Here is a 41,071-nt window from a genome sequence, read left to right on the forward strand (position 1 = left end):
GCCGCGTCCATCGCCGCCCGCTCTTCGGCCAGCGCGCGGGCGCGTGCCTCGGCGGCGGCCCGGCTCTCGGCGGCGCAGTTGGCCTTGGCCTCGGCTTCCACGCGCGCGATCGCTTCCTTCATGGCGCGCATCTCGAGCTGGCCGCGGTCCGGTTGCGGCGCAGCCGGCACGTGCTCGGCGGGCGGCAGGTCGATCGTAAAGTCGGCGTCGTCGTGCGGGGTTGGAAGGGAATCCATCGTGAGTCTCGGTTGGGATGAAACGCCCACGTTCCAGGCGGTCCAGCCATTGTCAGGCAGCCCGGCGCGCGCTGGCGCCCCGAGCAAACCCGGTAAACAGGGTCAATTCAGCCGTTCAAAAACGGCCGGCGGAATAGCACACTATACCGGCCACAGCGGTGGCTCGTCCATCGCCGCGATCTGCTCGCGCAGTTCGAGGATACGATCTTGCCAATAGCGTTGTGAGTTAAACCACGGGAAGGCAGCCGGGAACGCGGGGTCGTCCCAGCGCATCGCCAGCCAGGCGGAATAATGGATCAGGCGCAGCGTGCGCAGCGCCTCGACCAGGTACAGCTGGCGCGGATCGAAGTCGCAAAAGTCTTCGTAACCGTCCAGGATGTCGGCCATCTGGCGCACCATGTCCTGGCGCTCGCCCGACAGCAGCATCCACAAGTCCTGCACCGCTGGCCCCATGCGGCTGTCGTCGAAGTCGACGAAATGCGGACCGTCGTTTGTCCACAACACGTTGCCCGAATGACAATCGCCGTGCAGGCGCAGCATGGGCAGTTCCCCGGCCCGTTCATAGCAGCGCGCCACGCCCTCGAGCGCCTGGTCGACCACGCTCTTGTAAGTACCTACCAATTCAGGCGGCACGAAATCGTGCGCCAGCAACCAGCCGCGGGGCTCGCTGCCGAAGGTCTGCAGGTTCAGCGCGGGACGCGACTGGTAGGCGCATTCGGCGCCGATCGCGTGGATGCGGCCGATGAAGCGGCCGATCCAGGTCAGGGTCTCTCGATCGCACAGTTCCGGCGCACGGCCGCCGCGGCTTTCGAACACGGCAAAGCGAAAGCCGGCGTGCTCGTGCAGCGTGCGCCCATCCAGCACCCGCGCCGGCACCACCGGCACCTCGCGATCAAGCAGCTCGGCCACGAACGCGTGCTCCTCGAGGATCGCAGCGTCGCTCCAGCGTCCCGGCCGGTAGAATTTGACCACCACCGGCGCCCCTTCTTCGCGCCCGACGCGGTACACGCGGTTCTCGTAGCTGTTCAGCGCCAGCAGACGGCCGTCGCCATGCAGGCCGACGCTCTCGATCGCATCGAGGACGACTAGCGGATCGAGCCTCGCAAACGGATGCTGCTGGGAAGATTCTTGATTGTCCATAGCGGCCATTGTAAGGTGTGCAGCTTTTTTTCGTGCGCTCGCCACTGCCAACGCGTTAAACTGGCGACTTCACCGCAACAAGAGTTACCAATGCACCTCGACCAGCCCCTTACTGAAAAAGAATTCGACGAACTCGACCGGTTCCTGCTGTCTGATCGCAGCCCCGAGGATTCGATGACCATGGACCACCTGCACGGCTTCCTGACGGCGATCGTGATCGGGCCGGAAGCCATACTGCCGAGCGAATGGTATCCGCGGCTGTGGGGCGAAGACGGCAAGGCCGAACCAAAATGGAAAAACCCCAAGGAAGCCGAACGCGTCTTCGACCTGGTCATGCGCTTCATGAACGAGGTGGCGATCACCTTCGAGGTCGCGCCCAAGGATTTCGAGCCGCTGTACGTGGAACACGAGTACGAAGGCAAAACCCTGATCGACGCCGAAGCCTGGTGCTGGGGTTTCTGGGAAGGCATGGAACTGCGCCCGGGCTCGTGGGACGAAATCTGGGACGATCCGGAAGTTGGCCCGCTGATGCGCCCGATCTATCTGCTGGGCGCAGACGAGATCGAGGAAAGCGAACTGCCGGAAGTGGAAGACCCGTTCAAGGCGCACGAGCTGGCGCTGGAGGTCGAAGCGAACCTGCCGGCGATCCACCGCTTCTGGGTGCCGCGCCGCAAGACCGGCGTCGAGACAGTCAAGCGCGAACAGCCGAAGGTTGGCCGCAATGACGATTGCCCGTGCGGGAGCGGGAAAAAATTCAAGAAGTGCTGCGGGGCCGAGCAGGCGTAAAGCCGCGGATCAGGGTGCGGCACGGGCCCTGCGTATCTTGCAATCGTAGGGGGCGCGGGGCCGCCGAGGACCTGTGCGCACGCGGTCACGGCATGCTGACTTGCGGCTCCTGCTTCGCTAGGCTGCGTTCGCGAACCGCGTGCGCACAGGTGCGCACCCTACGCCGCCAGCAAGCCGTACGACCAACATTCAAGCCGCCTCAGCCAGCCGGCTTTCGTACAACGCCGCCAATAAATCCGACTGGCTCACGATCCCCGCGAACACCCCATCATTGTCCACCACCGGAATGTGATGCAGCCCGCTGTTGCTCATCAACGGCACCAGCTCGGCGATCGGCTCATGCGCAAACACGGTGATCACCCGCGAAGCCATGATATCCCCAACCTTGGCCGGCTTTTCCGCGCCGAACACCAGCCCGGCGATGCTGCGCAGCCGCTCGCCAAAAGTCTTGTATTCATCCAGCCCCGCGTGATGCAGGAAGTCGCCCTGCCCCACCATGCCCACCACTCGCCGCGCACGGTTAAGCACAGGCAGTGCATGCACCCGGTGCTTGCGCAGCAGCCGCCAGGCTTCGTTCAGCGGCGTCTTCGTCTCGACCGTCACCACGTCCCGCGACATGATTTCGCCGCAGGTGATCACGCCAAAACGCCGTCCATAAGCCTGTATCTCGGTTTCGAAAATAATCGCTTCCAGATCATCGCGGCTCACGGCCAGCACCTGGCCGTAGCGCGCCAGCGCCGCATCCAGGTCTTCCTTCTTGAACCCGATGCGAGCAAGGGGCACAGGATCGCGTGTCGCATGCGTGTTCTGCATTGCCGACTGCTGCGCGTGCGGATAGCGGCGCCCGGTCAAGTTGTTAAACAGCAGGGCCGCCAGCGCCAGCAACAGCGAATTGAGCCCGACCGGCCATAGCGCGAAATGGTAGCCGGCCGCATGCACGGCAGGCTCGCCCAGCGCCGCGGTCAACGCCACTGCCCCGCCGGGCGGATGCAGGCAGCGCAGGTAGAACATGGCGCCGATCGCCAGGCACACCGCGAGCGGCGCAGCCAGCATCGGGTTTGCAATCGCCTTGGCACAGGTGACGCCGATCAGCGCGGAGATGAAGTTGCCACCGATGATAGACCACGGCTGGGCCAGCGGACTGGCTGGCAAACAAAACAACAGCACGGCCGATGCGCCCATCGGCGCGATGAGATAGGCCGCAGCGTGCGGCCCCAGCGCGAGGTGGCTGACGGCCGAAGTTAATAACAACCCGATCAAGGCGCCGGCGACTGCGCGTCCGCGTTCGGAAGGCGTCGCGGTGTGCGGCTGAGGCCAGAAACTGCGCAGCCATTCGATATGTCTTTCCACAATTGTGAAACTTGAAGTGAAACGTGGAACGGAATTATTCCACAGGCGCGGAATACTTGCAGAGCTCGCCTCTGCAACGGCTGGCTGGCGCGAGGTAAGATACTTTTTTCACAACAACAACACAGCGTGGCAATCATGTACGATAGCAATACATGCACGATCGCCAAGTTTTTGTTCAACCAACAAGGATAAGAACATGATCAAACCGCTCAAGAAGGCCTTCTTCGCCGCCGCCCTGGCCGCTGCTGTTATCGCCCCGACCCAGGCCGCCGCCCCAATGGCCAAGCACCCTGCTCCCGGCTACTACCGGATGATGCTCGGCGACTTCGAGGTGACGCCGATCAGCGACGGCACCGTGGATCTGCCGGTCGACCAGTTACTGCAAGTGAAGGCAGAGACCACCAAGGCCGCGCTGGCCAATCATTACCTGAAGCTGCCGGTCGAGACCTCGGCCAACGCGTTCCTGATCAACACCGGCAGCAAGCTGGTTCTGGTCGACACGGGTGCCGGCGTGCTGTTTGGGCCGACGTTGGGCAAATTCGTCAACAACCTGAAGGCGGCGGGCTACAAGCCGGAACAGATCGACGAGATCTACATCACGCACTTCCACGGCGACCACGTCGGCGGCCTGGTGAGCGACGGCAAAATCGCCTTCCCGAATGCGATCGTGCGTGCCGACAAGCGCGAATCGGAATTCTGGCTGAGCGAAGAGAACTTGAACAAGGCGGCGCAGGACAAGAAAGATGACTTCAAGGGCGCGCAGGCGACACTGAACCCGTACGTCAAGGCAGGCAAGTTCAAGCCCTTCGATGGCGACGCCCAGCTGCTGCCTGGCGTGTCGGCGCATGCGGCGCATGGCCACACCCCAGGCCACACCGTCTATGTGGTCGAAAGCCGCGGCCAGAAGCTGATGCTGATCGGTGACATGATTCACGTTGCTGCGGTACAGATGGAAAACCCGCAAGTGACGATCGCGTTCGATAGCGACGAGAAGGCAGCCCGATCTACGCGACTGAAGGAATTCGATGCCGCAGCCAAGGGCGGATACCTGGTTGGGGCCGCCCACCTGCAGTTTCCGGGCCTGGGCCATTTGCGCAGTGAAGGCAAAGGGTATCGCTGGGTGCCGGTGAATTACACACAGATGCGCTGATTTGAAAATGCACTGCTAATTGAGCAAGACCGTTCCGGGGCATTCCCCGGAACGACTGTTCTGGACGGTATTCAACTCGAAATGCCGACATCGCAGAATACAAATTGGAGGTTCACATGAAGCGGGTTACAGGTATCGGAGGTATCTTCTTCCACGCGAAGGACCCCGTGGCGCTACGCGCCTGGTATAAGCGGCATCTGGGCATCGACGTACAAGAATGGGGTGGCACAGCATTCACCTGGACCGACGATACGGGAAACCCGACCGGGGGAACAACCGTCTGGTCCATATTCGGGGGTGACAGCAACCACTTCGCACCGAGCACCTCGTCCTTCATGGTCAACTATCGAGTCGAAGATTTGACCTCCCTGCTTGAGGCATTACGGAACGAGGGCTGCCACGTGCTGGAGAAGACCGACGACTCCGAGTATGGGAAGTTCGGTTGGGTTATCGATCCGGAAGGGAACAAAATCGAACTCTGGCAGCCTCCCCCAGGTCAATAGCCGCGCCTGAAACTATGGAGTAAATACTTCCACCTCATCGCATGCAACCGCTTTTTCAATCTCCTGCTTCGGCCGAGACCATATCTGAATAAAGATATGTTCAATACCGCGCCTGTCGGCAATGGCCGTCAGTTTTAATCCTTCACCATGGTACACTTCCATGCCCAGATAAGAATTTCCCTCTTCAAGGCGGAGGGTGCTTGCCAAAGATAACAATAACGCCCGAGGCAGCCGTTTACTCGATGAGAATTCCCAACCACAGTCCCCCAACCTTTTTTGAGCCCCGATCGGAAGTAGAAAAACCGCTTCATATGGACTGGTCATATCAATCCACTCCTCGCTCTTGCACGTCAACGGGCACCAGATCAATGCCTGCGCGAATCGCTGCCGCTACCCGATGATGCCCATCCGAGATCACGATGCGCCCATCTTCGCGGCGCACACCACTGATCGGTTGTGATACCTCGTATCCGCGCGCTCGCATGTCTGCTGCCAGCCGCTTGACCAACGATCCATTCATTTGTTCCTTCGACTGCTGGCTGATAAGGCTCTTTGGGCTGATCCGAAGAATCGTGCTTTTCACGGCCTGATCCTCCGAATCTTTGGCTTCGCTTACAGCTTGATGAAATGCTCGCGGTAATACCGCAGTTCCTCGACCGATTCAACGATGTCGGCCAACGCGGTATGCTTCTGGTGCTTCTTGAACCCGGACGCCAGCTCAGGCTTCCAGCGCCGGCACAGTTCCTTCAGCGTAGACACGTCCAGGTTACGGTAGTGGAAGAACGCCTCCAGCTTTGGCATGTAGCGCGCCATGAAGCGGCGGTCCTGGCAGATCGTGTTGCCGCACATCGGCGACTTGCCAGCCGGTACAAAAGTCTTCAGGAAGGCGATCAGCGCCACTTCGGCATCGGCCTCGGTGACGGTGGATGCCTTGACACGGTCGATCAGGCCCGAGCGGCCGTGCGTTCCCTTGTTCCAGGAATCCATGGCGTCGAGCGTCGCATCGCTCTGGTGAATCGCGAACACCGGCCCCTCAGCCAGCACATTCAGGTGCGGATCGGTGACAACGACCGCAACTTCGATGATGCGATCGTTGTCCGGATCGAGGCCGGTCATTTCCATATCGACCCACACCAGGTTGAACTCATTCGGGCGCTGGGCGGCGCCTGCTGCTTCGAAATCAGTGGCTTGTGACATAATTCTCTCTTTGCCTAATCAATCCTGCATTTTCTCACAGGCACAGAATGTCTTCACTTGCGTTTTCGGTTTTGTTCGTGACTTTTTTGGTGCTCACGCTCGCCCTGCGTTTCTGGCTGGCGACCCGCCACATCCGGCACATCGCGCGCCATCGCGCCGAAGTGCCGGCCGAATTCGCAGCAAACGTCCCGCTCGCCGCCCACCAGAAGGCGGCCGACTACACGGTCACACGCACCCGCTTCGGCCTCACCACGCTGGTCTTCAACAGCCTGGTGCTGATTGCCTTTACCCTGTTCGGCGGCCTGCAGGCGCTGTCCGCCGCACTGCTGCATGCGACTGGTCCGGGGATGCTACACCAGATGGCACTGGTTATCGCTTTCACCGTCATCTCCGGTGTGCTCGACCTGCCCTTCGAGTACTACCGGCAGTTCGTCATCGAACAGCGCTTCGGCTTTAACAAGATGACCGTCAAACTGTGGATCACCGACATGATCAAGGGCGCGCTGGTGGGCGCGGTGGTCGGCCTGCCGCTCCTGTGGGTGGTGCTCGCGCTGATGCACCAGGCCGGCTCGCTGTGGTGGTTCTACGCCTGGCTGGTGTGGAGCGGCTTTCAACTGTTGATGATGGTGCTGTACCCGGCCGTCATCGCTCCGCTCTTCAACAAGTTCACGCCGCTGGCCGACGACAGCCTGAAAGCGCGTATCGAAGGCCTGATGGCGCGCGTGGGCTTTGCGTCGAAAGGCTTGTTCGTGATGGACGGCTCCAAACGCAGCGCGCACGGCAACGCCTACTTCTCCGGCTTTGGCTCCAACAAGCGCATCGTGTTCTTCGACACGCTGCTCGCACGCCTCGCGCCGCAGGAGATCGAGGCGGTGCTGGCGCACGAACTGGGCCACTTCAAGCTCAAGCACATCGTCAAGCGCCTCGCGCTGTTGTTTGCCATCTCGCTCGGCCTGCTCGCCCTGCTCGGCTACCTCAAGGACCAGGCATGGTTCTACACTGGCCTGGGCGTACAGCCGCTGCTCACCGGGTCGAACGACGCCATGGCGCTGATCCTGTTCGCGTTGACGCTGCCGATCTTCACCTTCGTGTTCTCGCCGCTGGCATCGATCACCTCGCGCAAGCACGAGTTCGAGGCCGATGCCTTCGCCGCGCATCACACCGATTCGCGCGACCTGGTGTCGGCGCTGGTCAAGATGTACGAAGATAACGCGAACACGCTCACGCCCGATCCCCTGCACTCGGCTTTCTACGATTCGCATCCGCCGGCTTCGATTCGCATCCGGCACCTCAACCTGGCAGGAGCGCAAGCATGAACCTGATCGAAAAAAACTGCATCCACGGCGCCGCGGCGATTGCCCCTGACGCGATTGCTGCGCTGCTGCCGCAGGTCGCGGGCTGGGCAATCGAACAGAACCACCTCGTGCGCAGCTTCGAATTCAAGGACTACCACGGCACCATCGAATTCGTGAACGCGTTGGCGTGGATGATCCACGCCCAGAACCACCACCCGGAACTGACCGTGCGCTACCGCCACTGCATCGTTTCGTACACCACCCATTCGGCCGGCAACGCGCTCTCGGAGAACGACTTCATCTGCGCCGCAAAAGCCAACGCGATCTACGACCAGCGGGCAGGTGCATGAAGGAACTGGTTGGCACCATCGTGGCGGCACACGGCCGCCACTACCTGGCGGAAGCGGACGGCGAAAAACTCCAGTGCGTCACCCGCGGCAAAAAGACCAACGTCTCCGTCGGCGACATCGTCCACCTGAAAAAGACGTCGCCGGACCAGGCGGTGATCGAGAAGATCGAAGAACGCAAGACCCTGCTCTACCGCTCGGACCAGTACAAGTCCAAGCTGCTGGCGGCGAACATCACGCGCCTGTTCATCGTGATCGCGACCGAACCGAGCTTCGCCGACGACCTGGTCTCGCGCGCGCTGGTGGCGGCCGAAGCGGCGGGCATCGAGGCCCACCTCATCCTGAACAAGACCGACGTCGAGGAACTGCTCCCGCGCGCCCGCGAACGCGCCGCGCTGTACACGAACCTGGGTTATCCGCTGCACGAGGTCTCGGCCAAGCGCCATCCCGAGCACGCCCTGGCCACCCTGCTGCCGCTGATGCAGGGCGAATCGTCGATCATGATCGGCCAGTCCGGCATGGGCAAGTCATCACTGGTGAACCTGCTGGTGCCGGACGCCGACATCGCGGTGCGCGAAATCTCGGCCGCGCTCGATACCGGCAAACACACCACCACCTTCACGCGCCTGTACCACCTGGCGGGCGGCGGTTCGATCATCGACTCGCCGGGCTTCCAGGAATTCGGGCTGTACCACCTGACCGAAGGAATGCTGGAGCGCGCCTTCGTGGATTTCCGCCCCGTCCTCGGTGGATGCAAATACTACAACTGCCGGCACCTGGCCGAGCCCCAGTGCGCGGTGCTCGGCGCGGTCGGAGAAGGCAAAATCGCCCGCATTCGCCACCAACTGTATGCGCAGCTGTTGCACGAATCGTCACAGACACTGTATTGACCGGGCCAGCAGGAGTACAATTGACGGTTTCCCTAACGGAAAGCAATCGACTTATAATCCAAGGGATTACCTGAGATCCGAAGATAGATATGCCTGGCACCAAACCGATCAAGCACTTCCTGCAGTTCGCCGACTTCACGCGTGATGAGTTCGAATATGTGATCGAACGCGCCAAAGTCATCAAGCGCAAGTTCAAGAACTACGAAATCTACCATCCGCTGATCGACCGCACCCTGGTCATGGTGTTCGAAAAGAACTCGACCCGCACCCGCCTGTCGTTCGAGGCCGGCATGCACCAGCTGGGCGGCGCCGCGATCTACCTGAACACCCGCGACAGCCAGCTTGGCCGCGGCGAGCCGGTCGAGGACGCGGGCCAGGTCATGAGCCGCATGTGCGACATCATCATGGTGCGCACCTTCGGCCAGGAGATCATCGAGCGCTTCGCCGCCAACTCGCGCGTCCCGGTCATCAACGGCCTGACCAACGAACACCACCCGTGCCAGGTACTGGCCGACATATTCACCTACTATGAGCACCGCGGTCCGATTGTCGGCAAGACGGTGGCGTGGGTGGGCGACGCCAACAACATGCTGTATTCCTGGCTGCAGGCGGCCGAGGTGTTCGGGTTCCACCTGAACGTGTCCACGCCCAAGGGCTACGACATGGACCCGAAGCTGGTCAACACCAAGCATTACACCTTCTTCGAAAACCCGTCCGATGCGTGCCAGGGTGCGCACCTGGTCAACACCGATGTGTGGACCAGCATGGGCTACGAAAAGGAAAATGAAAAACGCCTGAAGGACTTCGACGGCTTCATGGTCGACGCGGCCAAGATGGCGCGCGCGGCGCCGGATGCGCTGTTCATGCACTGCCTGCCGGCCCATCGCGGCGAGGAAGTCGCGGCCGAGGTCATCGACGGACCGCAGTCGGTGGTGTGGGACGAGGCCGAGAACCGCCTGCATGTGCAGAAGGCGCTGATCGAATACCTGCTGCTCGGGCGCATTCAGGATAACTGATACCCCGTCAGGATAACTGATACACCCGTCGTTCCCGCGAAGGCGGGAACCCATGCTGAGTTTCTCGCCACGGCTGCTCAGACTGTCAATGGGTTCCCGCCTGCGCGGGAACGACGGTGCAACTAGAACTTACTTAAGTCACGGAACCCTCATGAGCGACATTAAAAAAGTAGTCCTCGCCTACTCGGGCGGGCTGGATACCTCGGTCATCCTCAAATGGCTGCAGGATAACTACAAGTGCGAAATCGTCACCTTCACGGCCGACCTGGGCCAGGGCGAAGAACTCGAACCTGCGCGCGCCAAGGCGCTCAAGTTCGGCATCAAGCCTGAGAACATCTACATCAACGACGTGCGCGAAGAATTCGTGCGCGACTTCGTGTTCCCGATGTTCCGCGCGAACACCGTCTACGAAGGCGAATACCTGCTGGGCACCTCGATCGCGCGTCCGCTGATCGCCAAGCGCCTGATCGAAATCGCCAACGAGACCGGCGCGGACGCCATCTCGCACGGCGCCACCGGCAAGGGCAACGACCAGGTGCGTTTCGAGCTGGGCGCCTATGCGCTCAAGCCGGACGTCAAGATCATCGCCCCGTGGCGTGAATGGGACCTGCTCTCGCGCGAGAAGCTGCTCAAGTACGCGGAAGACGCCGGCATCGAGATCGACATGAAGCACAAGAACGGCGGCGCGCCGTACTCGATGGACGCCAACCTGCTGCACATCTCGTTCGAAGGCCGCCACCTGGAGAACCCGAGCGCCGAAGCCGAGGAATCGATGTGGCGCTGGACCGTGAGCCCGGAAGCGGCTCCGGACGCCCCGGAATACCTGGACATCGAATACGAGAAAGGCGACATCGTCGGCCTGAACGGCAAGCGCATGACCCCGGCCGAGGTGCTGACCGAACTGAATCGCCTGGGCGGCAAGCACGGCATCGGACGCCTGGACCTGGTCGAGAACCGCTACGTGGGCATGAAGTCGCGCGGCTGCTACGAGACCCCGGGCGGCACCATCATGCTGCGCGCGCACCGCGCGATCGAATCGATCACGCTGGACCGCGAAGTGGCGCACCTGAAGGACGACCTGATGCCGCGCTACGCTTCGCTGATCTACAACGGCTACTGGTGGGCGCCGGAGCGCGTGGCGCTGCAGGCCCTGATCGACCACACCCAGCAGAACGTGAACGGCTGGGTGCGCGTGAAGCTCTACAAAGGCAACGTGATCGTCGTCTCGCGCGATTCGAAGACCGACTCGCTGTTCGACATGAACATCGCGACCTTCGACGAGGACGGCGGCGCCTACAACCAGGCCGACGCCGGCGGCTTTATCAAGCTGAACGCGCTGCGCATGCGCATCGCCGCCAAGGCGCGCGCCAAGCGCGGCAAGTAAGCGCGCCCTGCTCAAGCAAAAGGCCGCCGCGGGCGGCTTTTTGCTTTTGTTTTCGCCGCTCCATTTTCGGGATAGAATCAATGGGACGATGAGTCCCCCTTCCGAGAATCCTTGTCTGTCCTGCGGCGCCTGCTGCAGGACTTACCGCGTCTCGTTTTACTGGGGCGAGGCGCTCGAACTGGGCCTGCCCACCGAATTGATCGAACAGGTCACACCCCATCTCGCCTGCATGGCCGGCACCAACGCCACCCAGCCGCGCTGCGTCGCGCTCGGGCATGGTACGGCCGGGCCGATGGCCTGCGGCGTCTACCCGCAACGTCCCAGCCCTTGCCGCGAACTGCAAATCGGCGACGAGAAGTGCAACCGGGCGCGTGAACGGCATGGATTGCTTCCGCTTTCGCCACAATGTTCATGATTGCTTGTATACAAAATAGCTTTTTCGCGGCTTTTTTGTTGTAGAAGTGCAAAAATACCACGTATTTACACACGAAAAATGTTACATTCTGGCAGTTAATTTTGCACCGGAGCATGAACCTTGAAACACTTAAGTATCAAGAACAAACTGATCATCGGCTTGGGCTCGATGGTCACGATCATCCTGTTCCTGCTCACGGCCGCCTCCCACACATTCTCGCGCATGGCAGCCGCCAGTGAATCGAACCGTCACACGCTCGAAGTGCTGCTCGAAGTGAACCATATCGCCACTTCCGTGCTGCAGGTGCAAGCATCGGCGCGCGGCTTCCTGCTCACCGGCGATGAAGGGCTGATCGCGTCAATCGAGAGCGAACACACGAAGACGCACCAGCATCTGACGCGCGCGATCGCCCTGACGGCCCACAATCCGTCGCAGCAGGAACGCATGAGGCAGCTCGAACCTATCATCGGCCAGTGGATCGAGCAGGTTATCAATCCCCAGATTGCGCACCGGCGCGCCGAAGCCCGTGCCTATACCCCCGACACCAAGTCGGTATTCACCGGCACCAGGATGGTCGAGTCACTGCGCCGCCAGCTTTCCGAAATCGAGGCCGAGGAAGGCCGCCAGATGGCCACACGTAGCGCGAACGCAGCCAGCCTGGAAAACCGGATGGTGATGCTGCTGTGGGTCGGCGGTGCCCTGACCGTGATGCTCGCGCTAGCCGTGGCGCTACGTCTTAAGCGCGCCATCGCCGGACCGCTCGGGAACCTGACCGACGCCGCGCGGCGCCTGGCAGCAGGAGAACAGTCGGCGCGCGCCGAGATCCGCTCGCGCGATGAGCTGGGCGAGGTCGCCTTCGAATTCAACCGCATGGCCCAGGCCATCCAGGACAGCCTGGTCAACGAAACGGCGCGCACCAACGAGCTGCGCGCCAAGGTCGACGCACTGCTGGAAGTCGTGTCCAAAGCCGCGATGGGCGACCTGACTGGCGCCGTCACCATCCGCGGCAATGATGCCATCGGGCGCTTGGGCGAGGGGCTCGACGCGATGTTCGGCAACCTGCGCGACCTGCTCAACAACGTGCAAAAGGCTGGCATCCAGGTCACCACCTCGGCCACCCAGATCGCCGCCTCGGCGCGCCAGCAGGAAGCAACCGGCATCGAGCAGGCCCAGACCAGCGTCGAAATTCTGTCCACCACGCGCGAGATTTCGGCCAACACCTCGCAGTTGCTGCGCACCATGGAAGAAGCGACCACGGTGGCCGATTCCACCACTGCCGCCACCGCCGAAGCCCAGGACAACCTCAAGCGCATGGACCTGACCATGCAGCACATGGTCAGCGCCACCGACTCGATCAGCGCCAAGCTGGCGGCACTGTCGGAAAAGGCGAGCAACATCAACAGCGTGCTGACCACCATCACCAAGGTCGCCGACCAGACCAACATCCTGTCGCTGAACGCCGCGATCGAGGCCGAAAAGGCCGGCGAGGCCGGACGCGGATTCTCGGTGGTGGCGACCGAAATCCGGCGCCTGGCGGACCAGACCTCGGTCTCGACCTGGGACATCGAGCAGATGCTCAAGGAGATGCAGTCGGCGGTAGCGGCCAGCGTCATGGGCATGGACAAGTTTTCGGAAGAGATCCGGCGCGGTGTGGGCGAGGCGCGCCAGCTCGCCGAGCAGCTCAATTCGGTGATGGATCAGGTGCGCCAGCTCACGCCGCGCTTCGACAGCCTGCTGCAAGGGATGCAGTCGCAGGCGGTGGGCGCGTCGCAAATCACCGCGACCATGATGCAGCTGTCCGATGCCAGCCAGGAGACGGTCGATTCGCTCAAGGCCACCAGCGAGGCGGTGCAGCAGCTGAAGTATGCAGCCGACGAGTTGCAATCGTCGGTGGCGCCGTTCTCGGTCAGCACCTGACGAGAGGCCGATGAAGGTATTGGTGTTTCACATCGGGCGCGAGCGCTACGGACTGCCGCTGGCGGCAATCGTGCGCGTCCTGCCGGTGGCGCAGCTCAAGGCGCTGCCGGGCGCCCCGGACTGCGTGCGCGGACTTCTTGATCTGGCCGGCCAGCCGGTGCCTGTGATCGACCTGTCGCGGCTGGCCGGCCTGGCGCCGGATGCGGTGTGTTACGACACCCGTATCCTCCTGGTCGACTATCGGCTGGACGACGGCAGCACGCGTCTGCTCGGGCTGAAGGCCGAACACGTCAGCGGCGTGGCCGAGGTGCCCGTGGCCAGCCTGGCCGACAGCGGCGTCGCGGCGGCGCCTTTCCTTGGCCAGGTCGCCAGCAGCAACGGGGGCATGCTGCAGCTGGTCGAACCAGCTGCACTGCTCACACCCGACGTGCGCGCCCTGCTGTTCTCTGGCGAGGAGCAGGAATAATGCCGCGCAAGCTGCTGTACCGTACCACGGGCCTGGACCTGGATTCGGCATCGGTCGAACGCGCTGTGCGCGGGCGCATGGGCGCGCTCGGCCTGAAGACGCGGCGCGACTACCTCGCGCGCCTTAGCGGCGCCGAACTGCAAGAGCTGATCGAACACGTGGTGGTGCCCGAGTCGTGGATGTTCCGCGACTCGGAGGCGTTCAATGCGGTCGCCGCGTTTGTCCGCCGCCGCCTGGCCGAGCGCCCAGAACGCGCGCCGCGCATCCTGTCGCTGCCATGCGCCGGCGGCGAGGAGCCGTATTCGGTGGCGATGGCCTTGCGCGATGCTGGCATTGCGCCCGGCGCCTGCCGCATCGAAGGCATGGACATCTCGGCTGCCGCGATCGCGCGCGCCCGCGCCGCCCGCTACACGCGCAACGCGTTCCGTAGCCAGCACCTGGGTTTTCGCGACCGCCACTTCAAGGCCGAGGGCCAGGAATATGTGCTCAACCCCGACATCCGGGCAATGGTCCAATTCAGCCAGGCCAACCTGTTCGAACTGGACCTGGCCGCCAACGCGGGCCGCTACGACGTGCTGCTCTGCCGTAACCTGCTGATCTATTTCGACGACGCCACCACCACGCGGGCGATCGGCGCGCTGCGGACCCTGCTGGCCGACGACGGCATCCTGTTTGCCGGCTACGCCGAAGTGCCGGCGTACGCACGCCGCGGTTTCATGTCGCTGGCTTTGCCGGGCGCGTTCGCCCTGCAAAAGCAGGCGGCGTCCGCCGCCGGCGTCGCCCCCAGGCGCAGCACGCCCCCATCCTGGCGCCACGACAGGCCTGTGCAACGGCCAAGCGGCCGCGCGCTGCAACGCCCGGGGACGGACAAGTTGCTGTCGCTCGCCCAGTTCCAGGCGAACAGCGGCGATTTTCCGGCGGCGACCCGCAGCTGCCAGGCGCTGCTGGCAGCCGATCCGGCCTGCGCCGGCGCGTATTTCGTGCTTGGCATGGTGAGCGAATGCCAGGGCGACAGCGAGGCGGCATTGCGCAACTGGCGGCGCTGCCTCTACCTGCAACCGGATCATTACGAAGCCCTGTGCAGCCTGGCGCTGCTGGCCGAGCAGAGCGGCGACGGCGTGCGCGCACGCAGCTTTCGTGCGCGTGCGGCCCGGGTGTTCGACGACCGCATGAGCGTGGCCGCATGACGATGCCTTTGCACCTGCTGCAGGAAGACTGCTGGAGCCACATCGGCGTGAGCGGCGACCGTAGCTGCCCGGAACTCGAACGCCACGTCCACTGCCGCAATTGCCCCACCTACGTTCTGGCGGCCGAGCGCAGCTTGCAGCGGCCAGTCGAACCAGGCTATCGCGCCGAATGGGCGGACCGGCTGCGCGTGTCGCAGGAAACTGAAGAAATCAGGGACGCGTCGGCGCTGGTGTTTCGCGTCGGGCCGGAGTGGCTGGCGTTGCCCACCCCGGTGGTGCACTCGGTCGCGCCACTGGCGCCGGTACACCGCATCCCGCATCGCACCGCCCGCGCCCTGCTCGGTATCGTCAACATCGGCGGGCGGCTGGCCCCGGCCGTGTCGCTCGCCGAGCTGCTCGGCATCGACGAGCGGCAGACGCCGGACATTCGCGGCCGACACCAGTTCGCGCGCCTACTGGTGGTGGAAGCTCACGGCCAGACATTCGCGCTGCCGGTGGCCGAACTGCACGGAGTTGAGCGCTACTGCTTTGATGCCCTGCTGTCGCCCGCCGCCAGCGTCGAGCGGCGCGAGGCCGACTACTTCCGCGGCGTGCTGCCGCTGCCCTCGATGCCGGCCGGCCTGCTCGACGCCGACCGCCTGGCCCACCACCTGACAAGCCTGCTGCGATGAACCAGGACCAGGACTTCAGCCAGTTCTCCATGCTCGACCTGTTCCGCATGGAGAGCGAAAGCCAGGCGCGTTTGCTGTCCGACGGCCTGTTGGCACTCGAACGCGGGGAGGCCGACGCGGCAGTGCTCGACGCGCTGATGCGCGCCGCCCACTCGGTCAAGGGCGCGGCCGCGATCGTCGGGCTGGAACCGATGGTAAAGCTCGCGCACTGCATGGAGGACGCATTCGTGGCGCTGCAGCGCCAGGGCGGCACCGGCGCCGCTCCGGTCGATGCACTGCTGGCAGGCGTGGACCTGATGGTGCGCCTGGCGCAGGTGACTGAGGCCGGCGTGCCGCACTGGCTGGCGGCAAACGCGCCTGCCATCGACGCCGCGATCGAGGCGATTCGCACGCCCGGCAGCGCCGCGCCTGCGCCCGCGCCACCGGCCCCCGTTCCTGTGCCTGCAACCGCACCCGCGCCTGCGGGGCCGCCGCAGGTGTCGCACGAACTGCTGGCCCTTGCCAGCCAGGCGCGCCTGCACGTGTACCAACTGGAGCCCTGGATCGCCTCACTGCAGCGCTTCAAGCGCCAGCAGGCCCACCTGCTGCAAGGTTACGAACGGCTGCACGAGGCGATCATCGCCAGCGGCAACGCACAGCTGATGGAACAGTCGGCGCAGCTGCTGGCCGGCGCCCAGCCGATCAAGCAGGCCCTGCACCGCTACATCACGGAAGTCGACAACTACGAGCGGCGCGCCTTTTCCACCGCCACCCGGCTGGTGGACGAGGTGCTGGCGCTGCGCATGTGCCGTTTCGGCGACGGCCTGCGCGGGTTCGCGCGCATGGTGCGCGACCTGGCGCGCAGCCTGGGCAAACAGGCGCAACTGGTGCTGGAAGGCGCCGATACGCTGGTCGACCGCGACACGCTGGCCGCGATCGAAAGTCCGCTCAACCAACTGCTGCGCAATGCGATCGACCACGGGCTGGAAAGCGTTGAAGAGCGGATCGCGGCCGGCAAGCCGGCGCAGGGCACGATCCGGCTGGCGGCGCGCCACCACGGCGGCATGCTGTCGATCGAGCTGCACGATGACGGCCGCGGCGTCGACCCGCAGCGCATCCGGCAGGTGGTGGCCGGGCGCGGGCTGGCGCCGCCCGGCATCTCGGAGGCTTTGAGCGACGCCGAGCTGATGGAATTCCTGCTGCTGCCCGGCTTTTCGCTCAAAGAAAGCGCGAACGAACTGTCCGGGCGCGGCGTGGGCCTGGACCTGGTGCATGACGTGGTGCGCGCGCAGAACGGCAGCGTGCGCGTGGAATCCGAACCGGGCCGCGCGTTCCGCACCCTGATCACCCTGCCCCTGACCCAGTCGATCCTGCGCGCGCTGGTGGTCGACATTGCCGGCGAACCGTACGCGCTGCCCATCGCGCGCGTCGAACGCGTGCTCAAGCTGCCGCAATCAAGGCTGCGCACGATGGGCGGCAGCCAGTACTTCGAACACGAAGGAGCGCACGTCGCGGTGGTCGCGGCGGCGGATGTGCTCGACCTTCCCGCCGCACCGGTGGCGCCCGAGCTGTCGCTGGTCGTAATCGGCGCCGGGCGCGAACGCTATGCGCTGGCGGTCGACGCGGTGCGCGGCGAACAGAGCCTGATCGTGCAGGCGCTCGAGCCGACCTTCGGCAAGCTGCGCGACATCGCCGCCGCCAGTCTGTTGGATGACGGCGCTCCGGTGCTGATCCTGGACGTGCCCGACCTGCTGGTCTCGATCGCCCGGCTGGCAGGCCAGGGCGCGCTGCGCCAGGTTGCCGCCGAGGGCGGAGCGCAAGAGCAGCCGCGGCGCCGGGTGCTGGTGGTCGACGACTCGCTGACAGTGCGCGAAATGGAGCGCAAGCTGCTGGCGGGCGCCGGCTACCTGGTCGACGTGGCGCTGGACGGCGTGGACGGCTGGAACACGCTGCGCGCCGGCGACTACGACCTGCTGGTCACCGACATCGACATGCCGCGCATGGACGGCATCGAACTGGTGAGCCTGGTGCGTGCCGACCCGCGCCTGCGCCAGTTGCCGGTGATGGTGGTCTCGTACAAGGACCGGCATGAAGACCGGGTGCGCGGCCTGGACGCCGGCGCCGACTACTATCTGGCCAAGGGCAACTTCCATGACGCGACGCTGCTCGATGCCGTGCGCGACCTGGTGGGCGGTCCCGAAAAATGAGGATCGGGATCGCCAACGCCGCGCCAGGCGCGCTTGATGCGCTGCAGCGCGTGCTGGCCGGCGCGCACGAGGTGGCATGGATCGCACGTGACGGCCTGGAGGCGCTGCGCCTGTGCCATGAAGACCGGCCCGAGCTGGTGCTGATGGACCTGGACATGCCCCAGGCCGATGGCGTGGAGGCGACGCGCCGCATCATGCGCGAGGCGCCGTGCGCCATCCTGGTGGTGACCGCGCGACCGCAGGATAGTGTCGGCCAGGTGTTCCGCGCGCTTGGCGCGGGCGCCCTCGACGTGACCGCGACCCCGCTGGCCTGTGCGGAAGACGGCGGCGCCGCGCTGCTGGCGAAGATCCGCACCATCGCCAAGCTGATTGCCGGCCGCCCGGCCGAGCCGGCGGCAGCGCCCGGCGCAGTGCGCCATCTGGTGGCGGTCGGCGCCTCCACCGGCGGCCCGGTGGCGCTGGCCAAAATGCTGGCCGACTGGCGGCCGCCGCCCGAGGTCGCGGTGGTGGTGGTGCAGCACATCGATGCCAACTTCGCCGGCCAGCTGGCCAACTGGCTCGGCAAGCAGCTGCCGGCGCCGGTTTGCACCATCACCGACGGCGCGCCGCTCTTGGGCGGGGCGGTGCAGATCGCGCACACCAACGACCATTTGTGGCTGGCGCACGACCACTGCCTGCGTTACACCATTGAGCCGCGCCACCTGGTCTACCGTCCGTCGATCGATATCTTCTTCCAGTCGGTGGCCGCGCACTGGCCGGGCGCGGCCACCGGCGTGCTGCTGACCGGGATGGGGCGCGACGGCGCTGCGGGCCTGCTCGCGCTGCGCCGGGCCGGCAAGGCGACGATCGCCCAGAACGAAGCCAGCAGCACCGTCTACGGCATGCCGCGCGCCGCCGCCGAGCTTGGGGCGGCCGAGAGAATTTTGTCATTGGGCAACATTAATGCCCTGATCCGCGCTACACTCTAGTGTTCTGAATTGCAGATTCGTTGAAAAATAAATGTGGCGAAATCAAGCTGAGACAAGGAACAAAGCACAGCAAGGCCGAGGCCTTGCGCGCATTTGTGACGCAGTATCAGCTTGATTCTCGCCATATTTATTCAACGAATCTGCAATTCAGGACACTAGTCCCCCCGGCGCCAAGCCGCCCGCTTCCTGACCAATCCATTGACGACCATGCACGAACCCTCAATGACTATCGGCCAGCAGGACCACGACGCGACCGTGCGCGTACTGCTGGTGGACGACCAGCCCATCATCGTCGAGGCGGTCCGGCGCATGCTCGCCGGCCAGCCCGACATCGAATTCCACTACGTGACCGACGCCTCCAAGGCGCACGCCACCGCGCTGCAGTTGCGCCCGACCGTGATCCTGCAGGACCTGGTGGTGCCCGGCACGGATGGCTTCCAGGTGATCCGCGGCTACCGCGAGGATGAGGCGCTGCGCGATGTGCCGGTGATCGTGCTGTCGTCCAAGGAGGAGCCCAAGCTCAAGGCGCACGGCTTTGCGACCGGCGCCAACGACTATCTGGTCAAGCTGCCGGACCAGCTGGAACTGCTGGCGCGCCTGCGCTACCACTCGGCCGGCTATGTCAGCCGGCTGCAGCGCGACGAAGCGTTTTTGCGCCTGCGCGAAAGCCAGGAAGAGCTGGAGCGCGCCAACGTCGAGCTGCGCCGGCTGGCCGCGCTCGACGGCCTGACCGGCATCGCCAACCGGCGCCGCTTCGACGAAGTGCTGGACGGCGAGTGGATGCGCGCACGCCGCGCGAAAAAGCCGATTTCGCTGATGATGTGCGACGTCGACCACTTCAAGTTGTACAACGACAGCCTCGGCCACCAGGCGGGCGACCTGTGCCTGAAAAAAGTGGCCGCGGTGCTGACCGGGCAGCTCAAGCGCCCGGCCGACCTGGCGGCGCGCTACGGCGGCGAGGAGTTCGTGATCGTGCTGCCCGATACCACGCTTGACGGCGCGCTGCAGGTGGCGCACGCCTGTCGCGCGCAACTGGAACAGCTCGCACTCGAACACCCGGGGGCCAAGTCCGGGATCGTCACGATGAGCGTGGGCGTGGCCAGCATGGCGCCCGCCGCGCACAATCGGCCGGAAGAGCTGGTGGCCCTCGCCGACAAGGCGCTGTACGCGGCCAAGGAAGGCGGCCGCAACCGGGTGGTCGCGGGCGAATCCGATTAACCGGAACGGTCGCGCAGGTCGTCCACCGGCTGCTCGCCGAAGCTGGCGTCCAGCAGGTAATCGATGATGATGCCGGCGGTGACATGCGCATCGGCCAGCGCGCCCAGCGCCTTCATCTGCACGAAGCGCTCGCGCATCGGAAAGCGCGCCTCGGGCGTGGCGCGGATCTCGGCCTGCATGCCGGTGTCGATCACGCCCGGCGCCAGGCTGCAGATGCGCACTGCCGGGTCGCCATCCAGCGCGCTGGCCCGGGCATGCTGGTCGAGCGCGGCCTTGGTGGCGCAATACACGCTCCAGCCGGGATAGGCGCTGCGTCCGGCACCGCTGGAGATGTGCAGGATGCGCCGCTCAGCGTGCGGGGTGGCGCGCACCACGGCGGCCGCCAGCGCCAGCGGCGCCGCCACGTTGAGCACCACGGCGCGCATCACGGCCAGCGGGTCATGGTCACTCAGCGGGCCGATCGGGCTCACGACGCCGGCGTTGTTCACCAGCGCCACCTGATACTCGCCGCCCAGGTAGCCCGCCAGCGCGCCGCTCCCGAGCCATGCCGCCAGTTGCGCGCTGTCCGCAAGGTCGAGCTCGACCTGTTCGAGCAACCCCGGGTAACGCGCCGCCAATTCATCGGCGCGGCCGCGCGCCAGGCCCAGCACCGGCACGCCGCGGCCCAGCAGTTCGCCGGCGATTGCCGCACCCAGCCCCCGGGTATGGCCAGTCACGATCGCTTTCATCTCGCTTCCCCACGTCACAACAATAGTTAGCCCAAAAACCGTCGTCCCCGCGCACGCGGGGACCCATAGGCAGCGTGAAATGACGCTCAGCATAGGTTCCCGCCTGCGCGGGAACGACGTGCAATCTATAACTGGTGATTCAGGTTACGCCCCAGCTAACGGTGGCAGCGCCTTTCAAATCAGATGAAAACCGGCTCGGGCTCCAACTGCACGCCATAGCGCTGTGCCACGTCCGCCTGGATCGCCCGCGCCAACTGCACCACATCTTCCCCGCGCGCGCCGCCGTTGTTCACCAGCACCAGCGCCTGCTTCGGATACACCCCGGCCGCCCCCATGCTCCTGCCCTTCCAGCCGCAGCGGTCGATCAGCCAGCCGGCGGCCAGCTTCTCGCTGCCGTCGGGCTGCCGATGGTGCACCAGATCCGGGAACGCTGCCAGCAACCGTTCGCACTGTTCGCCTGAGACCACCGGATTCTTGAAAAAGCTCCCGGCATTGCCGATAACGGCCGGATCGGGCAGCTTGCGCTGACGGATCGCGACCACCGCGTCGCTGACCTGGCGCGGCGTGGGCGCACCGATGCCCGCCTCGATAAGTGCCTGCGCCAGCTCGGCATAGCGCACGTTCGGCTGCCAATCGCGGGGCAGCGCAAAGGTCACGTCCAGCACCACCAGGCGCGCACCCTCCGGGTGCTTGAACAGGCTGTCGCGGTAGCCGAAGCGGCACTCGGCCGCGCCCAGCGTGCGCAGCTCGCCGCTGGCCATGTCGAACGCGGTCAGCGAATGGAACACGTCCTTGATCTCCGCGCCGTAGGCCCCGATGTTCTGGATCGGCGCGGCGCCCACGGTGCCGGGAATGAGCGACAGGTTTTCCAGTCCCCCGAGCCCCTGCGCCAAAGTCCACTGCACGAACCCGTGCCAGTTTTCGCCCGCCTGGGCGCGCACCAGCGTGGCGCCGTCAAGCTGGCCGACGATCGCACGCCCGGCCAGCGCCATGTGCAGCACCAGGCCGTCGAAGTCGCGGGTAAACAACAGGTTGCTGCCGCCGCCCAGCACCAGGCGCGGCAGCGCTGCCAGTGCCGGGTCGGCGCAGGCGGCCGCCAGTTGCGCGCCGTCGGTCACGCGCAGGTAGTGGCGCGCACGGGCGGCAATGCCGAAGGTGTTAAGGGACTGGAGCGGGAAGTCGTGGAGGATGGGCAATATCGGCTGCATACGAATCAAGCGGTTTTCGGACGATTATAGTGGCAAACCTGAGTCCGCCCGGCAAAAATGCAGGCGCCTGCACCGCCGTTGTCCGTTAAAATACCGGCATTTCGTAACAAGCAAGATAAAGGAAACCGACATGCCATCGTTTGATGTGGTCTGCGAAGCAGACATGGTCGAAGTGAAGAACGCGGTCGAGCAGTCGAACAAGGAAATCGGCACCCGTTTCGATTTCAAGGGCAGCTCGGCCAAGGTCGAACAGAAAGAGCGCGAGCTGACGGTGTTCGCCGATTCCGATTTCCAACTCAACCAGGTGCGCGACGTGCTGGTCAACAAGATGACCAAGCGCCAGGTCGACGTGCGCTTCCTTGACGAAGGCAAGGTCGAGAAGATCGGCGGCGACAAGGTCAAGCAGGTGATCAAGGTGCGTAACGGCATCGAGACCGAGGACGCCAAGAAGATCACCAAGCTGATCAAGGAAAGCAAGATGAAGGTCCAGGCCAGCATCCAGGGCGAGGCCGTGCGCGTGACCGGCAAGAACCGCGACGACCTGCAGGAAGCGATGGCACTGATGCGCAAGGAGGTGAAGGACTTGCCTCTCCAATTCAACAATTTCCGCGATTAAGCAGGTGGTGTGGTATCGGGAGCAACAACCATGTCTCTCGGTGCCCGCCTTGGGGTAGAATTGAGCCCCTCGAAAAAGCGGTTGGCAGCGACAAGTAGAACCGTAGTTTAAGGATAGCAATGAAACGTGTTGATGATTTCCGCCTGCGTTTGGGCAACAAGGAATATGTGCCCATCATGATCGGCGGAATGGGCGTGGACATCTCGACCTCCGAGCTGGCACTCGAAGCGGCCCGCCTGGGCGGCATTGGGCACATCTCGGACGCCATGGTGCCTGACGTGTCGGACCGCAAGTTCGACACCACCTTCGTCAAGGACAAGACCAAGCTCTACAAGTTCAACATCAACAACATGGACAAGTCGGTGGTCCAGTTCGACCTGGACCGTCTGGCCGAAGCGACCCGCCTGCACGTCGGCGCCACCATGGAAGCGAAGAAAGGCGATGGCCTGATCTTCGTGAACTGCATGGAAAAGCTGACCATGAACGCGCCCAAGGAAACCCTGCGCACGCGCCTGGCGTCGGCGCTGGACGCGGGCATCGACGGCATTACGCTGTCGGCCGGCCTGCACCTTGGTTCGTTCGAGCTGATCAAGGACCATGCACGCTTCCGCGACGCCAAGCTCGGCATCATTGTGTCGTCGGTGCGCGCGCTGCAGCTATTCCTGCGCAAAGTGTCCAAGCTTAACCGCAAGCCCGACTACGTGATCGTCGAAGGTCCGCTCGCCGGTGGCCACCTCGGCTTCGGGATGGACTGGGCCGAATACGACCTGCACACGATCATGGACGAGATCCATGCCTTCTTGCGCGCCGAAGAACTGGACATTCCCCTGATCGCGGCCGGCGGCGTGTTCACCGGCAGCGATGCGGTGAGCTTCCTGGAAAAAGGCGCTGGCGGCGTCCAAGTGGCAACGCGCTTTACCGTGACCCACGAGTGCGGCCTGCCCGACAGCGTCAAGCAGGAATACTTCAAGGCCAGCGAGGAAGACATCATCGTCAACGGCGTTTCGCCGACCGGTTATCCGATGCGCATGCTGAAGAACACCCCGGCGATCGGCTCCGGCATTCGCCCGGGCTGCGAATCCTACGGCTACCTGCTCGACGCGACCGGCAACTGCGCCTACATCAATTCGTACAACCGTGAAGTGCTGGCGCATCCGGGCGAAAAGAACGTGGTGGTGACGGACAAGACCTGCCTGTGCACGCACATGCGCAACTTCAACTGCTGGACCTGCGGCTCCACCACCTATCGCCTGAAGGACACGACGCACAAGCTGGCCGATGGCAGCTACCAGATCCTGTCCGCCGAACACGTGTTCAAGGACTACCAGTTCAGCGTGAACAACGAGATCGCGCTGCCTCCCAAAGAGGAACTGGCGCTGGCGTAACTGACGCCCTTCCGCAATCCTGGCCACGGTCGCACCGTGGCCATTTTTTTTGTCCGCAGGGTTCGCACGGGCCAAATGATGCACCCACATGGCCTGTTTTTTGTCGAGTCGAAGGAACGCGATTCCCACCAGATAGTCCAATAGACGGGCACAGATTGCGAGGATTAAACATGCTCCATCCCGAGCCGGTCACCCGCGCCGCGTTCCTGACCGACGAGGCCGGCAATATCCGCACCTGGAACGAAGGCTGTGAGAACCTGTTCGGTCTATCCGCCGGCCAGATCATCGGCCAACCGTTCGGCGTTCTCCTGGCTGACAACGGCGTCCACGACTGGGCCGACCGGTGGGCCGATCTCGCCACCCAGGCACACGGAGAAGGACTGGACGTTATCCTGAACGGCGCGAACGGCAGCAAGCTCAGTGCGGTGCTCGGGCTGTCCGCCCAACACGCCCTGGACGGGAGCTTGCGTGGCAGCGTCGTCTACCTGACCACCGTCCTCGAAAGCGCGACGCTGGAATCGGCCCAGGTCGGCCGCATCCCGCTCGCCAGGGTGATGGAAATGTTTCCCGGTACGTTCTATGCGCTCAACCGCGAACGACGCTTTGTGCTGTGGAACCACAACCTGGAACTGCAGCAGGAAATGACGCCCGACGAGATTGCGGCGAGCAACCCGCTGGACATGTTCGACTTCGCGCAGCGGCCACTGATTGCGGAAATGATCCGCCAGGTATTCGACGAAGGCGCCGAGGTCAAGATCCAGGCCGACGTGGTCAGCAAGAGCGGGCGCGAAACGCCCATGGTGCTGTGCGGCTCGCGCATCATCTGCCGCGGCGCCGATTACCTGTTCGGGCTGGGCGTGGACATCACCGAGCAACGGGTGCAGGAACAGCGGCTGCGGCTGCGCGAGCGGGCGCTGCATGCGGCCAGCAACGGCATCGTGATCACCCGCTGCGAAGGCAAGGACAATCCGATCGAGTACGTGAATCCGGCGTTCGAGCGCATCACCGGCTACAGCACGGCCGAGGTCACCGGGCGCGATTGCCGCTTCATGGCCGCTCCCGGGCTGGACGCCAACGAACGCGCCCAGGTGCGTAGTGCCATCAACGAGCGGCGCCCGGTCAACGTGGTGTTTCGCAACCTGCGCAAGAACGGCGACGTGTTCTGGAACGACCTGAACATCACGCCGGTTCAGGACGACAGCGGCAAGGTCACCCACTTCATCGGCGTGATCAATGACGTGACCGCCACCAAGCAGCGCACCGCCCACCTCGAACACGAAGTCAACCACGACTCGCTCACCGGCCTGGCCAACCGCAACCTGCTGTGGGACCGGCTGGAGCACGCGCTGCACCTGGCGCAGCGCCACAAGTCGCTGGTCGCCACCGTGCTCATCGACCTGAACAACTTCAAGACCATCAACGACACCTTCGGCCACGAGGCCGGCGACGTGGTGCTCAAGGTGGTCGCCAAGCGCCTGCAGGCGTCGGTGCGCGACAGCGACACGGTGGCCCGGCTGTCCGGCGACGAGTTCGTGCTGGTGCTGGTCAACCAGCCCTCGCTGCGCTTCACGCTGCGCATGATCGAGCGCGTGCGCGAAGCCCTCGTCATGCCGGTCGCGCTGGACCGCGCCGAGATTCCGGTGGGCGCCAGCCTGGGGGTGGCGGTGTACCCGCACGACGGCGCCGCGGTTGCCGAGCTGATCCGCGCGGCGGACGTGGCGATGTACCACGCCAAGGCGACCGGCCGCAACGAGGTGCACTTCTTCTCGAACGACATGAAGTCCACCACCGAAGCCAAGCACAAGCTCGAAATCGCCATGCGCGAGGCGCTCGAACGCGACGAACTGTTCCTGCTCTACCAACCGCGCATCGATGCGCACAGCGGACTCGTGCTCGGCTTCGAGGCGCTGCTGCGCTGGCGCCATCCCGAAAGCGGCACCTTGCTGCCGTCCGCCTTCCTGCACGAAGCCGAGGAAAACGGGACCATCATACAGATCGGCAACCGTGTGCTCGACCAGGTGTGCGCCTTCCTGCACGGCCTGTACAAGGCCGGCTTTGGCAACCTGTCAGTGTCGGTCAACGTGTCGCCGCGCGAGTACTCGCAGCATGACTTTGCCCTGGGCATCGCCGAACGCCTGGCCCGCTTCGGCCTGCCGGCCGGCTGCCTGCAGATTGAATTGGGCGAGGAAGGCCTGATCCGCAACCCCGGCCTGGGACGCGACGTGGCGGCGCAGTTGCGCTCACTCGGCCTGCCGCTGTGGCTGGACGAATTCGGCAAGGGCATGTCCGACATCTCCTACCTGCAGGAACTGGCGCCGGATCACGTCAAGATCGCCAAGTCAGCCGTGCGCGCGATCGGCAACGGCGGCAGCGCATTCGCGAAAACGCTGATCAACATTGGCCACAACCTGAACATGGCGGTGGTCGGCGAGGCGGTCGAGACGCGCGCCCAGGCCGACTTCCTGCGCAATAACGGGTGCGATGAAATCCAGGGACTGTGGTTCAGCGAACCGCTGAACCGGGAGGCGGCGGAGCGCTTGCTGCGTGAGCGGCATTTGGCGTGACTGGCGCTGCCGAAGTCCGGAACGTGTCCCGTAGGGTGCGCACCTGTGCGCACGCGGATCGAGCGGACCGATAGCGCGAAACGCTGCAGCGCCTCCGGCGTTCGCACACGCGGGAGCCAACTGTGCTCAACCGTACCGCGTGCGCACAGGTGCGCACCCTACGCCTCTATGCCTCTACGCCTCTACGCCTCCGGCAGGCTAACCGGCCATCACCCTTCGCTGGTAATACGCTGAATCAGCGCCCCCAGCACGTCCTCGGCCATGTCGTTCGAGACCTGGCAGGTCCCCGCGTTCTCGTGCCCGCCCCCGCCGTATTCCAGCATCAGCGCGCCGATGTTGGTCCGCGACGTCCGGTTCAGAATCGATTTGCCGGTCGCGAACACCGTGTTCTGGTTCTTCAGGCCCCACAGCACGTGGATGGAGATATTTGTCTCCGGGAACAGGGCATAGATGATGAAGCGGTTGCCGGCAAAAATCGTTTGCTCGTCGCGCAGGTCCAGCACCACCAGGTTCTTGTGCACCCGGGCGCAGCGCAGGATCTGTTCCTTGCAGCGATTGCTGTGCTCGAAGTACAGCGTGGTGCGCTCGCGCACGTCCGGCAGTTCCATGATCTGCTCGATCGTGTGGCTCTTGCAGTAATCGATCAGGTCCATCATCAGCTGGTAATTGGAAATGCGGAAATTGTGGAAACGCCCCAGCCCGGTGCGCGCGTCCATCAGGAAGTTCAGCAGGTTCCAGCCCTTGGGGTCGAGCACTTCGGCGCGCGTGAACTGCGCCGCGTCGCCCTTGTCGACCGCGGCCATCATTTCCTTCCACGCCGCCGGGAAGGCGGACGCGCCGCCGTAATAGTCGTAGACCACCCGGGCGGCCGAGGGCGCAGCCGGATTGATCACGTGGTTCTCGCGCTTGCCGCTGTTGCGGATCGTCTCCGACAGGTGGTGATCGAATGCCAGATGCGCACCGGCAACATACGGCAGGTTGGTCGTGATGTCCCGGTTGGTGATCGCAATCTTCCCGTCCTGCATGTCCTTGGGGTGGACGAACAGGATGTCGTCGATCATGTCGAGGTGCTTGAGCAGCACCGCGCACACCAGCCCGTCGAAGTCGCTGCGGGTCACGAGGCGGAATTTGTTTGGTACGGCAGACATCGGCACACCCTTTCATTTGAATGAATTTTGGGCTGGCGCAGCCAGAGCGTTTCCCCATGATACCGTGCAAATTTGCAAATTTACAGTTTTTGAACGCCGGTTTGCTCCGCAACAACTGACTCATGCAGTCCAGCCCCCGGTTCTTGCAGACTGTCGCAAACGGCTGGCGTCCTGGACAGTCAGGTTGCATCATCCCAACAGTCATGTTGCGGCGAACAAACATTTTCGCCGCCGACAACCAGGTCAACCGGTTACACTCGGCGGTTGCAGATCGAATTGAGAACAGGCAAGTCACCATGGAAGCACGACATTCTACCCCGCATGTTTTTTCGAGCATCCTTTCCGCGCTGTACCGCGGCTTCGACGCCGTGGCGACCTGGGTGACTCAGTTGTCTTGGTGGAAATTCTTCCTGTTCGCCGCCCTGACCCTGATCGCCGGCTCGATCCTGCAGGAAGAGCTGTTCTCCAACCCGTCCGAGGCCGACAGCATCCGCACCGAACGCCGGCCGTCGCGCCGCGACCAGCCCAGCATCGTGATCGACGACAGCGGCATCCACTTCAACCCGCGGACCAAGCCGCATTCCGGAGCCAGCGTCGCGCTTCCCGAACCGGCCGAGCCGGCCGAGCCGGCGACACCTGCAACACCGGCATCACCTGCAACACCGGCGACCCCGGCGGATAAAGCTGCCCGCCCGGGCCCTGCGGACGAGGTGCACATCGACCTGCCGCCACAAATTGGCGAGGAGTTGTCCAACGCGATCGAGGCGGCGGTCAACGACGCCGCCGAGGAAAAGGCCACCCGCTACCACAAGCAGGCGTCAACCTGGTTCACCAGCTTCGTCTGGCTGCTGATCATCACCCTGTTCGGCACCAAGGCCCTGGTCGGCGGCAAGAAGCGCGCCGAGATGCAGACGCAAAGCGCCAATGCCGCCGCCGAGCGCGAATCGATGCAGCGCCAGCTGTCCGAAGCCAAGATGCAGATGATGCAGGCCCAGGTCGAACCGCACTTTTTGTTCAACACGCTCGCCTCGGTGGAGCACCTGATCGAAACCAATCCGCCGCGCGCCTCGGCCATGCAGCGCAGCCTGATCCAGTACCTGCGCGCGGTGCTGCCCCAGATGCGCGACACCACGCTTGTGACCAACCTCGGGCGCGAGGTCGACATGGTGAGCGCCTACCTGAACCTGCTCAAGATGCGCATGGAGGAGCGCCTGACGGTCGAGCTGCAGATCCCCGACGGGCTGCGCAGCGCCGCCTTTCCGCCGATGATGCTGCAGTCGATGGTCGAAAACGCGATCAAGCACGGCCTCGAGACCAAGCCGGAAGGCGGCACCCTGAGCGTGAGCGCCGAGGTCGCGCACAACAAGCTGCGGGTAACGGTGCGCGATGACGGCGTCGGCTTTGGCGTAAAGCCGAGCAACGGCACCGGCCTGGGCCTGACCAACATCCGCGAGCGCCTCAAACTGCTGCACGGCGACTGCGCCCAGCTGCACATCGGCGCCAACAGCCCGAGCGGCGTGATCGCGACGATCGAGGTGCCCTACCAGCTGGCGCCCACCAAGTGATCGGGCCGGCTCTATTGCTTTGAAACGCCGTTCGTTCAATAATTATTGCTCTTCAATCTACTTGCGAACACAACCATGCCGACCGCGATTATTGCCGATGACGAAAGACTGATGCGCGACCAGCTGCGCATGCGCCTGTCCCAGGCGTGGCCGGAACTGGAAATCGTCGGCGAGGCGAAAAATGGCGACGAGGCGGTCGAACTGGTGGCGCAACTGACGCCCGACCTGACCTTCCTGGACATCCGCATGCCCGGCAAGACCGGCATGGAGGCGGCGCGCGAGATCGGCAACCAGAGCCACATCGTGTTCGTCACCGCCTACGACCAGTACGCGGTCGAGGCCTTCGAGCGCGGCGCGATCGACTACATCATGAAGCCGACCGAAGTCGAACGCCTTCAGCTCACGGTCGAGCGCCTGAAGGAGCGCCTGGCCAAGCCAAACGGGGCGGTCAACGACAGCGTCACCGCCATGCTGTCGCAACTGGCCGAGAAGATCGCCGCGCCCAAGCCGAAATACCTGCAATGGATCCAGGCCAGCATCGGCCAGGACCTGCGCATGATCCCGGTCGAGGAAATCCTGTTCTTCCGCTCGGACGAAAAATACACTTGCGTGCAGACCGAGAAGCTCGAGGCGCTGATCCGTAAGCCCGTGCGCGACCTGGCCGAGGAACTGGACCCGTCGCTGTTCTGGCAGATCCACCGCGCGACGCTGGTGAACGTGAACGCGATCGAAGGCGTCACGCGCGACATCCGCGGCCGCCATCTGGTGATGGTCAAGGGCCGTCCGGAAAAACTCGAAGTGAGCCGCAGTTTCCTGCACTTGTTTAAGCAAATGTAAGCCGGGCGGACCTGCTCCTTGTCCGCCCTCAACCTGCACCAGCGCACTACCGCGTAAGGTAGCTGCCGGACCCGCGCATGCGGGCGATTGACCGGCAAGCTACCGAATGACAGACAAGCGCACTATCCGCTCGCGCAGCCGGGGCGCGGCCATGTTCGTGCTCGGTCTCATGACCGGCGCCTTGGTCGGCCGCCCCAGGGCAGACACGGCTCCCGAGCCGTTGGTCAGGCACAGCCGCGAAATCGTGAACAACGCGAGCGACGCGATCATCTCCGCCGACGAGAACAGTGTGGTGGTCCTGGCCAATCCGGCCGCGGCCGCCATGTTCTCGACCACGGTGACCGAGATGCAGGGCCGGCCGCTGTCGCACTACATCCGCGCCGCCGCCGGCGTCGGCCACACCCCGCCCGACTTTTTTCGCCACACCGACACCCGCGCCGGACGCCGCGCCACCGACTATTCCGTGACCGGGGTGCGCGGCAGCGGCGAGCTGTTCCCGATCGAGGGCTCGATCTCGAGCAGCCAGCAGGACGGCCAGCAGCTCTACACGATCATCCTGCGCGACGTGTCGGACCGGCACATGGTGCAGCAGAAGCTGGCGCGCTCGCACAACCAGCTGCGCCAGCTGTCGGCCGCGCTGCAGACCATCCGCGAGGAAGAGCGCACCCACATCGCGCGCGAGCTGCACGACGATCTGGGCCAGATCCTCGCCTCGCTGCGCATGGACCTGAACCTGCTGCAGCGGCCGGAGCGCAGCCCGCCCGAAAGCCTGCGCCTGATGAAAGGGATGGAAGACAACCTGCTCACGGCGATCACCTCGCTGCGCCGGATCGCGACCAACCTGCGTCCGCGCGCGCTGGACGAAGGCGGCTTGTACTTCGCGCTGCAGGGGCTGCGCGACGACTTCGTCGAACGCCACGGCATTCCATGCGCGCTGTATGCCGACGAAGCGGACCTGCGCCTGGACGACGCTGCCAGCACCGCGATCTTTCGCATCGTGCAGGAAGCGCTGACCAACATTGCGCGCCACGCCAACGCCACCCACGTGACGCTGAACCTGGACCGGCTCAACGGCGACCTGTTGATCACGATCCGCGACGACGGCCGCGGCATCCGCGCCGAAGATATGGAAAAAGCCGAGTCGCTGGGACTGATCGGCATGCGCGAGCGGGTGTGGGCGATGCATGGCGAGATCACGATCAGCGCCGACGATCCGTCTGGCACGCGGATCGACATCGTGCTGCCGCTGGGCGGGCACACGGTCGAATAAGAGGAACGAAGGCGTAGGGTGCGCACCTGTGCGCACGCGGTCACCGTATGCGGGCTTGCGGCTGCTGCTCCACTACGCTACGTTCGCGAACCGCGTGCGCACAGGTCCTCGCCGGCCGCGCGCCCCCTACGATGTTTACCCGCCGCAGCTCGCAGTGGCGATCAATCTTTTCCCCAATCTCTCTCCGACCATTTTCAGGTCATCAAGGCGAAATATTCGTTCGATAAGCTCTTTGCTGCTTAAGAGCAATTGCTCAAATCTTATCGAAACCCACCTGGAGAGACTCATGCACTACAAACGCCTGGCAGCTGCCCTGTTTGCTTCCGTTCCCCTGTTCGCAGCCGCACAGTCGAGCAACGTCCAGACGTACGGCGTCATGGACGCCGCCATCGCGTCGGAAAACAACGGCGTCGACGGCCGCCACACGGTCATCAACTCGGGCAACCAGTCCAGCAGCCGCATTGGGTTCCGCGGCACCGAAGACCTCGGCGGCGGCCTGAAGGCGATGTTCAACATCGAGGCTGGCGTATCGATCGACACCGGCAACAGCGACTCGGCCCTGTTCGGCCGCCGCTCGGTGGTCGGCCTCGAAGGCGATTTCGGCGCCCTGACGGTCGGCCGCGAATACTCGCCGATCGCTTCGGTGGCAGCGGCATCGGACGTCTTCGGCCAGGGCTTCTACGGCAGCAACCTGTCGGCCTTCGGCACCAACCGCCTGACCCGCCGCCTGTCCAACTCGGTCAACTACAAGAGCAACTCGTTCTCCGGCTTCAAGGTCCTGGCCGCCTACTCCGCTGGTGAAAAGACCTCCGGTCCCAGCGGCGACCTGAAAGGCGTTGCGGCCGAATACGCCAGCGGTCCGTTGTATGTCGGCGCCGGCTACCACACGTTCACCCGGGTGGCGGGCGGCGACGACAAGGAATACGCAGTGGGCGCCGCGTACAAGATCGGCGACATCGACATCAAGGGCAACTGGATGGTGGCCGATCCGGAAGGGACGAACAACAAGTTCACCCAGTACAACCTGGGCGCCGCCATGGGCTTCGGTCCGGGCAAGGTGTTCGTGAACCTGCAGCAGAACAAGCTCGAGACGGGCGCCAAGGGCACTGCCTGGGCGGTGGCGTACAGCTATGCGCTGTCCAAGCGCACCAACCTGTACACGACCTACGCGAAGATGGACAACAACAGCCTGGCCACGTTCGGCCTGAACTCGTCATCGACCAGCATCGCCCCGCCGGCCACCAAGCTGGGCGCCGACCCGTCGGTGTTCAACGTTGGTGTTCGCCACTCGTTCTGACGTGCTGACTCGCGGATGCCGCTTCGTTACGCGGCGTCCGCGAACCGCGTGCGCAGCAAAGCTGCACACCCTACGAGTTGCTCGAAGTCCGTGGCAATAACACATCGTAGGGGGCGCGGGGCCGCCGAGGACCCGTGCGCACGCGGTCACAGCATGCTGACTTGCGGCTTTCGCTCCACTACGCAGCGTTTGCGAACCGCGTGCGCAGCAAAGCTGCACACCCTACTTCAGCCGGCAAGTGAGCAGCCAGTAATGCTCCAGCCGATTGATCTTGATCTCGCGCGCCGCCGGCGTGAGCCGTTTGCGCAGCGTGCTGTCGGTCGGGTAATTCTTCGGCAGCTCGAAGCGCTCGCCGTCCGGCGCCGTCACGATCTGGTACGTATTGCCTTCCGCGTCGGTGCGCGCCACGGTCTGGTCCTCGTCCGCCACGTCGTCCAGCAGCACCAGCAGCACGTCCTTGCCCACCCGCGTGCGCAGCAGCTCCAGCAGCAATTCCTGTTCGGAGCGCTTAAGGTGCGACCACAGGAACCCGATGAACACCGCCGTGAAATCGCCGATGTTCTCCGGCAGTTGGAGCGCGTCCAACACCTCCCAATCGACCGTCCCCGGCAGGTCGCGCTCGCGCGCCAAGTCGATCAGCTCGGGGTTGATGTCGGTCGCCAGCACCGTGTCGGCGGTTTCGGCGATCACCTCGGTCCAATAGCCGGCGCCGCAGGCCAGCTCCAGCACCACGTGGTTGCGCAGCTGCTGCTGCACCAGGCTACGCAGCATTGCCAGTTCTTCTTGTAGTTCCGGCGCCTCGTAACGTTCCATGCTGCCCCCGCGTCCGGCGTAATACCGTACGACCGGACGGCCGTCCCCTTGTTCGTCAATCATCGTAGTTCCTTACAGCTCGTAGTTCTCGCCGCCGCGCATTGCCGATTCGACCATTTTGCGGTTCAGGCTCGGCGCCAGCAGTTCAATAAAGGTATAGATATAACTGCGCAGGTAGGCGCCTTGCTTGATCGCCACCCGCGAAACGTTCATGCCGAATAGCTGCCCCACTGGAATCGCACGCAGGTTGCGGTCGCGCTCGGGGTCGAATGCCATGCCGGCAATGATGCCGATGCCCATGCCCAGCTCCACATAGGTCTTGATCACGTCCGCGTCGATCGCCTCGAGCAGGATGTCGGGCTTGAGTTCGCGCAGCGAGAAGGCATGGTCGATCTTGCTGCGTCCGGCGAACGCGCTGTCATAGGTAATCAACGGATAGTGTGATATCTCCTCCAGCGACACGGCCTTCGACTTGAGCAGCGGGTGGTCGGGCGGCACCACCACCATATGCTCCCACTGGTAGCACGGCAGCGTGATCAGGCCATCGACGGCCGCGATCGACTCGGTCGCGATCGCGAGGTCGGCCTGGTCGTTCTTGACCATGTCCGCGATCTGCTTGGGGTTGCCTTGCAATAGCGACAACCGCACCTTGGGGAATTTCTGTGCGAATGCCTGCACCACCTTCGGCAACGTATAGCGCGCCTGGGTGTGGGTGGTGGCGATCGTGAAGCTGCCGCTGTCGTGGGCGGCAAATTCCTTGCCGATGCGCTTGAGGCTGTCGATCTCCTGCATGATCAGCTCGACCGACTGCAGCACCAGCCGCCCCGGTTCGGTCAGGCCACGGATGCGCTTGCCGTGGCGGGTGAAAATGTCGACCCCCAGCTCTTCCTCGAGCTCGATGATGGCTTTCGACACGCCGGGTTGCGAAGTGAACAAGGCCTTTGCGGCATCAGTGAGGTTGTAATTCTGGCGCACGGCCTCGCGCACAAAGCGCAGCTGGTGGAGATTCATTAGCGTCCTGGCAGTTGTTCGGCTATGCGACATTTTAATGCGCTTATGCCAGACGCGCATATAAGCAAATGATTTCTCAGTAGTTTGGAATAAGGGTGCACATCCTTACCATTTAGGCCATCCACGGCCCCGGCTGGCCAACAGCACAGGATCACACTTATGTACCGCTACGACCAATACGACCATCTCATTGTGCGCGAACGCATCGCGCAATACCGTGACCAGGTACGGCGCCGGATCGCCGATGAGCTGACCGAAGCCGAATTCCTCCCGCTGCGCCTGCAGAACGGCCTGTACATGCAGCGGCACGCCTACATGTTGCGCATTGCCGTTCCGTACGGCCTGCTGGCCTCGCGCCAGCTGCGCATGCTCGCGCACATCGCCCGCAAGTACGACCGCGGTTACGGCCACTTCACCACCCGCCAGAACATCCAATTCAACTGGATCGAGCTGGAGCAGACGCCGGACATCCTGACCGACCTTTCCTCGGTAGAGATGCACTCCATCCAGACTTCGGGCAACTGCATCCGCAACATCACGACCGACGAGTTTGCCGGCGTGGCCGCCGACGAGTACCTCGATCCGCGTCCGTTCTGCGAGATCCTGCGCCAGTGGAGCAGCTTCCACCCCGAGTTCATCGCCCTGCCGCGCAAGTTCAAGATCGCGATCAACGGCGCGCATGAAGACCGTGCCGCGACCCAGGTGCATGACATCGGCCTGACGATGGTAAAGAACGAGGCCGGCGAAATCGGCTTCCGCTTCCTCGTTGGCGGCGGACTGGGCCGTACGCCGATCATCGGCAGCGTGATCCGCGAGTTCCTGCCTTGGAAGCACGTGCTGACCTACACCGAGGCGGTGATGCGCGTGTACAACCAGTACGGCCGCCGCGACAACAAATACAAGGCCCGCATCAAGATCCTGCTCAAGTCGCTCGGCGTCGAGGAATTCGCGCGCCAGGTCGAAGAGGAATGGGCCGACCTGAAGGACGGTCCCGAGACCCTGACCGAAGAGGAGCTGGCGCGCGTTGCCGCCTACTTCACGCCGCCGGCTTACGAGCAGCTGGAAAACATTGACCCGCTGGCCGCGCATGCCGACAACAAGGCGTTCGCCAAATGGTTGGAACGCAACGTCAAGCCGCACAAGGTGCCGGGTTACGCGTCGGTGGTGCTCTCGCTCAAGAAGACCGGCGTGCCGCCGGGCGATGCGACCGCCGAGCAGATGGATTTCGTGGCCGACATGGCCGACCAACACAGCTTTGGCGAACTGCGCGTGACGCACGAGCAAAACCTGGTGCTGGCGGACGTGAAGCAATCCGAGCTGTTCGAGGTCTGGACCAAGATCAAGGCCAAGGGCCTGGCGACGCCCAACATCGGCTTTTTGACCGACATCATCTCCTGCCCGGGCGGCGACTTCTGCTCGCTGGCCAACGCCAAGTCGATCCCGATCGCTGCCGCCATCGCCGAGCGCTTCGACAACCTGGACTTCCAGTACGACATCGGCGACATCGAGTTGAACATTTCAGGCTGCATCAACGCCTGCGGCCACCATCACGTCGGCAACATCGGCGTGCTGGGCGTGGACAAGGACGGTAGCGAGTGGTACCAGGTGTCGATCGGCGGCGCCCAGGGCGACAACGCGGCGATCGGCAAGATCATTGGCCCGTCGTTCTCGGCGGTGCAGATGCCGGAAGTGATCGGCCGCCTGCTCGAAGTCTACGTGCGTGACCGGACCGAGGATGAGCGCTTTGTGGACACCGTGCAGCGCCTTGGCATTGCGCCATTCAAGGATCACGTGTATGCGACGCCGATTGCGGCGGGCGAACTGGTTGGGGAAGACGAATATGCTTGAAACACACAAACAGATCATCAAGGGCCGTGAAGTCGTCGACGACGACTGGAGCGTGCTGCGCCTTGAAGAGGGCGAGATGCCCGACAGTGTGGTCGTCCCGGAAGGCAAGATCATCGTGCCCCTCTCCGTGTGGCAGGCGCAACGCGCGGCGCTGGCTGGCCGCTCCGAGCTCGGGGTCTGGATCGCGTCGGACGAGCGAGCGGAAGCGCTCAAAGGTGAACTCGACAAGTTCACCCTGATCGCGGTCGACTTTCCGAAGTTTACCGACGGCCGCGGCTACTCGATCGCGTTCAACCTGCGCCGCCGCCTTGGCTATCGGGGCGAACTGCGCGCGATCGGCGACGTGCTGCGCGACCAGCTGTTCCAGATGGCGCGCGTGGGCTTCGATGCCTACGCCACGCGCCAGGACCGCAGCATCCACGATGCGCTCAAGGGCCTGACCGCATTCTCCCAGCCCTACCAGGCCGCCGTCGACCAGCCGCTGCCGCTTTTCCGCCGCGTGCAGCGCCAGGCGCACGTCGAACACAGCGACGCCGGCGCCGGCATTTGATTGAGGTGGACCGCATGACCGATTTGAATGCACGCATTGGCGAGACCCGCGCGACGTTAGAGCGCATCGCGCGCGACTTTTCGCCGGCCGTGTTCGCATCAAGCCTGGCCGCCGAGGACATGGTCGTCACCGACATGATCCTCAAGGCCGGCCTGCCGATCGCCATCTTCACCCTCGAGACCGGCCGCCTGCACCAGGAGACGCTGGCGGTGCTAAAGCAGATCAAGGCCACCTACGATTACGACATCGCCCTGTACCGGCCGCGGCCCGAACTGGTCGACGAATACGTGACCAGGAACGGCCTGAACGCGTTCTACGACAGCGTCGAGATGCGGCGCGAGTGCTGCCGCATCCGCAAGGTCGAGCCGCTCGGCCGGGCGCTGGCCGGCCACAAGGCCTGGGTCACCGGCCAGCGCCGAGCGCAATCGACCACCCGCGCCGAACTGGCAGTCCAGGAGGACGACGCGGCGCATGGCATGGTCAAGTTCAACCCGCTGGCCGACTGGCTTGAGGCCGACGTCTGGGACTACATCCGCGAGGGCGCGGTGCCGTACAACGCGCTGCACGACCGCGGCTATCCGTCGATCGGCTGCGAGCCCTGCACCCGCGCGGTCCAGCCGGGCGAAGACGTGCGCGCTGGCCGCTGGTGGTGGGAGAACCCGGACTCGAAGGAATGCGGCCTGCACCTGGTCGACGGCAAACTCGTTCGCATCAAATCCGTGGCTGCATAAGCCACAACAAGAACTCAGGCACAGCCACCATGACTACCATCACCGACATCCCGCGCGCCCTCACCGACGTGAATGCGCGCCACCTCGACGCCCTGGAATCGGAAGCGATCCACATCATGCGCGAAGTCGCGGCCGAATGCACCAACCCTGCCCTGCTGTTCTCGGGCGGGAAGGACTCGGTGGTGCTGCTGCGCCTGGCCGAGAAGGCCTTCCGCCCCGGTCAATTCCCGTTCCCGCTGGTGCACATCGACACCGGCCACAACTTCCCCGAAGTGATCGCCTTCCGCGACGCGCGCGTGGCCGAGTTGGGCGAGCGCCTGATCGTCGGCAGCGTCGAGGACTCGATCGAGCGCGGCACGGTACGCCTGCGCAACCGGCAGACCGACTCGCGCAACGCGGCCCAGGCCGTGACCCTGCTGGAGACCATCGCCGAACACGGCTTCGACGCCTGCATCGGCGGCGCGCGCCGCGACGAGGAAAAGGCGCGCGCCAAGGAGCGCATCTTCTCGTTCCGCGACGAGTTCGGCCAGTGGGACCCCAAGGCCCAGCGCCCCGAGCTGTGGGACCTGTATAACACCCGCGTTCATCCGGGCGAGAACATGCGCGTGTTCCCGATTTCGAACTGGACCGAACTGGACGTGTGGCAGTACATCGCGCGCGAACGGCTGGCCCTGCCCTCGATCTACTATGCGCACGAGCGCGAGGTCATTGCGAGGAACGGGCTGCTGGTGCCGGTAACAAGCCTGACTCCGCCGCGGGAAGGCGAGACCGTGGACAAGCTCGTGGTGCGCTTTCGCACCGTGGGCGACATCTCGTGCACCTGCCCTGTCGCCTCGACCGCGAGTACGGTCGACGCGATCATCGCCGAAACCGCGGTGACCCAGGTTACCGAGCGCGGCGCGACCCGGATGGACGACCAGACCTCCGAAGCGTCGATGGAAAAACGCAAGAAGCAAGGATACTTCTGATGAACGCCATGACCGACAAACTGACCGAGCGCGGGCTACTGCGCTTCATCACCGCCGGCTCCGTGGACGACGGCAAGAGCACGCTGATCGGCCGCCTGCTATACGACAGCAAAGGCATCTTCGCCGACCAGCTGGCCGCCGTCTCGCGCGCCAAGCACAAGCGCACTGTGGGCGACACCATCGACCTGTCGCTCCTGACCGACGGGCTGGAGGCCGAACGCGAACAAGGCATCACGATCGACGTCGCCTACCGCTACTTCGCCACCCCCAGGCGCAAGTTCATCATCGCCGACACGCCGGGCCACGAACAGTACACCCGCAACATGGTGACCGGCGCGTCGACCGCCGACGCGGTGATCATCCTGATCGACGTGTCGAAGGTCAAGCTGCGCGAGGACGGCGGAGTCGACCTGCTGATCCAGACCAAGCGTCACTCGACCATTGCGCACCTGCTGCAGATCGAGCACGTGATCGTCGCCGTCAACAAGATGGACCTCGTGAACTACGACCAGACGGTCTTCGATCGCATCGTCAAGGCTTACCGCGAATTTGCGGACTCGCTGGGTCTTGCCGACGTGACGGCGATACCGCTGTCCGCACTGGCTGGCGACAACGTGGTCGAAGCGTCGGAACGGATGGACTGGTACAAGGGCCCGACCCTGATCGAGCTGCTCGAGTCGCTGACGGTGTACGACGAAGCGCACGACGCGCCGTTCCGCTTCCCGGTGCAGCTGGTGGCGCGTCACAACGGGCACGAGGCCAACGACTTCCGCGGCTACATGGGCCGCATCGAGTCGGGCCGCGTCTCGGTTGGCGACAAGCTGGTGGTGCAGCCGTCGAACCAGGCCGCCACCGTCAAGGAGATCGTCACCTTCGACGGCTCCCTGCCGTACGCGGTGGCCGGCCAGTCGGTGACCCTGCTGCTTGAGGAGTACCTGGACATCTCGCGCGGCGACCTGCTCGCCAGCGAACGGCAGCCGGCAAGCCTGCTCAAGCAGGTGGTGGCCGACGTATGCTGGATGTCCGACGAGCCGCTCGACCTGCGCCGCAAGTACTGGATCAAGCACGGCACGCGCCAGACCGCCGCCAAGGTGACCAAAGTCGACACCCTGCTCGACGTGAACACCCAGCAGCGCCTGTTGGCCGAAGGCCTGAGGCTGAACGACATCGCGCGCGTCAACCTGACCGTGCAGCAGCCGCTGGCGGCCGATGCCTACGCCGACATCCGCGCGACCGGCGCCTTCATCCTGATCGACGAAGTCACGCACCAGACCGTCGCCGCGGGCATGATCCGCCTGCGGGACTGACATGGCGGCGACCGGGAAGGTCTACCTGATCGGCGCCGGCCCCGGCGCGGCCGACCTGATCACCGTACGCGGCGCGCGCCTTCTGGCGCAGGCCGACGTCGTCCTGTACGACGCGCTGGTCACGCCCGAGATGCTGGAGCTGTGCCCGCAGGCCGAGAAGATCGCGGTGGGCAAACGCTCCGGCCAGCGCTCCACGGCGCAGGAGGTCATCAACCAACAGCTGGTCGAATGCGCGCATCGCTACTCTCTGGTGGTGCGCCTGAAGGGCGGCGACCCGATGCTGTTCGGGCGCGCCGACGAGGAACTGCGCGCGCTGGAACAAGCGGACATCGAGGTCGAGGTGGTCCCCGGGATCACCACCGCCGTTGCCGCCGCGGCGGCCACCAGGCAGCCGCTGACCAAGCGCGGGGTGGCGCGCTCGGTGGCCTTCTTCACCTCCAGTACCGCGCCGGAACACGCGCAGGACACGGTGGAAATGCCGGAGACCGACACGCTGGTGCAGTACATGGGCGGGCGCGAAGCGATTGCCACCGCCGAGCGGCTGCTGGCGCAGGGACGCTCGCCGGACCTGCCGGTGGTAGTGGTTGAAAACTGCAGCCGGATCGATGAGCGCGTGCAGCGCCTGACGCTGGCCGAACTGGCGCACGGGCTCGAACCGGCGCACGGGCCGGTGCTGGTGATGATGGGTGAAGCGCTCAGGATGCGGGACCACCAGCGCGCGTAGGGTGGGCGGGTAAAGTTGGCCAGTGGCCAACTTTACGAACGCCCACGCGTTCAAACCAAGCGTGAATCAATCGAATGTGTGGCGGCTCGGCCTCTGGTTGAACTGGTACACGCAGCCAAGCCGCCGTAACGTGAAAGAAAGCACTGTACGGACGTGCAGCGTCCTGACCTGAGTAGGCC

39 protein-coding genes and 1 pseudogene are annotated in these 41,071 nt (G+C 64.3%); 29 read left to right on the forward strand and 11 right to left on the reverse strand.

The features are described from left to right. Both E4O92_RS02560 and E4O92_RS02565 read right to left on the reverse strand, forming a co-directional pair. Positions 1–236: pseudogene (locus tag E4O92_RS02560) on the reverse strand (hypothetical protein); the annotation flags it as partial. A gap of 141 nt (positions 237–377) precedes the next feature. Continuing rightward, positions 378–1,385, reverse strand: coding sequence for a serine/threonine protein kinase (locus tag E4O92_RS02565; RefSeq protein WP_135188187.1), 1,008 nt, complete (start codon positions 1,383–1,385; stop codon positions 378–380). An 81-nt stretch (positions 1,386–1,466) separates the two neighbouring features. Here E4O92_RS02565 and E4O92_RS02570 point away from each other — a divergent pair, with 81 nt between their 5' ends. Beyond that, complete coding sequence (locus E4O92_RS02570; RefSeq protein ID WP_135188188.1) at positions 1,467–2,162, forward strand: UPF0149 family protein; 696 nt, start codon at positions 1,467–1,469, stop codon at positions 2,160–2,162. A gap of 189 nt (positions 2,163–2,351) precedes the next feature. Here E4O92_RS02570 and E4O92_RS02575 read toward each other — a convergent pair whose 3' ends face one another. After that, the gene (locus E4O92_RS02575) at positions 2,352–3,512 is read right to left on the reverse strand and encodes an HPP family protein (RefSeq protein WP_441295151.1); all 1,161 of its coding nucleotides are present in this window, start codon (positions 3,510–3,512) and stop codon (positions 2,352–2,354) included. 196 nt (positions 3,513–3,708) lie between these two features. On the opposite strand from E4O92_RS02575, the gene E4O92_RS02580 reads away from it, so the two are divergent. Further along, positions 3,709–4,662 (forward strand): MBL fold metallo-hydrolase, encoded by a 954-nt coding sequence (locus E4O92_RS02580; RefSeq protein WP_135188189.1) that lies wholly within the window; start codon positions 3,709–3,711, stop codon positions 4,660–4,662. A gap of 116 nt (positions 4,663–4,778) precedes the next feature. Beyond that, positions 4,779–5,165, forward strand: a complete 387-nt coding sequence (locus E4O92_RS02585) for a VOC family protein (RefSeq protein ID WP_135188190.1) — start codon at positions 4,779–4,781, stop codon at positions 5,163–5,165. 12 nt (positions 5,166–5,177) lie between these two features. On the opposite strand, the gene E4O92_RS02590 is transcribed toward E4O92_RS02585, so the two are convergent. From E4O92_RS02590 to orn, 3 genes are read right to left on the reverse strand one after another with little or no spacing between them, the layout of a single operon-like run. Continuing rightward, positions 5,178–5,489 (reverse strand): hypothetical protein, encoded by a 312-nt coding sequence (locus E4O92_RS02590; protein ID WP_135188191.1) that lies wholly within the window; start codon positions 5,487–5,489, stop codon positions 5,178–5,180. Position 5,490: 1 nt separating this feature from the next. Then, the gene (locus tag E4O92_RS02595; protein WP_502572580.1) at positions 5,491–5,826 is read right to left on the reverse strand and encodes a ParB N-terminal domain-containing protein; all 336 of its coding nucleotides are present in this window, start codon (positions 5,824–5,826) and stop codon (positions 5,491–5,493) included. After that, on the reverse strand, positions 5,778–6,362 hold the full coding sequence (gene orn, locus E4O92_RS02600; protein WP_135188193.1) for an oligoribonuclease: 585 nt from the start codon (positions 6,360–6,362) through the stop codon (positions 5,778–5,780). The genes E4O92_RS02595 and orn overlap by 49 nt, the downstream gene beginning before the upstream one ends. Before the next feature lie 47 nt (positions 6,363–6,409). Here orn and E4O92_RS02605 point away from each other — a divergent pair, with 47 nt between their 5' ends. From E4O92_RS02605 to E4O92_RS02665, 13 genes are all read left to right on the forward strand, one after another. After that, complete coding sequence (locus tag E4O92_RS02605; protein ID WP_135188194.1) at positions 6,410–7,678, forward strand: M48 family metallopeptidase; 1,269 nt, start codon at positions 6,410–6,412, stop codon at positions 7,676–7,678. After that, positions 7,675–8,007 (forward strand): 4a-hydroxytetrahydrobiopterin dehydratase, encoded by a 333-nt coding sequence (locus E4O92_RS02610; RefSeq protein ID WP_135188195.1) that lies wholly within the window; start codon positions 7,675–7,677, stop codon positions 8,005–8,007. Before E4O92_RS02605 ends, E4O92_RS02610 begins: the two co-directional genes overlap by 4 nt. Continuing rightward, positions 8,004–8,894 (forward strand): ribosome small subunit-dependent GTPase A, encoded by an 891-nt coding sequence (gene rsgA, locus E4O92_RS02615; protein ID WP_135188196.1) that lies wholly within the window; start codon positions 8,004–8,006, stop codon positions 8,892–8,894. Before E4O92_RS02610 ends, rsgA begins: the two co-directional genes overlap by 4 nt. An 89-nt stretch (positions 8,895–8,983) precedes the next feature. Next, positions 8,984–9,910, forward strand: coding sequence for an ornithine carbamoyltransferase (gene argF, locus E4O92_RS02620; RefSeq protein WP_135188197.1), 927 nt, complete (start codon positions 8,984–8,986; stop codon positions 9,908–9,910). Between the two features lie 151 nt (positions 9,911–10,061). Next, a complete protein-coding gene (locus tag E4O92_RS02625) occupies positions 10,062–11,294 on the forward strand; it encodes an argininosuccinate synthase (protein ID WP_135188198.1) in 1,233 nt (410 codons plus the stop codon). 88 nt (positions 11,295–11,382) lie between these two features. Continuing rightward, entirely contained in the window at positions 11,383–11,709 is a 327-nt protein-coding gene (locus tag E4O92_RS02630) for a YkgJ family cysteine cluster protein (RefSeq protein WP_135188199.1), read from the forward strand. Between the two features lie 120 nt (positions 11,710–11,829). Beyond that, the gene (locus E4O92_RS02635) at positions 11,830–13,626 is read left to right on the forward strand and encodes a methyl-accepting chemotaxis protein (protein WP_307721733.1); all 1,797 of its coding nucleotides are present in this window, start codon (positions 11,830–11,832) and stop codon (positions 13,624–13,626) included. Between the two features lie 10 nt (positions 13,627–13,636). Further along, positions 13,637–14,092 carry a chemotaxis protein CheW gene (locus E4O92_RS02640; RefSeq protein WP_135188200.1) on the forward strand — a complete coding sequence of 152 codons (456 nt, stop codon included), beginning with the start codon at positions 13,637–13,639 and terminating at the stop codon, positions 14,090–14,092. Continuing rightward, positions 14,092–15,279, forward strand: coding sequence for a CheR family methyltransferase (locus E4O92_RS02645; protein WP_229482971.1), 1,188 nt, complete (start codon positions 14,092–14,094; stop codon positions 15,277–15,279). Before E4O92_RS02640 ends, E4O92_RS02645 begins: the two co-directional genes overlap by 1 nt. Then, on the forward strand, positions 15,276–15,950 hold the full coding sequence (locus tag E4O92_RS02650; protein WP_135188201.1) for a chemotaxis protein CheW: 675 nt from the start codon (positions 15,276–15,278) through the stop codon (positions 15,948–15,950). Before E4O92_RS02645 ends, E4O92_RS02650 begins: the two co-directional genes overlap by 4 nt. After that, on the forward strand, positions 15,947–18,136 hold the full coding sequence (locus tag E4O92_RS02655; RefSeq protein WP_135188202.1) for a hybrid sensor histidine kinase/response regulator: 2,190 nt from the start codon (positions 15,947–15,949) through the stop codon (positions 18,134–18,136). Before E4O92_RS02650 ends, E4O92_RS02655 begins: the two co-directional genes overlap by 4 nt. Continuing rightward, positions 18,133–19,104, forward strand: a complete 972-nt coding sequence (gene cheB / locus E4O92_RS02660) for a chemotaxis-specific protein-glutamate methyltransferase CheB (RefSeq protein ID WP_135188203.1) — start codon at positions 18,133–18,135, stop codon at positions 19,102–19,104. Before E4O92_RS02655 ends, cheB begins: the two co-directional genes overlap by 4 nt. Before the next feature lie 222 nt (positions 19,105–19,326). After that, complete coding sequence (locus E4O92_RS02665) at positions 19,327–20,322, forward strand: diguanylate cyclase (protein ID WP_229482973.1); 996 nt, start codon at positions 19,327–19,329, stop codon at positions 20,320–20,322. On the opposite strand, the gene E4O92_RS02670 is transcribed toward E4O92_RS02665, so the two are convergent. Continuing rightward, a complete protein-coding gene (locus E4O92_RS02670; protein WP_135188205.1) occupies positions 20,319–21,050 on the reverse strand; it encodes an SDR family oxidoreductase in 732 nt (243 codons plus the stop codon). The genes E4O92_RS02665 and E4O92_RS02670 overlap by 4 nt on opposite strands. A 179-nt stretch (positions 21,051–21,229) precedes the next feature. Next, a complete protein-coding gene (gene murB / locus E4O92_RS02675) occupies positions 21,230–22,258 on the reverse strand; it encodes a UDP-N-acetylmuramate dehydrogenase (protein ID WP_135188206.1) in 1,029 nt (342 codons plus the stop codon). A 130-nt stretch (positions 22,259–22,388) separates the two neighbouring features. Here murB and E4O92_RS02680 point away from each other — a divergent pair, with 130 nt between their 5' ends. The 3 genes from E4O92_RS02680 to E4O92_RS02690 all read left to right on the forward strand — a co-directional run bounded on the left by E4O92_RS02680 (position 22,389) and on the right by E4O92_RS02690 (position 26,823). Next, complete coding sequence (locus tag E4O92_RS02680; protein ID WP_135188207.1) at positions 22,389–22,874, forward strand: YajQ family cyclic di-GMP-binding protein; 486 nt, start codon at positions 22,389–22,391, stop codon at positions 22,872–22,874. A gap of 119 nt (positions 22,875–22,993) precedes the next feature. Further along, positions 22,994–24,259 (forward strand): nitronate monooxygenase, encoded by a 1,266-nt coding sequence (locus tag E4O92_RS02685; protein WP_135188208.1) that lies wholly within the window; start codon positions 22,994–22,996, stop codon positions 24,257–24,259. A 170-nt stretch (positions 24,260–24,429) separates the two neighbouring features. Then, positions 24,430–26,823 carry a sensor domain-containing protein gene (locus E4O92_RS02690; RefSeq protein WP_135188209.1) on the forward strand — a complete coding sequence of 798 codons (2,394 nt, stop codon included), beginning with the start codon at positions 24,430–24,432 and terminating at the stop codon, positions 26,821–26,823. A gap of 209 nt (positions 26,824–27,032) precedes the next feature. On the opposite strand, the gene E4O92_RS02695 is transcribed toward E4O92_RS02690, so the two are convergent. Beyond that, complete coding sequence (locus E4O92_RS02695) at positions 27,033–27,971, reverse strand: exopolyphosphatase (protein WP_135188210.1); 939 nt, start codon at positions 27,969–27,971, stop codon at positions 27,033–27,035. Between the two features lie 296 nt (positions 27,972–28,267). On the opposite strand from E4O92_RS02695, the gene E4O92_RS02700 reads away from it, so the two are divergent. From E4O92_RS02700 to E4O92_RS02715, 4 genes are all read left to right on the forward strand, one after another. Then, positions 28,268–29,536, forward strand: coding sequence for a sensor histidine kinase (locus tag E4O92_RS02700; RefSeq protein WP_135188211.1), 1,269 nt, complete (start codon positions 28,268–28,270; stop codon positions 29,534–29,536). A gap of 75 nt (positions 29,537–29,611) precedes the next feature. Then, positions 29,612–30,373 carry a LytR/AlgR family response regulator transcription factor gene (locus tag E4O92_RS02705; RefSeq protein ID WP_135188212.1) on the forward strand — a complete coding sequence of 254 codons (762 nt, stop codon included), beginning with the start codon at positions 29,612–29,614 and terminating at the stop codon, positions 30,371–30,373. Between the two features lie 106 nt (positions 30,374–30,479). Further along, complete coding sequence (locus tag E4O92_RS02710; RefSeq protein ID WP_135188213.1) at positions 30,480–31,643, forward strand: PAS domain-containing sensor histidine kinase; 1,164 nt, start codon at positions 30,480–30,482, stop codon at positions 31,641–31,643. A gap of 286 nt (positions 31,644–31,929) precedes the next feature. After that, positions 31,930–32,940: a porin gene (locus E4O92_RS02715; protein WP_135188214.1), complete on the forward strand. Its 1,011-nt coding sequence runs from the start codon at positions 31,930–31,932 to the stop codon at positions 32,938–32,940. 222 nt (positions 32,941–33,162) lie between these two features. Here E4O92_RS02715 and E4O92_RS02720 read toward each other — a convergent pair whose 3' ends face one another. Both E4O92_RS02720 and E4O92_RS02725 read right to left on the reverse strand, forming a co-directional pair. After that, positions 33,163–33,816: a class I SAM-dependent methyltransferase gene (locus E4O92_RS02720; RefSeq protein ID WP_135188215.1), complete on the reverse strand. Its 654-nt coding sequence runs from the start codon at positions 33,814–33,816 to the stop codon at positions 33,163–33,165. Between the two features lie 9 nt (positions 33,817–33,825). Continuing rightward, complete coding sequence (locus E4O92_RS02725; RefSeq protein WP_135188216.1) at positions 33,826–34,764, reverse strand: CysB family HTH-type transcriptional regulator; 939 nt, start codon at positions 34,762–34,764, stop codon at positions 33,826–33,828. 159 nt (positions 34,765–34,923) lie between these two features. On the opposite strand from E4O92_RS02725, the gene E4O92_RS02730 reads away from it, so the two are divergent. The 6 genes from E4O92_RS02730 to cobA are packed head-to-tail and all read left to right on the forward strand — an operon-like array spanning position 34,924 to position 40,892. Next, a complete protein-coding gene (locus E4O92_RS02730; protein ID WP_135188217.1) occupies positions 34,924–36,612 on the forward strand; it encodes a nitrite/sulfite reductase in 1,689 nt (562 codons plus the stop codon). Next, a complete protein-coding gene (locus E4O92_RS02735; protein ID WP_135188218.1) occupies positions 36,605–37,162 on the forward strand; it encodes a DUF934 domain-containing protein in 558 nt (185 codons plus the stop codon). The genes E4O92_RS02730 and E4O92_RS02735 overlap by 8 nt, the downstream gene beginning before the upstream one ends. 14 nt (positions 37,163–37,176) lie before the next feature. Then, positions 37,177–37,893 carry a phosphoadenylyl-sulfate reductase gene (locus E4O92_RS02740; RefSeq protein ID WP_135188219.1) on the forward strand — a complete coding sequence of 239 codons (717 nt, stop codon included), beginning with the start codon at positions 37,177–37,179 and terminating at the stop codon, positions 37,891–37,893. A gap of 29 nt (positions 37,894–37,922) precedes the next feature. Next, the gene (cysD, locus tag E4O92_RS02745; protein WP_135188220.1) at positions 37,923–38,861 is read left to right on the forward strand and encodes a sulfate adenylyltransferase subunit CysD; all 939 of its coding nucleotides are present in this window, start codon (positions 37,923–37,925) and stop codon (positions 38,859–38,861) included. Further along, positions 38,861–40,168 carry a sulfate adenylyltransferase subunit 1 gene (locus E4O92_RS02750; protein ID WP_135188221.1) on the forward strand — a complete coding sequence of 436 codons (1,308 nt, stop codon included), beginning with the start codon at positions 38,861–38,863 and terminating at the stop codon, positions 40,166–40,168. Before cysD ends, E4O92_RS02750 begins: the two co-directional genes overlap by 1 nt. A 1-nt stretch (position 40,169) precedes the next feature. Continuing rightward, complete coding sequence (gene cobA, locus E4O92_RS02755) at positions 40,170–40,892, forward strand: uroporphyrinogen-III C-methyltransferase (RefSeq protein WP_135188222.1); 723 nt, start codon at positions 40,170–40,172, stop codon at positions 40,890–40,892. Positions 40,893–41,071: the final 179 nt, after the last annotated feature.

The organism is Massilia horti (assembly GCF_004614195.1).
GTDB lineage: Bacteria > Pseudomonadota > Gammaproteobacteria > Burkholderiales > Burkholderiaceae_D > Telluria > Telluria horti.

What these genes read in the sequence shown, in the direction of transcription:
- E4O92_RS02605 (WP_135188194.1), top strand. Translation starts at nt 6,410, where the DNA reads ATGTCTTCACTTGCGTTTTCGGTTTTGTTCGTGACTTTTTTGGTGCTC.
- E4O92_RS02625 (WP_135188198.1), top strand. Translation starts at nt 10,062, where the DNA reads ATGAGCGACATTAAAAAAGTAGTCCTCGCCTACTCGGGCGGGCTGGAT.
- E4O92_RS02570 (WP_135188188.1), top strand. Translation starts at nt 1,467, where the DNA reads ATGCACCTCGACCAGCCCCTTACTGAAAAAGAATTCGACGAACTCGAC.
- E4O92_RS02610 (WP_135188195.1), top strand. Translation starts at nt 7,675, where the DNA reads ATGAACCTGATCGAAAAAAACTGCATCCACGGCGCCGCGGCGATTGCC.
- E4O92_RS02665 (WP_229482973.1), top strand. Translation starts at nt 19,327, where the DNA reads ATGACTATCGGCCAGCAGGACCACGACGCGACCGTGCGCGTACTGCTG.
- E4O92_RS02695 (WP_135188210.1), bottom strand. Translation starts at nt 27,971, where the DNA reads ATGTCTGCCGTACCAAACAAATTCCGCCTCGTGACCCGCAGCGACTTC.
- E4O92_RS02580 (WP_135188189.1), top strand. Translation starts at nt 3,709, where the DNA reads ATGATCAAACCGCTCAAGAAGGCCTTCTTCGCCGCCGCCCTGGCCGCT.
- E4O92_RS02725 (WP_135188216.1), bottom strand. Translation starts at nt 34,764, where the DNA reads ATGAATCTCCACCAGCTGCGCTTTGTGCGCGAGGCCGTGCGCCAGAAT.
- orn (WP_135188193.1), bottom strand. Translation starts at nt 6,362, where the DNA reads ATGTCACAAGCCACTGATTTCGAAGCAGCAGGCGCCGCCCAGCGCCCG.
- cheB (WP_135188203.1), top strand. Translation starts at nt 18,133, where the DNA reads ATGAGGATCGGGATCGCCAACGCCGCGCCAGGCGCGCTTGATGCGCTG.
- E4O92_RS02565 (WP_135188187.1), bottom strand. Translation starts at nt 1,385, where the DNA reads ATGGCCGCTATGGACAATCAAGAATCTTCCCAGCAGCATCCGTTTGCG.
- E4O92_RS02685 (WP_135188208.1), top strand. Translation starts at nt 22,994, where the DNA reads ATGAAACGTGTTGATGATTTCCGCCTGCGTTTGGGCAACAAGGAATAT.
- E4O92_RS02730 (WP_135188217.1), top strand. Translation starts at nt 34,924, where the DNA reads ATGTACCGCTACGACCAATACGACCATCTCATTGTGCGCGAACGCATC.
- cysD (WP_135188220.1), top strand. Translation starts at nt 37,923, where the DNA reads ATGACTACCATCACCGACATCCCGCGCGCCCTCACCGACGTGAATGCG.
- E4O92_RS02650 (WP_135188201.1), top strand. Translation starts at nt 15,276, where the DNA reads ATGACGATGCCTTTGCACCTGCTGCAGGAAGACTGCTGGAGCCACATC.
- E4O92_RS02680 (WP_135188207.1), top strand. Translation starts at nt 22,389, where the DNA reads ATGCCATCGTTTGATGTGGTCTGCGAAGCAGACATGGTCGAAGTGAAG.
- E4O92_RS02705 (WP_135188212.1), top strand. Translation starts at nt 29,612, where the DNA reads ATGCCGACCGCGATTATTGCCGATGACGAAAGACTGATGCGCGACCAG.
- murB (WP_135188206.1), bottom strand. Translation starts at nt 22,258, where the DNA reads ATGCAGCCGATATTGCCCATCCTCCACGACTTCCCGCTCCAGTCCCTT.
- E4O92_RS02670 (WP_135188205.1), bottom strand. Translation starts at nt 21,050, where the DNA reads ATGAAAGCGATCGTGACTGGCCATACCCGGGGGCTGGGTGCGGCAATC.
- E4O92_RS02735 (WP_135188218.1), top strand. Translation starts at nt 36,605, where the DNA reads ATGCTTGAAACACACAAACAGATCATCAAGGGCCGTGAAGTCGTCGAC.
- rsgA (WP_135188196.1), top strand. Translation starts at nt 8,004, where the DNA reads ATGAAGGAACTGGTTGGCACCATCGTGGCGGCACACGGCCGCCACTAC.
- E4O92_RS02715 (WP_135188214.1), top strand. Translation starts at nt 31,930, where the DNA reads ATGCACTACAAACGCCTGGCAGCTGCCCTGTTTGCTTCCGTTCCCCTG.
- E4O92_RS02720 (WP_135188215.1), bottom strand. Translation starts at nt 33,816, where the DNA reads ATGATTGACGAACAAGGGGACGGCCGTCCGGTCGTACGGTATTACGCC.
- E4O92_RS02700 (WP_135188211.1), top strand. Translation starts at nt 28,268, where the DNA reads ATGGAAGCACGACATTCTACCCCGCATGTTTTTTCGAGCATCCTTTCC.
- argF (WP_135188197.1), top strand. Translation starts at nt 8,984, where the DNA reads ATGCCTGGCACCAAACCGATCAAGCACTTCCTGCAGTTCGCCGACTTC.
- E4O92_RS02630 (WP_135188199.1), top strand. Translation starts at nt 11,383, where the DNA reads ATGAGTCCCCCTTCCGAGAATCCTTGTCTGTCCTGCGGCGCCTGCTGC.
- E4O92_RS02655 (WP_135188202.1), top strand. Translation starts at nt 15,947, where the DNA reads ATGAACCAGGACCAGGACTTCAGCCAGTTCTCCATGCTCGACCTGTTC.
- E4O92_RS02690 (WP_135188209.1), top strand. Translation starts at nt 24,430, where the DNA reads ATGCTCCATCCCGAGCCGGTCACCCGCGCCGCGTTCCTGACCGACGAG.
- cobA (WP_135188222.1), top strand. Translation starts at nt 40,170, where the DNA reads ATGGCGGCGACCGGGAAGGTCTACCTGATCGGCGCCGGCCCCGGCGCG.
- E4O92_RS02645 (WP_229482971.1), top strand. Translation starts at nt 14,092, where the DNA reads ATGCCGCGCAAGCTGCTGTACCGTACCACGGGCCTGGACCTGGATTCG.
- E4O92_RS02750 (WP_135188221.1), top strand. Translation starts at nt 38,861, where the DNA reads ATGAACGCCATGACCGACAAACTGACCGAGCGCGGGCTACTGCGCTTC.
- E4O92_RS02585 (WP_135188190.1), top strand. Translation starts at nt 4,779, where the DNA reads ATGAAGCGGGTTACAGGTATCGGAGGTATCTTCTTCCACGCGAAGGAC.
- E4O92_RS02590 (WP_135188191.1), bottom strand. Translation starts at nt 5,489, where the DNA reads ATGACCAGTCCATATGAAGCGGTTTTTCTACTTCCGATCGGGGCTCAA.
- E4O92_RS02710 (WP_135188213.1), top strand. Translation starts at nt 30,480, where the DNA reads ATGACAGACAAGCGCACTATCCGCTCGCGCAGCCGGGGCGCGGCCATG.
- E4O92_RS02640 (WP_135188200.1), top strand. Translation starts at nt 13,637, where the DNA reads ATGAAGGTATTGGTGTTTCACATCGGGCGCGAGCGCTACGGACTGCCG.
- E4O92_RS02740 (WP_135188219.1), top strand. Translation starts at nt 37,177, where the DNA reads ATGACCGATTTGAATGCACGCATTGGCGAGACCCGCGCGACGTTAGAG.